This window comes from Nostoc commune NIES-4072 (assembly GCF_003113895.1).
In the GTDB taxonomy this organism is placed as follows: Bacteria; Cyanobacteriota; Cyanobacteriia; order Cyanobacteriales; family Nostocaceae; genus Nostoc; species Nostoc commune.
Genome location: NZ_BDUD01000001.1, coordinates 5,860,138 through 5,917,808, shown reverse-complemented (window position 1 = coordinate 5,917,808; position 57,671 = coordinate 5,860,138). Strand labels below are relative to the sequence as shown.

Genomic DNA, 57,671 nt, shown 5'->3' with positions numbered 1-57,671 from the left:
GGACTACTAATTTTATCAGTAAATACCGATCAATGAGTGGAAATTATTAATAAATCCGAAAACTCTACAGTGACACTTGTATAAATCTCGGTGACAATCTGAGCAAAAGAGGATAACAAAATGCCTGAAAGTAAATCCAAATTTCTCATTCCTGCTGTTGGTGCTGCTGTACTTGCCGCAGGAGGTATAGCAGCTTATATGTATTTTAAAGCCCCATCAGGAGCTAGTTCAGACGCTCTAGGCAGCGCTAAAGTAGTACCTTCAACAGCATTGATGGCAACTTATATTACTACTGACTCTCAAGCCTGGGCAAAGTTACAGCAGTTTGGCACTCCAGAAGCACAAAAATTAGTGGCAAAAGGTCTGGAAAATTTCAATAAGCAAGTGTTCAGTGACAGTAACGTTTCTTATGAAAAAGACATAAAGCCTTGGGCTGGTGGTGTAATGATTGCTGTATTACCACCTAATCCTGTTAAAGCAGCGCAGTTGAAAGCACCTTTTCAAGCACCTAATGGGCCAATCAATGTACAGCAGGAATCAAATATCTTGATAATAGTGGGAATCAAGGACAAACTCAGCGCTTTGAATTTTGCTAACAAATTAAAGTCACAAAAAGGAGTTAAATTTCAGGAATCTGACTATAAAGGTCAAAAAATTATAGAAACTACAGAAAATAGCAAGCCGACATATAGCGTAGTTTTAAATAATAGTCACTTAGTATTAGCACCCGAAAAGCAAGCTGTAGAAAAAGCAATTGACACCTTTAAAGGAGAGTCTTCTTTTGCCAGTAAAGATGGTGCAAGCAGTATTCTCAACAAAGGAGTGGATGTCAAAAACAGCCTCGCCCAAATTTATGTACCAGACTATGCTGGCATGGTACAGCAATTAGCAGCCGGAAGCCCGCAGGCAAAGCAGTTACCTCCACAAGCTCTGGCGCAGCTTAAGCAGATAAAATCTGTGGTGGCAGGTATTGGTGTTGATGATGCGGGAGTGCGGGTAAAAGCGATCGCTAATTTAGATCCGCAACTCAATAAATTTCAGTATCAATCAAGTCCGGGAAATATAGTCGGGCAATTTCCTACTGGTACTTTTGCTCTAATTAGCGGAAATGGTATCAGCCGTGGTTGGGAAACACTAGTAGAAGAGTCAAAAAATTATCCAGAAATGAAACAAGGTCTTGAACAGGTGCGAGGACAATTGAAATTTGTCAATATTGACCTGGATAAAGATATTTTTGGCTGGATGAATGGGGAATTTGCCATCGGTGCGATTCCATCTAATCAAGGGGTATTAGCAAATGTTGGTTTTGGAGGTGCTTTAGTATTTGATACTAGCGATCGCAAAACTGCCGAAGCCACCTTAACGAAATTGGATACCCTTGCCAAAACCCAACAAATCAACGTCGCCAATAGAAATATTGGTGGGAAAGACGTAACGGAATGGCAAATCCCCAGACAGGGGGCTTTATTGTCACATGGTTGGCTCGATCAAGACACTGTATTTGTGGCTCTTGGTGGGCCAATTGCTGAAGCGATCGGCGATCGTAAAAATCCATCTCTTGACAATAGCGATACCTTCAAAGCCGTTACAGGTTCTTTGCAAAAGCCCAACGGCGGCTATTTCTACCTGGATATGGACAAAACTCAAACTGTGCCCTTGATTAAGAGTTTAATCTTATCTGACGCCAATGCTATCACCATCTTGAATTCCATTCGTGGTCTTGGTTTTACCGCTAATAGCCCTGATAAATCTACCAGTCAATTGGAGATGTTGTTAGCTCTCAAGCCTAGTGCAAAGTAGGGTATGGGGCATTGGGCATTGGGCATGAGTTATTTCTCCCTCATCTCCCCACTCCCCACTCCCCACTCCCACTTACACAATTCAACTTGCTTCTAGACTGGCGTCCAACAAGTATGTCATAAGTAGAAAAAGCTGTTAAATGCAAACTGATTTATGACCGTTGCTGTAAACACTAATCCTGGTTTCGCTTCCCGTTTGGTAAATGGCGTACTGGCAATCAAACCTTTAGCCGACCTAGCCAAACATCAAGCTAGACAAATGATGATTAAACGTGCCGAAAGAATTGGCGTACCTTGGACGCAGGAAGTCGAAACACTACAAGCGCGTGATTGGAAGGCTGATCTAGCTCAAGTAGAAAATCCTCAGCTTTCCTACCCAGAATACTATTTGCGGTCATTCCATGCCTATGAAGGTGGAAACCTAAGTTGGAAAGCCGCTTGTGAGCTAGAAGTTGCTGCCCGTACTGTCCATGCTGGAATTTGGCAAGATGCTGGAGCAGAAGGAGATGCTAAACTCCGCCAAAGTTACCACGATATCCTCAAAGTGCAAATCCCCAATCAACCCCAAGACATCCTCGATGTAGCTTGTGGTGTGGGTTTGAGTACATTTACCATGCAAGAAATTTATCCCCATGCCAAAATTACAGGCTTGGACTTATCTCCCTACTTCTTAGCCGTTGCCAATTACCGTGCTGGGCAACGTCAAGCTAAAATAAACTGGCTTCATGCCCAAGCGGAATCTACCGGGCTAGCTGACGCCTCTTTTGATTTAGTTTCCATTTTCCTAATGTGCCACGAATTACCACAATCGGCAACCCGACAGATTTTAGCTGAAATGCGGCGCTTGCTGCGTCCGGGTGGCTACTTGGCAATCATGGATATGAATCCAAAATCTGAAGTTTACAAAAAAATGCCAGCCTACATTTTGACTTTGCTCAAAAGTACAGAACCGTATTTAGATGAATATTTCGCTTTGAACATTGAGCAAGCTATTGTTGAGGCGGGTTTCCAAACTCCCACTATCACTAACAATACACACCGTCACCGCACAGCGATCGCTCAGGTGAGTGGTTGATTTTTCTTTAATGCTTTGGGCAGCAATACCACCTTTGTTGCTGCTAGGCTACTACTACTGGCGAGTGCCATTTGCCCCACCTTTGTTAAAGTTGCTGATGTTTTTTATCATCGGCGCAATCTCTGGTATCTTAGCCCTTAGCCTCGAATGGATTTTTGAAATTGTAGTCAACAGGGTTATACACTGGCATCAGATTAAGCTATGTCTGCCGACAAATCGGTGCGCGTCTACGCTTCCTGGAATAGCGTTGCGGCAGCTTGTAGAAGTAGGCCCAATTGAAGAAGGCTGCAAGTTTGTAGCGGTTGTTGTCCCAACCTACTATCTGCAACGCAAGTATCGATTATTTGCATCTACCGTTTTCCTCTTCACCATAGCCGTTGCCCTTGGATTCACTGCCGAAGAGAATTGGATTTACCTTTTCCACGATACAGCATCAATCCTAGACCGTATAATTGGTATGCCAGTCCACGCCATGTTCTCTGCACCTTGGGGATATGCTTTAGGAATCTATATTTCCTCCAACACTCGCTTAAATCGAGACAAAAAGTTCATTTTTAGGGCTTGGCTAAATTCTGTAATCTGCCATGCCCTAGTTAATGTCTTATCAAGTGCTTGGCGTTACTCACTACCTTTAAGTTTCCTGAGTTATGGTTTATTCCCATTTCTCTTGTGGATGTTTTGGCGACTAGAACAATTACTGCGAAAAGTGCAAGGCAAAGCCGCCATTACCCTGATTTCAGGCCATACATCCCAACACCGTTACTGGCAGAGGAGTTTAGTGCTGTTTGCCCTCGTAATGGGTGGAAATGCTATTTTTGGGCTGTTTCTTTTAGCCAGGATTCTTAGTCCCTTGAGTCCGTCGAAGCTTTTTGATGCTGATATTTTGTGGTTTATAATTAGTCGCTTTTCACTAAATTTCTTTTTCGGAGTTTTAGCTTGGGTCATTTATCGCTATTTGCGACATTCCGCTCGTCGTCGGTATTTTTAAAATATGATTTAAGAAAATGCTAGGGGGTTTCTATGCAAACAACTCCAGTGCGTTGGACGACTGCTGATCTAGAACTATTTGCTGGCGATCGCAGAAATCGCTATGAGATTATAGATGGAGAACTCTTTGTGACCAAATCACCTAGTTGGGATCATCAATCAAGTTGTGGCAATATTGTTACAGTTCTTAATAATTGGTCAAATGAAACTGGTTTAGGTAAAGCTGCGATCGCACCTGGAATTATTTTCTCAGATTCTGACAATGTGATACCTGATGTGGTATGGGCAAGTCATGAACGCTTAAAAAACTTACTAGATGAAGCTGGACATCTCACAGGCGCACCGGAGTTAGTTGTAGAGGTTTTATCCCCCGGCGAAAAAAACCAGAAACGTGACAAAGAAACAAAGCTAAAGCTGTACTCGGTGCAAGGTGTTCAAGAATATTGGATTTGCGATTCTATACAGAAGAAAGTTGAAGTTTATCGCCGTGAACAGGCTGCATTAAAGTTAGCAGCTACTTTATTTAGTCAAGATGAGTTAACAAGTCCTTTGCTACCTGGTTTCAACTGCTTAGTTAGTAAACTTTTTTAGTTGGGCATTGGGCATTGGGATGAGATAAATTCCCTATGTCCTATGCCTAGATTTTCAATTGCCTAAACGCTTGCCAATACTGGCTGATTCCCGGTGGCGCTGACTGAATTTGATTCAGATTCAGTACAGTAGATTTCGCAGGAGTTATTGGGACTTTCAATCAGTTTCACTTTGTAAAGTTTAGCTCCCAATTCCTGAATAGGCGATCGCAGTAAATTGCTAATGTAAAGTGCGATATTCTCAGCAGTGGGAACAACTTCAGCAAAGTAGGGAATGTCTTTGTTTAAAAAGGTGTGATCGAATGGCTCAACCACATAATCATCTATTACTTGGTTCAAAGCACCTAAATCAACAAGCATCCCAGTACGTGGGTCAATTTCCCCTTTCACGGTGACTTCTAAATGATAGTTGTGTCCGTGACCGTGAGGACGAGCGCATTTACCATAAATCTCAGTGTTTTCTTCGTTACTGAGGTTAGGATGAGCCAGCCGATGGGCGGCGCTAAAGTGAGTACTGATGGTGAGGTAGGCTTCCATTGCGTTTCCCATATAATCTGCCCAAAGTTCAGGATGTTCAAATAACTGCACACGGACTAAAGGCAAGTGTGGTGCTAGTCGCTGCCAAATAATCCGTGCAATATTCTCAGTGGTGGGCAGAGTTTGTTGAAATTCTGCCCACGCATCATTGAGATAAGAGAAGTCCAATTGACTGGTAACTTCCCGTTTAATTACGTGTTTCACATCAGACAAGTTCAATACCATGCCATATTCATCCAATTCCCCAGTTAGGGAAATGAATAAGACATAATTATGTCCGTGTCCCGGAAATCTAGAGCAAGCACCAAATTTCTCAATATTCTCAGCTTCACTCAGTTCTGGCAACCAATAACGATGACTTGCCGAAAACTGGGCGCGGCGGTTAACAATACATTGCATGAGTACACTATGAGCAGAATTTAAAATTTCTTAATCTTTCTCTGCTTCCAGCATAAACTAATTCTTAAGTTATGTGTCATTAGTTATTAGTTATTAGTCCTTTGACATGCAGGGAAATTGCCCAATGCCCAATGCCCAATGCCCAATGCCCAATGACTATGTAACAGATGCTTGTGCCTCACAGTGTAATCTTGTAGCTATGCGGAATAGTTCATGACCTGTGTGTAAATAACGCTCATCATAGTTCAAAGGAAAATAGCCTAATTCATCGAGTCCATCTCCTACTTGATCGAGGCTGTAGTAAAGGTGAGCGGCTGTTCTTGCTAAACTAGGGGGATTTGGTAGAGAGCGAAAAGTAGTTTGTGCCTGCTTGAGGTCATCTCGACAGGTTTTTAAGTATTCCTGAAATTCATCTAACAACTCATCATCAAAGGGATCAGCAGCTAATTGCTCCATTTGTTCTTCTAAGGAATAAAGAATGGTACAAAGCAAGCGATTTACTGGTTGGTAAACTTGGCGCAGCCATTCCTCAACTTGCTCGTCAACATCGCGTCCAGTTTTTCGTGTGGTCTGGTAATGCTTTTGCGCTGATGCTGTACGCTGTTGGCGTAGGCCTAGCCCGTCGTAGACATCGCTATTTAATTTTTGAGAGTCATCTTGCAGTTGTTGGTCATAATCGCGGCGATTTTGGTTGTCGCCTAAGACTTCATAAGCTGCATTGATGCGGATTATCTGCTCTTGATCGGCACTTTCCTGATTGCTGTCAGGATGAAATAACTTAACCAAGCGGCGATAGGCTTGCTTAATCTCCGCAAGGCTTGCACTTGGACTAACTTTGAGAGTTTCGTAATGGTTAGAAACGTGCTTAGAATTGACCATTAATTCAATTTATCGTTAGCTGATGCTAGCGGCTAACCTTGTTTCCAGGTCTTGGAACAACGGTGTACTCAAATACCTCTCACCAAAGCTGGGCTGAATCATCACAATTAAACGTCCCTCATTTTCTTGACGTTGGGCAACGCGAATTGCCGCACATAAAGCTGCTCCACTGGAAATACCAGATAATAGCCCTTCTTCTTTTGCCAAACGCCGACTATAAGCGATCGCTTCTTCATCGGTGACGGTAATCACTTCATCAATTAATTTTATCTTGAGAACTTGGGGAATGAACCCAGCCCCAATCCCTTGAATTTTATGTGGCCCTGGTCGTCCCCCAGATAAAACTGGGCTATTGGATGGTTCAACTGCGATCGCTTTAAAACTAGGCTTGCGTGCTTTAATCACTTCTGCTACACCAGTGATCGTACCACCTGTGCCCACCCCTGCTACGATCATATCTACTTGTCCATCGGTATCTTCCCAAATTTCTTCTGCTGTAGTTTCCCGATGCATTTTTGCATTGGCTGGATTGCGGAATTGCTGCAACATATAAGTATTGGGCATCGTATTAACCATTTGTTGCGCCCGCCCAATTGCCCCACTCATGCCTTCCATCCCTGGCGTTAGTTCCAGTTCTGCTCCATAGGCCCGCAACATCGCCCGGCGCTCTGCACTCATCGTCTCTGGCATTGTCAAAATTAACCGATAACCCTTAGCTGCGGCTGCCATTGCTAGAGCAATTCCTGTGTTTCCAGAAGTAGGTTCTACCAATACTGTCTTCCCAGGAGTAATCAGCCCCTCTTCTTCGGCGGCGTTAATCATACTCACCCCAATCCGATCTTTGACTGATGCCGATGGGTTCATACTTTCCAATTTCACCAGAATTTGTGCAATACATCCTTCTGTTTGGGGAATGCGGTTCAACTGCACTAGGGGTGTACGGCCAACCAGTTCTGTAATGTTACGAGCAATTCGCATAATTTAGCCCTTAGTTATTAGTTAAAAGTCATGGGTAAGTCCAGTCCTGTTCGGCTTTGTCGTTCCCGTTAAATTTTTTATTCAATGCAAAATTCAAAATTCCTTTTGAAAAGTTCTATTCGCCGGAAAGCCACGCTTAGACTTTCCCAAAATCTAAAACTGGCAGAGTTAGAAATCTTTAAATCAGTTATCAGTTATCAGTTATCAGTTATCAGGCGTATGGTGGGGGATTTAGACCCGCCACCAACGCATTCCACCTCTTTGTGGGGGACTTAAACCCAGGGATAAATAGATCACTGATAACTGTTTACTGTTCACTGTTCACTGTTAATTCTTAACTCAAAACTTTTAACTTACCACTCCTAACTTTTCTAGTATACTCCGGTTAACTACTGGGGTTTATTGCTACTATCAACAACAAAAAGCCCCGCCTAATGGCGGGGAGCAATAAAGTTAAATTCTTGACAGATTGTCAATACTTTAGAAGGTGAAAGTTGTTCTGAGCGTACCGATAATTGCATCATCGTTATCGCTATTTTGACCAGGAGAGGTCAACCAGATTACACCAGGGGTAACAGAGATGTTATCTGACACCCGATACTTGTAGAAGCCTTCAAAGTGATATGGTATATCGTTATTACCGCCAAAACCTGGGCGGTTAAAGGAATAGGGTTCTGCACCAGCAAAGACACCTAAAACGTTACCCTTTTTACCAAAATCAGGTAAGGCTACCCCAAGACCATAGCTCCAAGCTTGATAATCATCACCTATACCAGAGCCTGTGACATCGTGGTAAGATACGAAGCCACTAATGGACAATTTGTCGCTTGGTCTAAACGCAGCCGACACACCGTAGGAGTTACTTGAGGATGGGGTTGCTGTACCAGTTGCAAGACCTGCTGCACTACCTAAAAAGTTTGCTTGTCCAGTACCTACATCAAAAGCTCCGGTTGCTCCGTCTGTACCAGAGTCGAATAAAGCACCACTGGCGCTATATCCGTGGACATAGGTAGCAGCTAAAGCCACGCGATCGCCTACACTAAAGTTCAACTGTCCAAGAGCTGCATAGTCGCCGTTGGTCAGACCTTGATTGACACCATTTTGAAGACCAGGAATATTCGCTTGTGATGCCAAGTAACCCGCAGTGATTGAGCTATTTCCTAAAATACCGCCACCTTTACCAAGGGGCAGATTGAGCGCTATACCAGCACCGCCACCAATCCGATAGATGGGACTTTCAGAAGCAAAGGTAGATAAAGCGCCGTTACCGCCGTCAGTGTTGTCAAAAAAGTAAGGGTTGTTGACAGCAGCATACTGGCTGTGTCGTCCCCCACTAGCTGCCAGGTAAACTTGGGCTGGCCCTATGGGTACTTCATAAGTCAAGCGGTCTATTCTGACACTGTTGTTGCCATTGCCTATGCCAACTTGATATGTTTGTGTCCCTTCAGCAGTACCGATCGGATTATTAGCGTTGTCAAATTGTGTAAAGGCTGATGCATTACCGGCTGATAGACGTGTATGTAAAATGTCTCTACCAGTGAAGCTGGTTTGCAAGTCTAAACGTACCCGATCTTGGAAGACGGTGTTGTTGTTGTCACCAGTGTTACCACCAAACGCATCACTAACTGCAAAAATTGCTTCACCAACTAGTTTGGTGGTAGTAGAGAACTGATTAGCTTCCAATTCAGCAGTCCGCGCTTCTAAGGAATCTACGCGGCCGCGTAGAGTTGCTAATTCTGCCGAAAATTCTTCTTGTAACCGTTGTAAAGTAGCTAAATCTTGTTTGGTAACTAAGTCAGCTGTTGCTGTGGCAATTAATTCGTTAACCCGATCCAAACAGGCGTTCAAACCAGCAGCAAATTCATAACGGGTCAAAGCACGGTTACCGCGATAAGTAGCATTTGGGTAACCTGCAATACAACCATAGCGCTCAACCAAAGACTGCAATGCTTGGAATGCCCAGTCGGTGGGTTGTACATCGGAAAATTGAGAAACCGATGTTACTTGAGACTGAGAATTATTTTGGTTGCCTTCGTTGCTGTAGCGATTAACTTGATCAATGGTTGTCTGAGCCAATATTTCTGGCTGTTGGGTAACTTCAGTTACACCTGGTTGTGCGGCTGGTGATACAACAGTTGTTTTGTTTGGAACCGCCATTGCTGTTGCCGAAACTAACAATGTTGCTCCCAAAACTGCTGGGCTAACCACTAAGGATTTCCACAATATACTAGACATCTTCTCTTTACTCCTCACACCTTGTTTAGATAATTGGTTTCGTTGCACCTAATTCTCAGAAATGCGACATCTCATTGAAACCTGTGGATGAGGCATAGTTGCCACTACTACAATTTTAGTTTTTGCAAAGCTAATAAACGATTAACTTAGGGTTAAAAACTTATCTGATTAACTTATGCAAAAACATATCTTTATATCATAACATTATAAAACATCGGATCTAGATGACAAGATTGGAGCGATCGCCTTAGTAACTGTCACACATAATTATCTAAATATCTAAGCAGAGAGTAGGCTTTAGGGCATTCGCTCGCTACGTAGGCTAAACTGCTCCAAGGTTAGACACTTAGCATGTCGGTAAAAATCCCTTCTTGCAGTTAGACCTACTGAAATTCGCCCACTAATAAAAACACACTGACTCAGCTATACAAATTTAGGCAAAGCCTTTATACGGGGTAGCTTATCTCCTATTGCGATCGCAAACACCAGCTTATGAATCAAGAGTTTTGAAACCAGCGCCCTCTAAACCAAAACCTGTACTTTTAATCTTAAAGCTTGCTACACCCTGCGTCTCCCTTCCGTCGCTGTGACTTCCAGTTAACTACTTTAAAGATGTTAGAATAAATTACTTAGTTAATTTGGGAAATCGCCTGCGCTAAATCAAAATCAGCCTGTGTCAGTCCACCTGCATCATGTGTTGTGAGTGCAATCTTCACTTTATTGTAGGAAATCTCTAAATCTGGATGATGTCCTGCCGATTCCGCAGGCTCCACCAGCTTATTAACAAACTCAATTGCTTGGATAAAATCCTTGAATGTGCGGGTAATCTTTAACTTGGAGCCTTCAACAGTCCAACCTGACAGAAACTTTGCACTTTCTTGAATTTCTGCCTCAGTCAGTAGTTGTGCCATATAAAGAAATTCCTAGTCGGATTATTTGGGACATATCATTTATTTCATCAAATCAAATCTCTTTTGTTTTCCATAGAGAAATGATGAAAAGATAAAGTAGGGAATAATATCTGTGTGCATATTTAAATCAGACTTAGTATATAGATGTTATTGCTCACATCTGTTTGTCAACCGCCCCACCCACAAGGGGATGGGGCTTGTAACTAACCGACAGAATCGGCTGAAACATACGGCATATTGACTGATGCCTGCTCCTGTGTCCCTAACTGGGTAGAGGAGAGAATATAGTCGTCCCGAACATTCTTGGCAGCATTGAGATCCGCGTGTGTCCGATGTCCACAATTTTTGCAATGAAATCTGGACTTGTGCCGATTTGTTCTTCGGATGTGCTTACAAATATTGCATTTTTGGGAGGTATAACGAGGATCTTGGTGTACTACTCGTTTTCCCAACGCTTCTGCCTTGTAAGCCAAGAACTGCTCTTGCTGATAGAACGCCCAACTACCCAACCATTTATTCATTTTCTTGCCGCGTCGCTGAGTGCGAATACTGGACAAGTCCTCTAGTACAAAAACCGCAATTAAGGGTTGGTTGACTAACTTTTTACTTACACAATGGTTCGTATCCCGCATGAACCGCTTCTCGCGTCCAGACATCGCCTTTAAACGACGTTTGGCACTGCGAGTGCCTTTTTGCTGGAGTTTACGACGATTATGTAAATAACGTCTTTGTACTTCCCTGATTTTAGAAGAACTGAAAAATTGACCATCATTGGTAACAGCTTGATGATACAAGCCTCGGTCAATTCCTTGAATTTGTCCTTCTATCTGTTGCGGGTCTTCTGTCTCAAAAACCAATCTCACCCAGAATTGCTTGGTGTTGTTAGTACAGGTAACAGTTGCACCGCAAAATTCCCAAGTTTCAAACACTTCTTGAAAATATTCAGGAACATCAAGAATTAAAGTGACTCGTTTCCCAATGCACGAGAGGGTTAATTGCTTTCCTCTTAGCGTCATTGTGCGTTTATCGTACCTTAATCCCGATGTTGGTTTTTTCTTGGGAATGCTCTTGAATTTTGTAGCTTTGATAGCTTCAAGTGCGTTATCTCTGATTGTTTGCAATAGCGCAGAAGGCACACACGGATACTGAACTCTTAACAAGTGATACAGTTCCTTGTGTGCCTTATTTTTGTTGTAACTACTCTTAGCAATAGCCCAGTCAACGTGTGCGTTAAATATCTCTGCACACTGGTTCATCAAAGGTAAAAATTTATCCGATGGTAAATCAACTGGGATACTAACAGTACGTTTCATGTAGATTCTACTGGCTTGTAGTAAGCAATAATCACAGCTTCGTAAAGAGAGTTTTCTTGTTGATAAAATTTATCCATAAAAAACTATCCGCTCTGAGTTATATCGGATGATCTAACTCAAAGCGGTCTAGCGGGTCTTCAGGTTGCAACCAGACTGCCGGAAGGAACTCCGAGCTTGCCTAGCTACTTGAGCTAACTTAGTATCTCAAAGATAACTAAGGCTAACTTTTAGAGAACAGCCCCGGCGCACAGCCGGCTAACTGCAACCTGATGACCCATGCATTTACTACTTTCTATCATGGGCATCACCTCCTTGTTGCCTAAGCGGTCTTAGTCTCAAAAGGGCAGAGCATTTACTCTGGGTTTATAACCTTTATTCAAGATAACACATAAATTTAGAGATATTAACGATATATAAAAAAATCTCCCACCAAAAGGCGGGAGATGACTGGAGAATGGGAAATATTGACACTTTTTTGGCTTATGCAAAAAAGATTATTTAATCTGGTTGGTGTCAATTTTCAGCAACCACAACCCTAATTTAAGTCATGGGTCGGCTTTTAATATTAGAGAGCGTTACCGCGAGGTAGAACTTCCTCAGGGAATACAAATTGTTCGTGGGGTTGATCTTGAGGAGCCATCCAAGCGCGGATACCCTCGTTAAGCAAAATGTTTTTGGTATAGAAGGTTTCAAACTCAGGGTCTTCCGCCGCCCGCAATTCTTGGGAGACGAAATCATAAGCCCGCAGGTTGAGTGCCAAACCGACGATGCCGACGGCGCTCATCCATAAGCCTGTGACTGGCACGAACAACATGAAGAAGTGTAACCAGCGTTTGTTAGAGAAAGCAATACCGAAAATCTGTGACCAGAAACGGTTTGCTGTCACCATTGAGTAGGTTTCTTCAGACTGGGTTGGATTGAAGGCGCGGAAGGTGTTAGCACCATCTCCGTCTTCAAACAAGGTATTTTCCACTGTGGCTCCGTGAATGGCACACAACAAAGCACCACCCAATACACCCGCAACACCCATCATGTGGAAGGGGTTGAGTGTCCAGTTGTGGAACCCTTGCAGGAATAATAGGAACCGGAAAATAGCAGCTACGCCAAAGCTAGGTGCAAAGAACCATGACGATTGTCCCAAGGGGTACATCAGGAATACACTGACGAATACTGCAATGGGAGCGGAAAAGGCCAGGGCGTTGTAAGGACGGATACCTACTAGACGAGCAATTTCAAATTGCCGCAACATGAAGCCAATCAAACCAAAGGCTCCGTGCAAAGCCACAAATGGCCACAAACCACCCAATTGGAACCAACGGGTCAGGTTGCCTTGAGCTTCTGGTCCCCACAACAGCAATAGGGAATGTCCCATGCTGTCGGCGGGGGTGGATACTGCCACTGTCAGGAAGTTACAGCCTTCTAGGTAGGAGGAGGCTAACCCGTGGGTGTACCAAGAGGTGACGAAGGTGGTACCGGTCAGCCAACCGCCTAGTGCTAGGAAGGCGCAGGGAAACAATAGTATCCCTGACCAACCTACGAATACGAAGCGATCGCGCTTGAGCCAGTCGTCTAATACGTCAAACCACCCTCTACTAGGGGCGCGTCCAACTGCGATGGTCATTAGAGCAAATCTCCAAATGTTTATAAGTACAGGTTGTATCTGTATTATAGATGGCTAAATAAAAGCCTTCCATAAGCAGAAAGTTAACCGGGTTGTTAACCTAGTTTACAATTTTTTACACACCTTTAATCATATTAGGTGTAAATCGTTAATTTTTCTAGGGGTTTTGTAATAAAAATTTATTTTTGATTCAGATGAGGTGGGAGTGGGGAGATGAGGGAGCAGGGGAGACAAGGAGACAAGGAGACAAAGTGACTTGAGTGATAACTAGCAACAAGTCTTTCCCTTTGTCCCTAATTCTCCTTGTCCCCAAGTCCTCTTCACCATGCCCCATGCCCCATGCCCAATGCCCAATGCCCAATGCCCATTTTCCTAGAATCAGTCAGCTGACGCTAAAATGAGTCCACAGTTAAATTTGATTATTGCTAAATGTTTACCATCGATTTAAGCATCAGAAACACTGCTTTCCCTATCTCTGTACAACGTAAGTCAGCAGAGGATGCTGAGGCTGTCTATCAGCTGATTTTGGCAGCAATACGCTCTGGTAACCCTGACATTGTGGAACTCAAGTGCGAGGGCAAGACAGAGAAAAAAATTGCTGTCCGCGCTAGTGAAATTTCTGGGGTGCAGATTGTTCAGAAAGATGGTACAACCCCTGGTGGTGGTAGACCACCTGGATTTTTCGCTGTAGCTGCTGAGTAACCAAGGTTGACAAATGGCTCAAATGGGCATTCAGGTCAAGGATTTAAATTTCAATTGGCCTAATGGAGAGAAAGTTATCAAATCTTGCTCTTTAGAAGTACCAAAGGGCGAATTTTGGATGCTTTTGGGTACAAATGGCAGTGGGAAATCAACGTTACTTAGACTACTGGCGGGGCTACTAGCTCCTGAGTCTGGGGAAATTCAGGTTTTGCATCCTGTTGGCTTTGTCTTCCAAAATCCGGATCATCAACTGGTAATGCCAACGGTTGGTGCTGATGTGGCTTTTGGATTGGTGGAAGAAAAGTTACCGCCTGCTGCCACTAGAGCAAGGGTTGAGGAGGCACTAGGAGCGGTGAATTTGCTTGCCCTCCTACGACGTCCTATCTATGCACTCTCTGGGGGACAGAAACAGCGAGTAGCGATCGCTGGTGCGATCGCCCGTCGCTGTGAAGTCTTATTATTAGATGAACCCACTGCCTTACTAGATCCAGATAGTCAGTTGGATTTGGTGGCTGGTGTGCGCCGCCTTGTCAAAAGTCGAGGTATTACGGCTCTGTGGGTGACACATCGATTAGACGAGTTAAATTATTGTGATGGCGCTTTCTTGCTAGAAAAAGGCTCTCTCGTAGATAGGGGTGAACCTCAACGCCTCAAACAATGTCTAATGGAGGTACACAGCGAAGCCTCTTAATTAAGTGCTGTTAGCGGATAGCTATGGTTGAGCCAGTGCTGAGTGTTGAGTTAAGTAAAAAGTACTCAGGCTTTCATGCCCGTAGATGCTTCGCTCTTTGTAGGTGGTTTTTTAACTCAGCACTCTTCGTTCTCATTACTTCTAAAAAAGAACTGCAACGCGCCTTTTAAAACAAAGGCGCGTTTTAAGTTTGTACGTCTGTCTTAAGTTTTAGTTTTGTAAGGCTGCCGTATTTTATTCTGTGTAGCATAGTGTTACAGACTATGCATCAATTATTATAAAACTTATGAATGAATTTTGTTAACTCTAGAAAATTGTGATCAAAAACCATGCCCCGTTCTTTACTCCAAGCCGTTTTGTTAGTAGACGGCTACAATATAATAGGCGCTTGGCCTTGCCTTAAAAAAACGCGTGATAGCGTTGGACTAGAGGCCGCACGGGGCGAACTTGTGGAAGCAATGACTGGTTATAGCGCGTTTCAAGGTTACACAACTCAGATAGTTTTTGATGCTCAATATCAGAATTGCTCTAGTAATAAAGAAATTATTACTGAGCTTTTGTCTGTTTATTACACTGATTTTGGGCAAACAGCAGATACTTATATTGAAAAATCCTGCGCTTCTTTCCGCCACCAAATAGCTCAATCTTTGATTTCTCGTGTAATTGTTGCTACATCAGATCGGGCACAGCAGTTGATGATACAAGGGTATGGGGCTGAATGGTTGTCGGCACAACAACTTTGTGGGGAAGTAGAAGCTACCGTTTGTCGGATGCGACAAAAGTACCATACACGCAAACAATCCAAGAGTAGGTTTTTAGCTAATGCTATTGATGCTAAGGCGCGGCAGCGTTTGGCTGAATTACGAATGGGATTATAGTAGATATTAGGATTTAACAGTCTCTGCTTAAGTTCCTGAATCGGTTTTGGCTGCAAAAATTCTATAAATTAAGCATCTAAAAAAATATATTGGCGAAAGTACTTGCCAAATACTATTTTTAGTCCTAAGATTATAAATCGTGAGTGGTCCTCAGTAGCTCAGTGGTAGAGCGATCGACTGTTAATCGATTGGTCGCTGGTTCGAATCCGGCCTGGGGAGTTTATCAATTTTGGATTTTAAATTTTGGATTCTAGATTATCCATCAGAGATTTATGGTCGCTTGACTCGACTGTGACGTTTCTGAATCATGGGTCTTTTGGTGCTTGTCCTAAACAAGTTCTGGAGTTTCAACAAAGACTGCGATCGCAACTCGAACAAGAACCCCTACGCTTTTTTGGTAGGGAGTGGGAACCCCTGCTAGACGATGCTAGAGGTAAGCTGGCGGCCTTTGTGGGTGCTGATGTCCAGGATTTAGTATTTGTCCCCAATGCAACTACTGGCGTTAACTCGGTGTTAAGGTCGCTGACGTTTTCACCAGAGGACGAAATACTCACAACCAACCACGAATATAATGCTTGCCGCAATGCACTTGATTTTGTTGCCAGTCGCACTGGTGCGCGGGTGGTGGTGGCAAAAATTCCTTTCCCCATAGACTCGCCACAGCAAGTAGTGGCAGCAGTAATTGAGCAAGTTTCACCAAAAACCCGATTAGCACTTTTGGATCATGTTACCAGCCAGACAGGGTTAATTTTCCCGATTCAAGAGTTGGCGAAGGAGTTGCAACAACGGGGTGTAGATACATTGGTAGATGGGGCACATGCGCCTGGAATGATTTCTCTCGATTTGCGAGAGATTGGCGCAGCTTATTACACCGGGAATTGTCATAAATGGCTGTGTGCCCCAAAAGGAGCAGCATTTTTGTATGTGCGACGAGATAAACAGTCAGAAATTCGTCCCTTAACAATTAGCCACGGCACAAATTCGCCACGCACTGATAAAAGCCGCTTTCAGTTGGAATTTGACTGGACAGGTACAGACGATCCTACAGCTTATATGTGTGTACCACAAGCGATCGCTTTTATGGGTTCGTTGCTACCTGGTGGGTGGACAGAATTAAGACAGCAAAATCATCAGCTAGTATTGCAGGGAAGACAGCTACTTTGTGAAACGCTGGAAGTACAGCCGCCTTGTCCAGAGGAGATGATTGGTTCAATGGCAGTTGTGCCAATGCCTACGACTCTAGAAAACCGCGATTTCATGTCTATACATGATGAGTTGTTTGATAAGTTTGGTATTCAAGTGCAATTGATACCGTGGCAGGAAAAACCTCGGCTGTTGCTAAGAATTTCGGCACAGATTTACAATACTTTAGAGCAGTATGAGTATTTGGCAAAGGTGTTAAAGGGATTGTGCTGTTAATCTAGTTTAGGAAACTGGCGATCGCATCAAGGGTCTGTTTTACACTAAGTGCTATTCTTTTAGGTGATTGCACTTAAATTGCTGAAACTAGGATAACGCTTTACATGGCTTCTGGAGCTATGCCTTCTAATCCTTTTGTGGCTGCGGGGATGATTGAAGATCCCAGGCTGTTTGTCGGTCGTCAAGATGAATTAAACGCGATCGCATCTCGGATAAAGGGCGATCAGCCTACCAGTATCAATATAGTTGGTGAGAAGCACATTGGTAAATCTTCGTTGCTGTATTATTTTGTTCGGACTTGGGAGCAGCGAGTATTACAAAACACCAATCGTTATGTGGTTGTTTACTTACCGTTACGGGGTGTAGATTGCCAAACTGAAACGGGTTTTTATGACGCTGTAGCTGAAGGTTTACTGAATCATGTTCCGGGATGGCAACAACGCAGTCTGCAAAATCCTTGGAAGAGTAAACCGCTTAATCGTCAAGCTTTTTCAGATGCGGTTAAGGAATGGAAACAGCAAGGAAAGCTACCTGTTCTCTGTTTGGATGATTTTGAAAGCCTTTTGAAATATCCTGATAAATTCGATAATGGATTTTATCCGTAACCTGCTGCAACGCCAACAGAAGTGGATTTTGCTTTTTAGTGGTTCACAGGAGTTATCTGAACTTGATGATTACTGGAGTGACTATCTAATTAACACCCGTGCTTTGCGAATGACTTACCTGCACGACTCAGAAGCCCGCGATTTGATTCAACAGCCAGTGGAGAACTTCCGCGATATCTATGAACCAACTGCTGTAGATGAAATTATCCAACTTACTCGCTGTCAACCTTATCTCGTTCAGTTGGTGTGTTATGAGGTGGTGGAGTTGCTAAACCGCGATATCAGAAGAAACAGGCGAGAAGCAGATACAGCCAAAGCTACTGCACAAGATGTTAAGGAAGTTATACCTGTTGTGCTTGAGCGAGGCGATCAGTATTTTCGGGAATTATGGAAGAGTTTAGCAGATAGCGATCGCTCTCTCCTGCGCCGGATAATTTACGGGGAAACTCCCACACAGCAAGACAAAGGCGTTGTCCGCAAACTAACGCGAAAAGAAATCTTGACTCAAGAAGGCAATGCTTTTCAAGTGCCTTTAGTACAAAAATATATAGAACAGTTGCTAGAAGAAGAATAATATAACAACCCTATAGTGGTTCTCGCTTGGGTGCAGTACAGTTTTGACCTCTCTCCAAACCTCTCTCCTTTTAGGAGAGAGGCTTTGAATCTTACTCCCCTTCCCTTGAAGGGAAGGGGCTGGGGGTTAGGTCTGTATTCCATGCAATTGGGAACCGCTATATTCAAAATTTTCATCGTTATGTGGCAACCGACATCGCTACAGGGATGACGGATATCGCTACAGGGATGACGGATATCGCTACAGGGATGACGGATGTCACTACAGGGACGACGGATGTCACTACAGAGACAACGGATGTCACTACAGGGACGACGGATGTCGCTACAGGGACAACGGATGTCGCTACAGGGACAACGGATGTCGCTACAGAGACGACGGATGTCGCTACAGAGACGACGGATGTCGCTACAGGGATGACGGATGTTACTACAGGGACGATGGATGTCGCTATAGTCGCAGTTTTGTGCTATAGCAACTGGCTAAATTCAAATTAACTATGAAATATCACAGTCAGTAGAGGCAGGAACGCCAAAAGAAAGCCATGCCACGATTGCAATTGAGGTTCTGGGGTTGCTTCTGGTGGTGCTAATAGAGCTTCTACTCTTTGTTCTAAGCGATCTGCACCAGAGGAACCTAATGCAGCACAGCAAATTTCCGATAAAACGGGGCCGCTACTAACTACTAATAAAAGTGACTCTGCTAACACCAGAGGGTCTACCTGCAATGCTGCATAACCATCGGCACGAAGTTCGCGCAAAGCTAAAAGTTCTTCCCACAAAGGCTCTGTATTCGGCAACCATGCAGTGCAAGAACGCACCCAACCCAGCCAGAAAAACCAGAACGTATCCCTGTAATAGTGATGCCCTTGCTCATGGGCTAAGACGCTTTCTAGATGAATCGGTGAGAGAGTTTGCACTAATCCTTGGCTAACTACTAATTCTGGTTGCCAAAAACCGATTTGACCTGCAAACAACGCTCCCGTTTGCAGCAGTCTAGCTCGTCTATCGCCAACGTTCACTAAAGGGCAGTTACGGGCAGATTCTACAGACTGCCAACCCTGGAAGGCAAGTTTAATGCATGAAATGGCAAAAAATGCCAAATAAATTAATGCTATTAAATAGCTAATTGAGCCTGTATACATTCCACCCATTTGTCCTTGAGGCCCCATGAACAGCACAGCGATCGCTGTCATGAAAATTAGCAAGGGGGGGAAGAGGAACAAAAATAGCGATCGCCTCCACCGCAAATTCCAATTGCCTTGGGGTTGCTTCCAAGCGGATCTTAACCACCAGGCAACTGCCAAAGCATTCAAAATCATTATTAGATGCATCATTTTTCCTCCCTGGCTTGGCGTGCAGATTGAATACGTTTGGCGATGGCTGCTATTTGCTCACTGGCTGCTTCATCTAAACTATCAGCAAAAGCAGCAATAACATCGGGGTTCCCCACTGCCAGAAATCGCTGTAACTGCTCGTGAGCTTTGATGACATCTGATTGCTGCTTACTCAGCATTGGTCGCCAGTAGAACGCTCGCTCTTTCTTGTCGCAGGCTAGCCAACCTTTATCGGTGAGGCGACGTAAGACAGTGGTGACAGAAGTATACGCTAATTCGCGGTTGGGATCGGTGAGGATGCGATCGTGTACATCCTTTACTGTGACTGAACCAAGTTCCCAGATAATATTTAAAATTTCCGCTTCTAAGGGGCCTAAAGATAGCTGTTTAGGGCGGTAATCGGGTAAAGGTGCCATAGCAATTTCAATGAGGAGTGGGGAGTGGGGAATAAGTAAATATCCGTCTCTTCGCGCTGTAACCTTGAAGCTGTAACTTTTTCCCCATAAAGATAAGTCTGTTCTTGTTTTAGATTACAAGATAGTGCAGCAGTCTGAAAGTCTATTCAGATAAAAATAGGCTTTTTGAGTATTTATTAAGGACTCTTTAAATTTAGTTAAAATCCCAGCAGATTTATTTCTCAGCGCCCTGTATGTATTAAATGACATATATTGTGCTTTTTGATGGTAAAAAATCATCTGGGAAAAATTGAGATTATAGTTAGTGACACCAACTAGGTAAAATGTTATTTGCGACAGTAGTATTAAACTAGGTGTATCCAGCGCGTGAAGCTATTCGTATACCACACTCCTGAATTAACTCCAACAGGTAAAGCGCCAGAATGTGCGATCGCAGTCGATGTCTTGCGAGCCACTAGCACAATTGCGACAGTTTTGGCAGCTGGAGGCGAAGCTGTACAAGTATTCAGCGATTTAGATCAATTAATTAAAGTAAGCGAAAAATGGCCTTCTGAAAAACGTCTGCGGGCTGGAGAACGCGGTGGCGCGAAAGTAGCTGGCTTTGAGTTGGGTAACTCTCCTCTCGACTGCACACCAGAATTAGTGCAAGGGCGTCGCTTGTTTATCAGTACCACCAATGGCACTCGTGCCTTACAACGGGTACAGGACTCCCCAAATCTATTAGCAGCAGCCTTGATTAACCGGGCGGCAGTGGTGCAATTCCTTTTAGAAAAGCAACCAGAGGCAGTGTGGATTATTGGTTCTGGTTGGGAAGGCAGTTTTTCTTTAGAGGATACAGTTTGTGCAGGTGCGATCGCTCATAGTCTTTTACAGCAAACCCAGCTTTCACCAGAAGAATTAGCTGGTAACGATGAAGTAATAAGTGCGATCGCTCTTTACTCTCAATGGCAAGATAACTTATTGGGATTACTTCACCAAGCTAGTCACGGTCAACGATTGTTGCGTCTTGACTGTCACGAAGATTTAAAATATTGTTCCCAAACTGATATTTTAGATGTTTTGCCAATACAACATGAAACGGGAGTTTTGAAAAGTAAAAATAAATAGAAAATTTGTAGAGACGCGATTCATCGCGTCTGTAGGGAATAGGGAAGAAATTTAATGAACAATGCCCCATTATTCATGCCCAATTTTCAAATCTCTAAGCATTTGCCGGAGTCTTTGTCGCCAATGAGGCGGATGTGTTTCTAAAATTGCTGAAATTTTTCCGCAAGCAAGCACAGAATAGGCAGGGCGACGGGCTGGTGTGGGATATTCGGCAGTTGTAATGGGGACAATACGTTCAACTTTCAAAGGAAAGCCTAGCTGTTGTGCTTCTTCAAAAATAGCGACGGCAAAATCATACCAGCTAGCAACGCCGCTATTAGTGTAGTGATACCTACCGCTAATTTCTGGGGTTAACTGGGGAATTGTCTGAGCTATAACTGTGGCTATATCTTGCGCCCAAGTCGGGCTACCAATTTGATCGGCGACAACACGGATTTCTTGGCGTTCTGCACCTAGTCGCAGCATGGTTTTGACAAAATTACTTTTGCCAAAGGTTCCATAAACCCAAGCAGTGCGGAGGATGAGGTGATAGGCGCAAGTTTCTTGAATTGCTTCTTCTCCAGCAAGTTTGGTTTTACCATAAATACTTAAGGGATTAGTTGCATCGGTTTCCTGGTAAGGGCGATACCGATTACCATCAAAAACATAATCGGTTGAAATATGAATTAGAAAAGCTCCTAATTTTTGGCTTTCTTGAGCAATAATTAGAGGTGCGATCGCATTAATAGCGCTAGCAAGTTCGGGTTCGCTTTCTGCTTTGTCCACAGCAGTATAAGCTGCGGCGTTAATGATGATTTGTGGCTGTTTTGATCTGATAATATTGCGGAGGGTATCGGGTTGGGCAAGGTCTACTGTTGGGCGTTCTACTGAGATAATATCGCCGTAGTAGGGGAGTATTTGTTGCAGTTCCTTACCCACTTGACCGTTGCTACCAATCAGCAAAATTGATTTACTCATCCTAATTAGTTCTTGAGCCTAACGCAATCATCAAGCTTAATCAAATACTTCAGCAGTTCTTAAAGGTTTCCCGGCTTCGTCTTTAGTTGATAAAATCGGTGGCGCACTCAAAGGCCAATCTATAGCTAAATCTGGATCGTTCCATAAAATTGTGCGATCGCCTTGGGGTGCGTAGTAATCTGTAGTTTTGTAGAGAACTTCAGCTATTTCTGAAAGCACAAGAAAGCCATGAGCAAAGCCTGGTGGTATCCACAATAGGCGTTTGTTCTCAGCACTGAGTTCATGACCTACCCATTTACCAAACGTAGGAGAACTTTTTCTAATGTCTACAGCTACGTCAAAGATAGTGCCAACAATAGCCCGGACAAGTTTACCTTGGGGTTGTTGGATTTGGTAGTGCAATCCCCGCAGAACATTTTGTTTGGAGTAAGAGTGGTTATCTTGGACGAAATTCGTAACAATACCAGTCTCTTGAGCAAATTTTTGATGGTTGTAGGCTTCAAAAAAGAAACCGCGATCGTCTCTAAATACTTGAGGTTCAAGTTGTATAACTTCGGGAATTTTAGTATGTACAATACTCATTAATATTATTTCTAGTAATTTGCCACAGTGTTAATTGTAAGAGTAATTTAATGCCTATATTTTACAGTTAGCAGGTAACACTTCGACCGTGGCTTGTGCTATTTTTAACAAGTAAATCAGGTTAGTTCAATCTGACAGTCATCGCCAATTAAAAATCGCAAAGCTTTGGGGCGACGGGGTGCAAGAACCAATTGTGCCCGTTGTCCAATCACGCTATCAATAATGCGCTGATGAATTCCAGAAATTTTAGCACTTTCTAAAATTACACTGTGTTCTAAATCGGTATCAATGAGTGTAACATTGTTAGCAATACTACTATAGGGGCCAATAAAACAGTTTTCTAAATGACAATTGCTACCAATAACTACTGGCCCCCGAATTGTGCAGTTAATTACTTTAGATTTTGCACCAATTTGGACTCGTCCAATAATCTGACTTTTACTATCAATTTCTCCAACAACTGATACTGTTAAATAGGTGTCGAGAATCAATCGGTTGGCTTCTAATAAGTCATCTTTTTTACCCGTGTCAAGCCACCAACCTTGGAGATTGTAGGCTAAAACTTGCTTTTCCTGATTAATTAGGTATTGAATAGCATCAGTAATTTCTAATTCGCTTCTGCTGGAAGGTTGAATATTTGCGATCGCATCAAAGATGAGGTGAGAAAAGAAATAAACTCCTACCAATGCCAAATTTGAAGGAGGAACTTTAGGTTTTTCAATTAGCTGTAATACTCGTCCTGTTTCATCTACCTGAGCCACACCAAAGGCGCTAGGGTTGGCAACCGAACGCAAGAGAATCAAAGCATCTGGCTGTTGTTGGCTAAATTGTTGCAAAAAGTAACGTAACTCACCTAATTGAATCAGGTTATCGCCTAAATACATGACAAAGGGAGAATCTTTTAAAAAGGGACGGGCGACTTGGACAGCGTGAGCAAGCCCAAGTGGCTGGTCTTGTATGATATAGGTGATGTTCGCTCCAAAGTATTCTCCATTTCCGGTTTTTCCTTGGACTTCTGCCCCCGTTTCCGGACTGATGATGATACCAATATCAGTAATACCAGCAGCGACCATTTCTTCAATGCCATACCATAAAACAGGTTTATTCGCAACTGGTACGAGTTGTTTTGCTCCACTATAAGTGAGAGGACGTAGACGTGTACCTTTCCCGCCTGAGAGAATTAGTGCTTTCATAAGGAGAAGAGGATTAGTTATTAGTCATTAGTCAAGATAATCTGAAAACTTGACAAAATTCAAAATCCTTACAAAGAAAGGCAGAAGGCAGAAGCAAAGAAATACTAATAAGTGCCAGGAGGCATAAGGAAGCCAGTGCGGTCTTGAAATGCATCTCAGGTGGAGCATCTGGCGTCGTCCTTACTTCAATTCCAGGTTTTTGAACGTGGGTTCCTTTCTGCCTTCTGAAATCTAAATTCTGGCGTTAGGTTATCTTTTACAGATAGCGGGATAAAACTTCGCCGGTTGCTTTTCCTGTTTTTTCCCAACTGAATTGTTGAGAATGAGTGATACCTTGGCTAGAAAGGCGCGATCGCAATACCGAATCGTTAGCGATCGCCTGCATTGCTTCTGTAATTTCTCCGGTGTTATAGGGATTAATCAGAATCGCCGCATCGCCAGCTACTTCTGGTAAGGAGGAGATATTGGAGGTAATGACGGGAGTACCACAAGCCATTGCTTCTAGGACAGGTAAACCAAAACCCTCCCAGAGACTGGGGAAAACCAGAGCGATCGCTTGATTGATAATTTTTGGCAATTCGCTGTAAGGAATATAGTCTAGGAACTTTACTTGATTATTTATACCTAGTTGTTCAACTTGCGCTTTTAAAATTGGGGTATAACGGCGATCGCTTGGCCCTGCTAACCACAGTTCATAGTCTTTGTAGTTAGGTAAGGCAGCAAAAGCACTGATGAGTCGCTGGATGTTTTTGTATGGATCTTGGCGTCCAATGTAGAGAAAGTAGTTGCGGGTAGGTAGATTTAAAGGGGAGAAGTGAGTGCGATCGTGCGCCAAAGGAATCGAAGTAATTTTGCTGGCAGGAATTTTGTAAAAATCGGTAATGTCTTTAGCTGTAGTCTGGGAGATGCAAATAATATGTTGTGCTTGCTTAAGAACTTGGGGAGTATAGTAGCGGTGGTACAGCGTGAGTGGTGAGAAGCGTTTAGCAAAACGCAACGGTATCATATCAAAAGATGTGACTACAAAACGACAGTTGCTATAAAGGGGTGCTTCTGGGAGGGGGGAGAATAAGAGGCTAGATTTGAGATTTTTATAGATTTCTGGTAGTTGAAATTGTGTCCATAGCAGGCGATTAAGATGACCTTTTGTGCCGTGGTCTGGAGTTAAATTTTGAGAAATTATATAACATTTATGCTTAGAAATAATTTGCGAAGTTAATAATGTCAGTTGGAAAGATTGAAGATTCGCAAGGATATTTAAAGCGTAGGTTGTTATACCTGTGGGTTTTGTAGACAAAAAAGATAGATTGACCAGCAAATATTTAAGTTGTTATTTAAACTGAATTTAATTATACAAACAATAGAGAAACTGTTCAGCAGATTCTTGCCATGAAAATGGCCGATACTCATTTTTTATGCGTTCTACCAAATGATTGTAGTAACTATCTGAATCAAGTAACTTTTTTAAAGCTTCGTAGAGTTCTGTTGGTTGAGTAGGATCAAAATATATGCAAAAATCACCCCCAACTTCAGGTAAAGATCCACCAATGCTAGCAATTACAGGTTTACAGTGTTGTAGTGCTTCTACAACAGGTAAGCCAAATCCTTCATAAAAGGAAGCTTGAACTAAACAGTAACAATTTTTATAAAGAATATCTAGCTGAACATCGGTAACTGAACCTAATATGTGTATAAGTGTACCATAAGCTTTGTTAGATTCTATTAAATTATCAGTTTCTAAGTGCCACCCCTTATTACCTGCAAAGATTAAATACGTGTCTTCAAAATTTGAATTTATCAGTAAATCAAACGCTGAAATAATAGCTTTAATATTTTTATGGGGCACTAGGCTACCAACTACCAAAATATATTTTTTATTTATTAATTTATTTTTGATCTCAAGATTAGTATTTTCTAATTCTAAATCATAATTATGTTTTAAGTAGTTACATCCTAAGCGAAAACTTTGGACAACCTGAGTACTATCATTAGCTAATATCCCTTCTTTTTTGGCATTATTATAATCTTCTACACTATTTTTAGATATACACAACACATTATCAAATAAAGTAGAATACTCACTATAAAATTTTGTAAAAGCTTCAGTAAACTTTTTGGAAGAGAAGTGTGGAAACTTTATTGGAATAAGGTCATAACATATAGCTACAATAGTAACTTTATGCTTTTTTAAAGCCTCTAAAAATCGGTAGTAAGTTTTAGGTAGATCCCAATTAGCATCAGCTATAACATAAATATCTCCTGGTTGGATTGTAGAACCTTCAAATTCCAGCACAATATTTTCTTTATTGACTGCGTTTGAATCAAACCAATAAATTAAAGTTGATATATCTGATAACAAATTTATAAATTTATTTTTGATTTTAGAAAGTATAACTTCAATTTTTATATTTATTTTTACTAACTCAAGATATTTATTAATTATAACGAAAACACTGTGTTCCTGCTGTTCAAGACTAGTCACTCTCTGTATGGAAATACCATTAAACATAACTGCTACTATTTCTATATCTGTACGATTTAAACTTATTTTTAATAATTCAGATGTTAATTCACGAACTACTCGATGAATGCCAGTATTTTTATATGTATGTTTTGCAGTATGAGTGCAATCTATAAATATCTTCATTTTAAAACCTAATAATAATCATTTTTATTGTAAGATTCTGATAGTTCGTGGCAGTATATCTATACCTAAGAAATTCTATAATAAAGAAACTCGATTATCACATTCTTAGGTAAGATATTTTGCTTTTTCCTTGTCTAATTACTGGCTACTTATGAGTAAGAGCTTAAACGAGCTAACTACTCAATTTCTTAAGATCATAATCAACCATTAACTCAACTAAATGATTAAAGGAGTATTCAGGCTGCCAACCTATCTCAGTCTTAATTTTATCAATGCAGCCAACTAACTGCACAGGTTCATCAGGGCGATAAAAAGCGGGGTCTACTGAGACATAATCCTCCCAATTAAGCCCAACACAGTTAAAGGCACACTCAACAAGTTCTTTAACAGAGTAAGTTTCACCACTGGCGATGATGTAGTCATTGGGTTGCTCTTGCTGTAACATCAGCCACATGGCGTAAACAGCATCTTTGGCGTAGCACCAGTCACGGCGAGCTTCTAGGTTTCCTAATTTTAATTCATTTGCCAAACCAAGTTTGATTTGAGCCACAGTATGTGTGATTTTACGAAATACAAATTCTGTACCGCGTCGAGGTGATTCGTGGGTATAAGTGATACCGCAACAAGTATAAAGATTATATTTTTGCCGATAGTTGATAGTCATCCAATGAGCATAAGCTTTCGCTACACCATAAGGGTTACGGGGACGGAAAGCAGTACGTTCGGTTTGGGGTGATTCGTCAGGTTGACCAAAAACTTCACTACTGGAGGCTTGATAGAACCTAGCATTTGGTTTGCAGCGACGGATAGATTCTAGTAAGCGAGAGACACCAAGTGCTGTGTATTCAGCCGTTAGAGCAGGCTGTGTCCAAGAAATGGGGACATAGCTTTGTGAGGCAAGATTATAAATTTCGTCAGGTTGAGCTTCAGCAATCACATCCATTAAGGAAGATTGATCTAGAAGGTCACCAGATAAAATTTGAATATTATTAGAAAAATGATTGATGCGGTCAAGATTGCTAGAACTTGAACGGCGGACTAAACCGAATACTTCATAACCTTTATCTAGCAATAGTTCAGCAAGGTAAGAGCCGTCTTGTCCGGTTAAACCTGTGATCAACGCTTTTTTTGTTGTCATACTCCCTTTTTTTAATTTTATCTCTGTAAAGACTACTATATTATTTTTTTAACCTTATGGAAGCCATAATACTTGGTTTAATACCAATTAAAATCATAGATATTCCCAAGGATAAAACGCGAAATTCAAGTATAGATAATATGTCTATAATAAATTCCAGTTTTATTTTTTCTTTATTTAAAATTTCTCGTAGCATAACTTCTTTTTTTGCTAATACTTCTATGCCAAAATTAGTAGAAATATCTGTGATCACTATAACTATATCTAAATTACTTTTATCTATTTTCTTGTATTGATATTACAGAATCATTAAAATTAATATTTTTAACTACTTGCTGTTTTTCCTTATAGGAATTCTCTACTGCTATAGCAAAATTAGTAAGCACTTTTTTGGATATATTGGGTGCAACTTTAGCTAATTCACGTCCCACATAGTCAGCAAGTTTTTTACTTTTTGCTTCAGTTGAAGAAAGTATTTCCTGGATAAATTTAGCATATAAATTAGCACATCTTTCTTGGGAATGTTCCTTAGAAATATACTTATATGCATTTTCGCTCAAGGATTGTCTGTAGTCTGGGTTTTGAGTTAGTAAAACCAGAGATTTGAATATCTCTTCTACTTCATCACTGTGCCTAGGCTGGGGTATTTTTAAGACTACATCATTGGGAAAATCAGAGAATGAACCGATATCTGTGACAATAATAGGCTTACCAACAGACAAAATTCGCAGAAGTGATGCAGAGCTTTCTCCGTTGAAAGGAAATCTTAAGTTGAGGCATATATCTGATGCTTCTATATAATGGTAAAAATCTGACATATTGACATAGCCAGTAACTTTTACTTTATTTTGTAAACTTAGCTTTCTAATTTCATCTTCTATATTAATTGTACCAAGGTAATCAGTACCACCAACAAATATTAAGTAAGCATTAGGTTGAGTTACAAGATACTTATTAAATGCATAAAGAATTTGTAGCGGACGTTTAGTATTATTAATAAATCCAAAGGTTGATATTATAAGTTTATCGTCTGGAAGACCCAACTCTTTGCGCTGATCTCTTGCTGATTTATCTTTAACAATATACTTTGGTACTATCTGAGGTATATGAACAATATGGCAATTATCATTAACAAATTCTTTAATAGCATGGTTATAAGCCCATTTGCTGTGTAATATAACTCCTAGAGAACGTGTAAAAATTCTTCTATTTACATAAATACCTACTTCAGATAAATTCTTATTAACATCTAAATTTTTTGTTTTTAAAAGGGTTAAAATTTCTACTGCTCTATCTTTTCCGTAACAGTGTTCTAGCTCTTTATCAAATTTTACACCAAGCTCTGGACAACGAGCTTCCATATCATTAATTAACCCTCCTAGATAATAGTCATGCAACACAGATATTCCCGAATATCTCATTAAGTGGGAGTATATATAAGAATGGTAACTACTATTCCCTATCTGGTAAATAATAGCTTCATATAGTTGAAATTTTAATCTTTCTTCAAATTTACTATGAGAAAATAAGTTATTACTGATGTTAATATCGGGCAAATAACTATCATCATGGTATAAATCAAGGCTAATATGTTGCACCAAGGATGGTAACAAATCCTGAGTATAGTCTGCTATACCAGATTTAGCTGGTAGAAATGGGCTAAAAAAAGCTATTTGTGGCTTTTGATTAGCTGAGATGGATACTTTCTTTAATACCTGATGCTCTTGAAACACATCGAGGATATTTTTAGCAACATATTTCCAAGAAAATTTTGCTGATTGTAAAAGTGCATTATCAGAAATTTTTTTTCTTAGGTTCTCATCAGATAGAACTTTTTGCATGATCCTAGCCATATCAGAAGGTGAGTATGGATCAAACAGTAATTCATCAGAACCTAAAATTTCTGGCAAAGATGAGCTATTACTTGCAATAGCTGGTGCTCCACATGAAATAGCCTCAAGTAGCGGTAAACCAAAGCCTTCATAAAAAGAAGGAAAAACGAATAGAGAGCAGGTTGAGTATAAAGCTCTTAATTCTTCATCTGTAACATAATTTGTTAATATTATAGATTTATTAATTTCTAATTTTGAAGCTAAACTATTTATTTCTTTACTAAAATGCTCAGAAACTTTGCAAGCAACTACTAACTGATAACATTCTTGCAAATCTTTAGGTAAGGTAGAAAAAGCAGTAACTAGCCCTTCAATGTTCTTTCGCCAATCTTCACCTCCAGTATAAAGAATAAATTTCTTGTAAATACCAAATTTCTTTGCGAAAGTTTCAAACCAAGCTTGATGTTCATGAGCTTGAATTGGAGTAAAAAAACTAGAAACACCACCTGAAACGTTTAAAATCCTCTCAGGAGATATGTCTAGGTATTTAATTACATCTTGGCGAGTAGCTTCCGAGATTGCGAATATAAAATCAGCATTTTGTATATTTCTTAAGCGCTTCATGTAAAATGAGCGTAAATTCGGATCATTTAAGTATTTATCGGAAAAAATAAGGGGAATTAAATCATAGCAGATAACAAAAACTTTTTTAGTAAAATCGCTATAGTCAGGTATTGTGGAGTCAAAACCCTCCATCGGGCTAGGTATAAATATTATGTCAACATCTGCTGCCATTAAAACAGTTTTTAACAATAGATCATTGATGTCGCAACTACCAATGTAAGGGTAATCTACAGAATTATATTGAAAGTAATTCTTATCCAGCTCTGGTGCTGGTAGAGTACTGTTAGTATATAACTGGTAACTGAGAGTATTCTGCTGTCTAAATATAGCTTCTATTACAGATTGTGTATAACGTCCAATACCTCTATTTCTAGAATTATTTGTTTGAAGAGCTTGAATATCAATAGCTATTTTCATGTTACGTTACTTCTGATTTGATTATTTACACCAGATTTTTTTTACATACCAACATAGCTACCGCACCAGGAAGGTAATTATTTTGATTATGTTCTTTTTCAGATGCTTCTAATTCGTTTTCAGTGATAGTCCAAGTGAACTCATCCTTACGTACTCCATAGGATATTTGAATTATCTTGAAATCTTGAATCAGTTTTTGGAGAGATTCTTGGTTATATATTCTATGTACTGGTGTTAAAGCTTTTTTCCCATAAGGAACTGTTAGTATGAAACTACCTTGTGGCTTTAAAAGCAAACTAATCTGTTGGACAGCTTTCACATCATAACTCTCTCCTGTTTCATCTCCATACCATCCCAAACCAATATGTTCTAGAGTAGATAAAGCGATAACGCAATCAAAACTAGCTGGCGGTAATACAGGTTTACAGATATCAGTTTGAACAAACTTCAAATTGGGATGAAATAACACTATGGGACGAATATCTATTGCTGTAACTGAATAATTAAAACTAGCTAACTCATACGACAGTAGACTTTCGGCAGCGCCTACATCTAAAATTTCTATATGCCTAGATTGATATAAATAGGCTAGAGAATGCAAGACAAAAGTCTTTTCTAAAATTCTTTCAGTAGTCTCAACCCAGTAAGCTTCACCATTATCACGATGGCCTACCCAGATTGGATCATTAAACCATAATCCACTCTTAATTTTTGCTTCCTCAGCAGAAGCGAATTGACTAGCTACATTATTATTAACTTGTAGTTCAGCAGAGAGTTGTTCTACTTTCTGCTCAAGTTGAGAAAGCTGTTCTACTTTCTGCTCAAGTTGAGAATACTGCTCTACTTTCTGCTCAAGTTTAGAATACTGTTCTACTTTTTGCTCAAGTTGAGACAACCTTTCGTTTACCTCTCTATCTCTTGTAGAATATTCATCACTTTTTTGTATTAAATTGTATAAAATTTGTCTAACAGCAGAATTATAATAAATTTGTCTTTTAAAAATAGGCCATGCTATTTTCTTTAAAATATTTTTTAACCATTTACGAATAGTATTCGTATATATCTCATTAAAAAATAGTAAATAGTTACCATCAATTTCTGTAACGTAACTATTATGTATTAATTTATTAGGTATATTTATTGCTTTATTTTGTTCATCTTGTTCCTTTTCAACAGGATGATAAAACATAACAGATTCTTGATAAACATTATAAATACGCTCTAGTATTTTTTCGTAATCCATCTGATTCTCCTGAAATTTATCATTCTTCCGAAAAGAATATAATTTTATTCTTAGCAAATTTTATAAAAACCCTAAGCAAATATCTGCCTAAGTTTATCTAATCATATAGTTGCCCTATTCACCCAGTTCATCAAATAATTTTACTTAAGACAGAATTTATAATGATAAGTAAATAATTAATATCAGGTTATTTATATTCATTAAATTTGACTTATTGAATTTAAATAGTAGTCGGCAGTTTCATCCGCATTTCCCCTAAAACGTACTTTTCCTTGATCTAACCAAATTCCTCGAACACAAGACTGTCTTATAAACTTTAAATCATGAGAAACTACTAATACAGTAGCGTTACGATTCCAAAATTGCTCAATCCTTCGCTTACACTTGTTTTTGAAACTTTCATCTCCTACCGACAATACTTCATCCAATATCAAAATGTCCGGCTGTATATCAGTGGCGATCGCAAACCCTAATCGGGCTACCATACCAGAAGATAGTCCCTTCACTGGTATTAATGCATAATCTTCTAACTCTGCGAACTCTAATATTGAAAGCGTTCTTTCCCGCATTTCTGCTCGAGAATATCCCAGTAATACACCATACAGCAAAATATTATCCATTACAGAAATTTCTGCATCAAACCCCGCTCCTAGTTCAATCAATGGAGCAATTTGTCCACGCACTCGCACTAAACCACTGGTAGGTTGCAAAATCCCAGAAATTATCTTTAATAGTGTTGATTTACCCGAGCCATTTGCCCCTATAATTCCTATTTTTTCCCCTCTTTCAACAACTAAATCAATCTTATTTAGCACCAGTTTCTTCGCAGGCTGGTGATATTTACCCTCCATAACAGACAGCAGTGTTTTCTTTAGGTCATAAGAAAACTCTTCTTGTGTCCGTCGCCACAGCGAAACTTGATCTAGGCGAATTACTTCCATTTACAGCAAATCCATAAATTGATGTCGCCACAAGTGAAAACAAACCCATCCCAGTGACAAAATAATTATGCCACTGAGTAAGGCTCCCCAAATTAAACTTAAATCCGGTAGCGCTCCCGATAGTGTAATTTGACGGATACTTTCAATAATTGGTGATAAAGGATTTAACCCTAAAAACGCTCTTACTGTTTTTGGAACAATGGCTGGCGGATAAAATACAGGACTACTGATCCAAATTACAAATATAACTAACTCATAAAAATAAGGTAAATCTCTAAAAAATACATATAAAGCGCTTACCAAAAAACCAACTCCTGTACAGACTAAAACCAGCGCTAGAAATGGAAACAGCAATGCTAGCACATTTACTAAGCTCTTAGATTTAACAAAAGTTATAATTCCTAACAAGGGCAACACTCCGACGGCAAACTGAAATACATTTGCTGCAATCATTGAGATGGGAAAAATACTGACTGGCAGGCGAATTTTATTCAAAAGTGAGCCGTTGCCCACAACACTACTCAATGCCTGAGAGGTAGAAGATGAAAAGAAGTTGATTACCACCAGCCCTGTAAACGCTGCTAATACATAGTTTGGGATTGAGTTATTGTAATACGACGCAAACGTTGCTCCAAAAATTGCAGTGTACAACCCCGTCATAATCAACGGGTTCAAGAGCGACCAATAAACCCCCAGGAATGAACCCCGGTAACGCACTTTAAGATTTCGCGCTACCAAGACGTGCAGCAATTCCCAGTAACGCCACATTTGCAACCAAGTTGAATTACTTTTAACCGAAAGCTTCATCCTTATACACCGCTATACATCACAGCTAAATTATTCGCAAATTTTATACTATTGGTGGCTACTTTACCGTATTACTTTAACAATAAAAACTTTATTTTAAAAAGCATTGTTAAACACACAAGTTACTATTGACCATTTTTATACTCTTAACCACATCTATCCCAGTAAGACCAATTGATAAATTAATTGGTTCCTAGAACTATCTGTCACAAATCATTAGGCTGCATAACTCATACAATTGTTTAAAAGTCAAAGATAATGCTTTTGAGAATGTCTGCTCAGGTGATGATCTAAGCGCTACTCTATCTAGCTAACTCAAATTATCTGGATCAACTCCCTGCGATCGCAAATACTCTGCCAATCGTTCTGCTCGTTGACGTTCTTGTTCAGCTTTTTCTCCTCGCGTTGGTACCCAACCTGCTGCATTATACCAACGCAACCACAAACCTGTTGTTTGTTGATAAGAACCTTGCCAAAGACCCAATCCTAGTTCTAACTCTTCCAGCCACAAGCGGTTCTCTGGTAAAGATATTGCCTCGTAGCGAGTGCCTATGAGTTGAAAGGCACGCAAACGATTTTCATAGCGATCGTAGACAACATAGTAGGGAACCCGCAAAATGCGTTCATATACTTCCCATTTTGTTGGAGGTCGGTTGACCTCTCGCAGTGTTTTTCCTAAGTCTTCTTGTTCTGTACCTGGTGAAAGTAATTCAACTATTAAAAATGGAACAACTCCCTCTTGCCAAATAACATAACTTAAGCGTAGGTCTTGCTGTTGGCTAGCACTAGGTAGTCCTAAAACCATGTACCAATCAGGACGCTTGTACCATAAAGTATGGCGGGGGTCGTAGTAAAGATTCAAGTCACTAGCAAGTAAAATTTCCTCAGATGGATAAGTCAGAGGCTGACAAGTTTCACTGAGCAAATCCGCCTGAATGCGGTGAAATTCATCTGGCAAACCTGATTCCCCTACTAATTCACTGGGTAAATCATACATCGTAGGCATGGTTTCTTGTGGCGGACGGGGTGGATCTGTTTGATACATGACTACTACCTTTGTTGTTTAACTCAAGCTATCTGGATTAACTTCTAATGATCGCAAATCTTCCGCCAAGCGTTGCCAAAGCAGCTATTCTTGTCCAATGCAACGAAGTTTCCATCTCTGGCTCATCACTTAACAACCGAGTTGCATCGGGCATCTGCTGTTCTAGCTGTTGCGCTGTGATAAACATCATCGTTGTACCTGTTTGATTGTTGATTTAATTTTAAGCTGTTAGATCAGGAGTTAGAAATTAGAAGTTTGGAATTTTCTTCCCCATCTCCACTGAATTTGTGAGAGCAGAGTCACGGATTCCGCTACACTGAGATTTGGTTTATCTGAAATTGTAATCAGGCATGGAAATCGGACAAAAGGTTAAAGTCTTTCGCTTGCGCGATCGCGTTTCTGCCCCTGTGGTAAAAAAACTAGGGCAAGTGGGTATCATCCAAGGCTATAAAGTCACCGATGGTCGTGGAATCGGTGTAGTGGTGCTGTTTGACGACAATACTTCCACTTGGTTTTTTGAAGATGAAATCAAACCTGTGTAACTGTAAAGAACTCAGAAGCGGGTTTTTCTTGGCTTCTGAAGTTTAAAGCACAGGCTGAGATTCTTTGTTGAGTGCTAAGTTGGAGTTGAAAAGACCGGCGGTGAAAATAGGAATCAAGTAATGGCTCTAATATTGACATTTTTGGGCAAAGGCGGCACCGCTCGTACCAAAATTGCGATCGCCGCCGCCAAATTATTGGCAAGTCAAGGCAAGCGCGTACTTCTAGCAGGACAAGCAGAACCAACCTTATCAATTCTACTAGGCACTCCCATTGCTGCTGATCCCCAAGAAATCGCTCCCAATTTGCAAGTAGTCCAGTTTCAAGCATCTGTACTACTAGAACGCAACTGGGACGAAGTGAAGAAACTTGAGGCGCAATATCTTCGCACGCCCATATTCAAAGATGTTTTTGGTCAAGAACTGGTAGCATTGCCGGGAATGGACAATGCCCTCGCCCTGAATGCTATCCGCGAATATGATGCCAGTGGCAAATATGATGCGATCGTCTACGATGGCACGGGTGACTCTTTAACGTTACGAATGTTGGGTTTGCCAGAATCTCTCAGTTGGTATATCCGGCGATTTCGGCAATTATTTGTCAACTCCGATTTGGGGAAGACGATTACTGAATCGCCCTTGATTCAGCCGCTCATTAGCAGCTTTTTCAATGTCAACTGGACAGCAGATAACTTTGCAGGGCCCACGAACCAAGTCAATAATTTCTTAGAAAAGGGGAGAGCCGCTCTTGCTGATCCTAAGCGTCTTGCCGCTTTCTTAGTGACCACAGGAGATCCCATTGAAGTAGCAAATGCTCGTTATTTGTGGGGTAGTGCTCAACAAATTGGTTTAACTGTTGGTGGTGTTCTGCTTGTGTCTACTGAGACAACTACTAATCTATCGGAGGAATTTATTCCCCTACCTGTAAGCGTTATTCCTGACTCGTCAACAGGTGACTGGCAACCACTAATAGATGCCTTACCCAACTTGGAAGCACAAGCGTTACAGGCTCCCAAACCAATTGAAATAGATATCCACAATCGTCAAGTACGCCTATTCTTGCCAAGTTTTGACAAAAAGCAGGTCAAACTCACCCAATATGGGCCAGAAGTCACGGTAGAAGCAGGAGATCAGCGACGGAATATACCTTTACCCCCGGCTCTGAGTGGCAGACCTGTTGCTGGAGCAAAGTTTCAGAATAATTATTTGATAATTTCGTTTTAAGGTATGGGAATGGGGAGTGGAGAATTGGGAGTGGGGAATGAGGGATAAGGGAGCAGGGGGAGCAAAGAAAGCAGGGAAAGCAGGGAAAGCAGATAAAAAATAACTAATGCCCAATGCCTAATTCCTAATGCCCAATGCCCAATGCCCCAATGCCCAATTCCCAATGCCCAATGCCCAATTAATTAGTAAAAATAAATTATGTCAGAATCAACTCCCATTACCCCAGACCCTAACCCAGCTGAGGCACTAGACTCAGTGGCAAATAATTCTAATGAGCAAGCAAACGCATCTGCCGATCGCAATGCGAAAACTAGGCAACTGCTAGGGATGAAAGGTGCTGCGTCCGGGGAAACTTCAATTTGGAAAATTCGTTTGCAGCTAATGAAGCCGATTACCTGGATTCCCCTAATTTGGGGTGTAGTCTGTGGTGCGGCTTCTTCTGGTAACTATACTTGGACACTGGAAAATGTGTTGAAGGTAGCAACCTGTATGCTGCTGGCTGGGCCATTGATGACAGGTTACACCCAAATCCTCAATGATTACTACGATCGCGAAATCGATGCCATTAATGAACCTTATCGTCCGATTCCCTCTGGGGCAATTCCCTTACCCCAGGTAATTATTCAGATTTGGGTATTACTAATTGCTGGCTATGGTTTGGCGTTTGCGCTGGATGTGTGGTCTGGTCATGAATTCCCGACAATTACAGCGATCGCAATTATCGGTTCTTTCATCGCCTACATTTATTCTGCACCTCCTCTGAAACTCAAGCAAAACGGGTGGCTAGGTAGCTACGCCTTGGGTGCAAGTTATATCACCCTACCTTGGTCTACAGGACACGCTTTGTTTGGCGATCTCAATTCCACAATCGTGATTTTGACGATGTTCTACAGCTTGGCTGGATTGGGTATTGCCATCGTTAATGATTTTAAGAGTGTAGAAGGCGATCGCCAGCTAGGATTAAATTCACTACCCGTAATGTTTGGCATCACTACTGCGGCATGGATTTGTGTAGTAACGATTGATGTATTTCAAGGATTGATCGCAGCTTATCTCGTCAGCATCCATGAGAATTTGTATGCAACAATACTAATACTCTTAATCATTCCGCAAATCACCTTACAGGATATGTATTTCCTGCGTGACCCAGTGAAGAATGATGTTAAGTACCAAGCCAGCGCCCAACCGTTCCTGGTTCTAGGAATGCTCGTCACTGGTTTAGCGCTGGGTCATGCTGGAATTTAAATGATACTTCCATAGTAAGAAGTTAAGAGTTGGGAGTTAGGAGTTAATATACCTTTAACTCCTAATTTGTATCAAGACATATCGTGTTGCAACTGATCTCTTTCCTCATTCATGGGATTCAACCTTTTTTAGTCCCGATTTGCTTTGTCGTTGCTTGGACTGTAACTATTCTCGCTGTTTTGAGTCTCTGGACGGCGGCGCGAGATAGTGTAACTACAGCCAAACAAATGCATCAAATCCCTTGTAGTGGTTGCCAATTTTTTACCGACAATTACCGTCTTAAATGTACTGTACGCCCATCTATTGCCAATACAGAAGAAGCCATCCATTGTTTAGACTATCAACCGAAGACAAATCCTTATTTGTATTAGTTAGGGAGTAGGGAATGGGGAGCAGGGAAAGCAGGGAGCAGGGGCAGGGTAGACAAGGGGACAAGGGGACAAGGGGACTTAAATGAGAACTTGCAACAAGTGTTTCCCCTTGTCCTCAATTCTCAAGAGTCCCCAAGTCCTCTTTCCCATGCCCAATGCCCAATGCCCAATGCCCAATGACTATTGACCAATCTCTAACAATATCTTCAAAACACCGCGACTTTGAGCGTGTTCAAAAGCTGCAAGCCCTTCAATAAGGGGGTAAGTGGCATGAATGAGAGGTTGCACATCAACTTGTCCTGTGGCTAGTAGCTGGAGGGCTGGGGCAAAGGGGCCACAACGGGAACCGATGAGAGTTATTTCATCCACTACTAACGAGGAAACATCTAGGTTGAGGTTGCCAGCATAAGTACTTTTAAGCACTAATGTACCACGAGGACGTAGGGCGCGACGGGCGATCGCAAATCCTTCTGGGTTCCCAGTACACTCGACTGAGATATCAAAATACCCATCTGTAACAGCGTCAGCTAGACTCGTTTTAATCCCTCGTGCTTCTAGATTAGCCAGTTTGTCTCGATGACGCCCCACAGCTAAAAGTTCACACCCAGTTAAGGCAAGTGTCTGGGCTACTAACTGCCCTAGTTTGCCATCTCCAACCACTAGTACCCGGTCATTTGGATGCAATGCTACTTGCTGCTGAATTTCCAAAGCTGCTGCTATAGGTTCAGTAAACGTTGCTACTTCTGTTGGCACATTATCAGGTACTAAATGTAAGTTCTCCACCGGCAAACAAAGATATTCGCCAAAGGCTCCATTTCGGTTGACAATACCAAGAACTGTACGATTTTCGCAGTGAGTAGGCTGTCCACTACGACAAAACCGACAATCCCCACAAACAGCATTGATTTCTCCAACTACGCGTTGGTTAACTAGATGTTCTGGCCCTTGTACGACAACACCGACAAATTCATGTCCTAAAATACCAGTGTAAGGATAGTAGCCTCTGAGTAGTTCTAGGTCAGTATTACAGATGCCCGCACGCAAGACGCGCACCAAGGCTTCTCCCTGTGGTGGTTCAGGAATGGGAATATCCGTGCGTAACTGCAATTGGTTGTTTTCGAGCCAAAGTCCTTTCATTTCTCTTCGCCTCCTTTGCCGAATTATGTTGTCACACCACTTTCAAAAATCTTTACAAATCAATTAGTTATATCCGCGTACAAATCTACGCCCCTACCCATGCCTATGTCTCTGTAGTAGGTATTTCTTTAATAATATTGATTGCATCAACTTTGCTTAACCAGGTAACTAGATCGTCTGAGTCAAGCGCTATCTCACTTCCTAAAGTTTTGATATAAAGAAGTCCGTCGCTAATAATTAAATCTCTAATTGGATACCATGAATCCCGTTTTCTAATTAGAAGTTCCAACGGAATCCCGACTCTTGAAGTATACTTGCGATATTTCCACCAAGCTCGCCATAAAAGCACACATTTAGTACAGTGCATCTTATAACCCTTGGGAACTTCGCAGTATTGATACTTATAGAAACCTCTACTATCCACTTCTCCTTTGAGGAGATAACTAGATTCTGCTAATGCCTGATTTATCAATTCCCACTGGGATGATTTTGGAGAAATCGAGAATTCCGATAGTGTCTTAGATAACTGGACGGTGGCAATCACACCTTCGGCTTTTGCTATCAGTTGGTTAGTATTATACACTGTTTGGGCTGTCAAAGCAGGATTTGACAACAAAACTTCTTTTTTATGAATAGAGTTTTGCACAAACTCTCGAATTAAATCTAGATTAGACAACATAAAATTATTTATACCAGGTTAAATAGTGTAATTTAAATTACAACTGTACTTAAATTAGTTGCTCATTGTTATTGCACTAAAACCAGGATTATTTCTCTGTCTGACTAGAACCTTGTTTACTTTAATTTCGGCTATTTCGCCGCTTACCAGGCTGTTTAACAAAATACTGTGTTTAGATACACAATGAATTATTATATTAAATTTTTACGCCTTCGAGAAAAGGTTGAAATACCGGAATCAATTCGGGGTGACTAACTACAAGGGTAGGAAAAGAGCGATCGCTATAATCTTCTCCCGGTGACAATGGAAACGGTTCTGACTTCAGCGAAGCCCAGACTCCACCAGCAGCCTGGACAATTACCCAAGCCCCGGCTAAGTCCCAAACTTTTGGTGTCGCCTCAATACCACCCAGAGTAGCCCCAGTGGCAACTGTCAAGAAGTTATAGCTAGCCACACCCAACATGCGAATTTTACAGGGAAAGCCGTTTTTGATAGCTGCGGTGCTGCGGGAACAGAGGTTAAAAAAGTGATTGTTGCTAGGACTATCTATACTACTGTGGATGGGGTGGTTGTTGAGAAATGCTCCTGTTGGTGTTGCTAAACCAGATGAACCTGCCCAGAAACCATGAAAAGCTTGATTCAATGTTGGCGCGTAAATATACCCAAAAATAGGTGTACCTCGATACAGTAAACCCAGAGATATTGTCCAGAGAGGAATACCGCGTGTGAAGTTGGTTGTGCCATCTAGAGGGTCAATTACCCAGCACCACTCAGTACCGGGGAATGACTGATCGCTCTCTTCAGTCAAAATTCCGTAACCAGAGAAATTAGAAGCGATCGCATCCCGAATTTCCTGATCTGCCCATTTATCTGCTTGCGTCACCAAACTACCATCAGCTTTTTGGTCAGCCTGTACTTTCCCAAAATCTTGCATGAGCTGTTTTCCCACCTTGGTAGTGGTAGTTTGAGCAAAATCTAGAATTGTTGTCCAAAAATCATTCATTAGTTATTAGTCATTTGTCATTGGTCATTTGTCCCATGCCCCATACAGTTTAGTCTAAATCGCTTTCTAAAACTGAAGCGATCGCTTGTTTGGTACTTGTTTGAAATTCTGTGATGTTCACCCGATTCAAAAACCAAATCGATAGCACCATTCCCACAGCTTCTAGAACGAATACCAGTCCATAAGCTAGTTCTAGGCTTGGTAGCAACTTGCGTCCAATATCCAAAACTGTACCTCCGATTACCACCGCGATTCCTCTAGAGATGGACTGCGCTAATCCCCATGCCCCAATAAACGTACCTGCGGCTTCTGCTGCGGTCAGATCCAACATCAAGCTAATTGCGGCTGTAGTTAAGAAACCTGTGGCTAAACCGAAAAAGAATAAGCTTAGTTTGAGAACTGCTGCATTAGCTGTGAATCCTGAGATACCTAGCAATATTGCACAGAATGCTACCAACATACAGCCTAAACGTGCAGTTCTGCGCTTACCCAAACGCGGGACAATGTAAAAGCCGGTAACGCCGTAGGCAATCAGTAAACCCGTTCCATAGAAAATATTTAATTTGGTACTCTCCGCTAGAGGCATTTTAAATACTTGACCCGCATAAGGTTCCAAAATCGGGTCTTGCATAAACAAACTGATAGTCATCACCAATAAAAAGGTGAAAAATATACCTGTCTGCGGGCTAGCTGTCAAGATTTTCCAAGCATTGCCTAGAGTAATACTGTCTTCCCGATTCACCAGTGTGGAACGGGTTGAGTATTGAGAGTATTTTTTTTCTACGCCGAATGTGGCTGCGATCGCTAAACCAAATACAATTGCTGGGACGATAGTAAACAATCGGTTGATTGCTGGCTGCAAGGTTTCTACAGTTGCTTCTGGCGTTAACTGTTTTAGCAAGCTGGCACTAATAATTGCCCCAACTATAATTCCCACCATTAGCATCGACCAAACCACACCAACTACTTTAGAACGGTTATCTTCTTCAGATATATCCACCAATAAAGCAGCAAAGGCAGTAGCGCTAGCACAAATTCCTAGACCGTATACAGCGAAAACTAAAGCCAAAAGTGCTGTCCAACCGATTGTTTGGGTTGTCCATACCCAAGTACCTGCACTATTTCCAGCAACATTCATCTGCCATATCACTTGTATAGCTAAAAATGCTGCGATCGCAAATATTGCCGCGCCCAGCCAAACATAAGCTGTGCGGTGGTATCCCCATAAAGGCTTGGCATCGGAAATCTGACCAAACCAGACACGCGAAGGAGCAACAAATAAAGGCAGTGCTAGAACTACTGAAACCAGCGTCGCCGGAATTGCTATTTCTTGAATCATGACTCTGTTGAGTACCCCCAGAGTCAAGATAGACATCATGCTCAACCCCATCTGAAATAAACCCAGTCGGAACATGGTTAGCAGGTTTACCCTTGGCACAGATAGGGATTTTGTTTTGGTATCAAATACTTCACCGCTTGCCATAGCTACTTTTTCGTATAGTTTATAGGATTTAACAGTGAACAGTGAACAGTAAACAGTTATCAGTGATCTATTTATCCCTGGGTTTAAGTCCCCCACCTCCAGGTGGAATGCGTTGGTGGCGGGTCTAAATCCCCCACCATACGCCTGATAACTGATAACTGATAACTGATAACTGATTTAATCTCTCTCTCTTTAAATAAAGATAAACCCTACCCGCTTAAAATCAGCGAATGAAAAATGGAAGTTGCGATTTGGCAAGCGATTATACACCTCAATTAGGGTATGCTTCAGCCAAGTTAGGATTAACGAACTTTGGGGGTTTAAGTCCCCAGCAAGATAGGCAGCACGTTTTGTGTCGGGGTCTAAATCCCCGTCACAAAACGTAATTGCGAATTGCGTTAGCGGAGCGGGGCGTTAGCCCATTGCGAATTGCGAATTGGTTTAATCCACGGATTGCTTTAATAAGCGATCTAGAAGTAATTAAACTTTGATTATAGGTGCTTATTAAAGTCATAATATTACCTGTAACTTTATCGGATGCAAGCAAGCCACATAAAAATATCACTATTAAATTGTGGTTTTAACTACGCTATTCCCTTGAATTATTAAGATAAACTTGCCGTATGCATATCATCAAACTACTTACCTTCATCTAGTAACCAAAAAGGCATAGGCAATGAGTAAAGAACCAGTCAAAGTAATATTATGGGAAGAAAATCAAAAAGATTTTCTAAAAAAATTCTACGATCTCCAATTTACTCCCAGAGTAGGAGAGGAAGTTTACCTAAAAAAGGAGAAATGGAAAGTAACCAGAGTTGAGCATGATATCGAAATTAGTGAGATTAATGTCTACATGGAATTAATCAAAAAAGCCAAGCAAGATAAATCATCTAATTCTTAAATACAAGTAAATACACTCAACTATTATTAAAGGGAGGCTAATAGCCTCCCTTAATTTTGAGAATAGATATATTGTCAGGTGTAATTTGTCAATTTTTATGCAAGCCGTGATGTTTACGACAGGCTACGCCTACGCACAACAAGAGTTGCGGCGAAATGGTGGCGATCGCACTCTCTTAAATACTCCATCAACTTCCCCACACCCAACCTTAATCTGTAACGATACACTATAAAGGTAAAGAAATGTAAATAAATTAAATTTTGCAACCGTGGAAACTATCACATTGGGGCAAAATGGCCCATCTGTTACACCCTTGTGCATAGGCACTTGGGCTTGGGGTGATAAACTATTTTGGAATTATGGCGATCGCTATGGCCCAGAACAGTTACAAGAAGCCTTTACAGCAGCCTTAGAAGCTGGTGTTACCTTCTTTGATACTGCCGAAATCTATGGAATGGGAAAAAGCGAGAAATTTTTGGGGCAATTTCTCCAACAAACACAACAACCTGTGCAGATAGCCACAAAATTTGGCCCTGTACCGTGGCGATTTACAGCCCAATCCGTCTCTGATGCTTTAACAGAGAGTCTCAAACGGCTACAACTGGATAGAATTGCCCTGTACCAAGTGCATTGGCCTTTTGCTTTCTTTTTAAGCCAAGAAACTTTGATGAATGCTCTAGCGGATGAAGTGAAGCGGGGTAGAATTGCTACAGTCGGTGTGAGCAATTACTCAGCAGAGCAAATGCGGGACGCGCATCAAATATTGGCGGCCCGAGGAGTACCTTTGGCTGTCAACCAAGTACGCTATTCTTTACTCACTCGTCAAGTTGAAAGCAAAGGTATTATTGCAACTGCCCGTGAGTTGGGTGTGACTATTTTGGCTTATAGTCCTCTAGCACAGGGATTACTTACAGGCAAGTACAGTATTGATAGTACTGAAACCCCCACTGGTGCGAGGAAAGTAGACCCGCGATTTAACAAAGAAGGGTTGCAAAAAATTGCCCCAGTTATATCTTTGCTACGCAACTTCGGAGAAAAATACGATCGCACCCCTGCTCAAGTTGCTCTCAACTGGTTAATTGCTCAAGGTAACGTTATTCCCATAGCTGGGGTGAAGACAGCCGAACAGGTACGGCAGAATGCTGGTGCTTTGGGCTGGAGATTGAGCGACGATGAAATTGGAGAATTAGAACAAGTTAGTCGTCCTTGGCTGTAGTATTTTTAAACTGTCTAAAAAAGCCAAAAAGTCAAGAGTATAAAGTCAAAATCTTAACTCTTGACTCTTAACTCTCAACTTTACTAATTTTTAGATTTGGATTTTGGATTAAAGGAAAAATCTAAAATCCAAAATTAATTAATAGATTAAGAAGCTGATTCCCTAGCTGTAGGTGAACCTATCTTTTTACTAGGAGATGTAGAAGAATCCTGTCCACTTGTCCGTAGTTTGGGCTTGGGAGAAGAATGTCTTTCTTCACCATTGCTGCTATCTGATTTCCACGCAGCACGGGGGCGATCGCTAGAAGATGATTCACGGCGCTTACCGAGTCTTGGTTTGGGGGCAGAGGATTCCTCTTGGGGGATTTCCACATCTGAACTCAACCAAGCAGGACGAGTTTGATCGTAAGCGATTTGCAGTGCCGCTGCGGCGATCGCTTGAGCATCGTATTCTTCAATCAGTTCGCTGACAATCGGCAAGAATGAAGCCAAACGCTCACCTGTCAAAGCTTCTCGCACCTGTTCTTGCAATTTCAGAATGTGTCTTGCTTCAATCTGGGCGCGTGTGGGAATAGACAGCAATTGCCAACTTTGGCGGTTATGACGTTCAAATGTCTGCTGCTTGCGGCGCTCAAATGGTTGTACTAAAGAAATTGCTGTTCCTTCTTTACCAGCACGACCAGTACGACCAATGCGATGGACGTAGGTTTCTACGCTATCGGGTAAGTCGTAGTTGATCACATGGGAGAGTTGATCGACATCTAAGCCTCGTGCGGCAATATCAGTTGCTACTACCCAGCGAACTTGACGGTTACGGAATCGGCTTAATAACCGTTCCCGCGCTTGTTGCGACAAGTCACCGTGATATTCATCGACACTGTGACCAGCCCCTTGTAACTGACTGGTAAGTTCTGCGGCTGTGCGTCTGGTGCGAACAAAGATTAAAGCTGTTTCTGGATCTTCCATTTCCAGAATTGGTTGTAAAGCTTTAGCTTTTGTCCAGTGGCGGGGGATCAAGTAAGCTACTTGATTGATTTTGTTGGGAGCAGCTTTTGGTTGCTCAACGGTGACAGTTGCAGGCGATCGCAAGAACTTGTTCACCAACATCCGAATCGATGGTGGCATTGTTGCCGAGAATAAAGCTGTTTGGCGATCTACGGGCGCTTGAGAGAGGATTTTTATCACATCATCAATAAAGCCCATGCTCAACATTTCATCGGCTTCATCCAACACAAACCACTTCACTTGATCAAGCTTTAAACAGCCGCGATCAAGCAAATCGATCACCCGTCCTGGAGTGCCCACAACCATGTGAACGCCACGTTTGAGTTGTAACATTTGGCGGTCAATTGATTGACCACCGTAGATTGCTAACACCCGCAATCCTTCATTACCGATGAACTGGGCGATCGCATCGTGAACTTGCATTGCTAATTCACGAGTTGGTGTTAAAACTATGGCTTGCACGGCTTTTTGATTAATATCTAGCCGCTCTAAAATTGGCAGTGAAAATGCTGCCGTTTTGCCTGTTCCTGTTTGAGATTGACCTACTACATCACGACCGGCTAACAATTGGGGAATTGCTTGCACTTGAATGTTAGTTGGTTCGGTAAAACCGATTTTTTCTAGTTGTTCGACACGTTCTTGGGAAATGCCTAATTCTTGAAATGAAAGAGTCATTAATTCGTCCTAAATTTTATGTAAGGATTTTGGATTAGTCATTTAGTCAGTAGAGACGCGATTAATCGCGTCTGTACAATGGTCATTAGTCATTAGTCATTGGCTATTAGTGAGCCAAGGGCGGGTTAAGTCCGCCAAAGTTTCAGCTAAACCCTCATGAAAACTGCTATTAATGCAGCATTGACCTTAATATAAGGATGAATCTGTAAGGGTCATTTAACAAAGCACAAAAGACAAATGACAATTTAGTTATTGACTACTTGACCATAGAGGTCGTATGTATCAGCGTGGTGAATCGCTATTGGCACGATGGTTCCTAATTTTGCCTGGCCTTTGACATACACCAGACCATCAACCTCTGGGGAAAATCTACCTGAACGACCGATTAATTCACCACTTTCAGGATTTTCTTGCTCAATCAGGACATCGACTATTTTGCCTACTTCCTGTTGATTTTTCTTTTGAGAAATCGGTTGCTGGAGTTCCATCAGTTGGTATCGGCGATCGTCCATCACCTCTTGGGACAACTGATTTGGCAACTTGTAAGCGGGGGTTCCTTCCTCAGAGGAAAAGGTGAATACACCAACATGATCGAATTCATGCCGCTCAACGAACTCTAGTAGATGCTCAAAATGCTCGCTTGTTTCTCCTGGGAAACCAACAATAAATGTTGTCCGCAGTACGGCTGTTGGTAGCGCCGTTTTGATGCGATCTATAATCCCATCATTTACCCGTCCTTGCCAAGGACGGTTCATGGCGCGGAGAATATCTGGATGAGAATGTTGCAAGGGCAAATCCAGATAAGGCAAGACGTTTGGTGTTTCTTGGATCGCCGCTATCACATCTGGGGTCAGTCCCGTGGGATAAGCATAGTGCATTCTAATCCACGGTATATCTACTTTCCCCAAAGCGCGAAGCAATTCGGCTAATTTTGGCTTTCCGTAAATATCCAAACCGTAATTAGTAGTGATTTGGGAAATTAAAATAATTTCCTTTACCCCTTGACTAACTAACTGCTCGGCTTCGGCGACTATAGATTCAATAGTACGCGATCGCTGGTTCCCTCGAAGATGAGGAATGATACAAAATGCACAACGATAATCACATCCTTCCGCAACCCGCAGGTAAGCTACGCCCTCTGTTGTAGTACGATAGCGCGGTGTAGTTTCATCGGCAATGTAGGTTGGTTCGATACTAACCTGTTTAACCCGTTCGCCAAGTTCAACACGCTCAATTACATTTACAATTTTGTGATAATCACCTGTACCAACCACTGCTACTGCTTCCGGCAACTCTTCCAAAAGTTGTTCTTGGAAATGTTGCGCCATACAGCCAGTTATTACGATTTTTTTGTTTGCCTCTGCCAGTTCTACTAAAGTTCTGACAGATTCTTGCCGGGCTGCTTCAATAAAACTACAAGTATTAACAATAACGTAATCTGCTAACTCTTCATTTGTATCTACACCGTAGCCTGCTTCTACAAGCATTCCTAGCATGTGTTCTGTATCAATTCGGTTTTTCTCGCAGCCCAGGTGAGAAATGGCAATTGTTGGCTTGTCACCCATATTTTGAAAAAATCTTCATTTTTTTTCTTCCTGTAATCAAACACTCTGGCGCAAAATTAAGCTTTTTTGCTATCAGCATCCTCGTGAAAACAGCACAGTGGCAAATATCCACTGTTAATAACTGTTCGTGCCATAACCCTATTAATAAATAAAAATAGAGGTCATGTTATGATATTCCTATCAATCTGTTCCCCAGGGTAAATTGAAGTGTCTTTGGGTACATTTGACACTTGTAATCTTTTTTAACAATTCGCTTATTGGTATTTTACATTACCACAGCGTGTGCGTTGTTAATCTACCCATCGGGAAGCCGCCCAAAGGGCTTGTTGTGAGAAGTCGCTACCCTCCGGGAAATCGACGAAAGCGACTACGCTTAGAAAGCAGTAATGCTAGCCTGGCGATTGGCAAGTCCTACGACTGGGCGCGGACAAGACGCCTAAACCACGGAAAGCTGCCTTGCGTCTAGTGAGTGGCAAACTCCTCTTGTAGCCAAGTTTTATCTTAACATATCTTATGGGAGGTTGCAGGCCAATTTCCATCTAAGGAAGGAGGCAATAAACCGACTATCATAAAACACATTTGACTAGTTAATGAAAAGTCAAGAGTCAAGGGTCATATAGTCAATAGTCAAACAATTCTAGACTCTAGACTCCGCGAGGCGGATTAAAGACGTGGACTTATATCAATTATTTAAAACTCGCTCACCGATTATTGGCGTGGTTCACCTGCTACCACTGCCGACCTCACCTCGTTGGGGAGGTAGTTTGAAAGCGGTGATTGACCGTGCCGAACAAGAAGCTGTGGCCCTAGCAAGTGGAGGGGTTGACGGGCTGATTGTGGAGAATTTTTTCGACGCGCCGTTTACCAAAAGCCAAGTCGATCCGGTGGTTGTGAGTGCCATGACCATTGTGGTGCAACGGATACAAAGTTTGGTGACTTTGCCTTTGGGCTTAAATGTTTTGCGAAACGACGCTAAAAGTGCAATGGCGATCGCTAGCTGTGTACAGGCGCAATTTATCCGCGTCAACATCCTCACAGGAGTGATGGCAACCGATCAAGGATTAATTGAGGGAGAAGCCCATCAATTACTCCGGTATCGACGGGAGTTAGGCTGTGATGTTAAAATCCTGGCCGATGTGTTGGTGAAACACGCCCGTCCTTTGAGTTCTCCAAATCTCACAGTCGCCGTGAAAGACACCATTGAAAGGGGTTTAGCAGACGGAGTGATTTTATCTGGTTGGGCTACTGGTAGCCCACCGAACTTAGAAGATTTGGAACTAGCTTGTGGTGCAGCAGCTGGCACACCAGTGTTTATCGGTAGTGGAGCGAATTGGGAAAATATTGATACATTGATGCAAGCAGCAGATGGTGTCATAGTTTCCAGTTCCTTAAAACGCCACGGACGTATAGAGCAACCAATTGACCCAATTCGCGTCAGTCAATTTGTCGAAGTTGCACGTCGCAATTGGAACTCTAAAACTGACAGCAAATCAGCAGAACAAGTTAAGTTACATTCTTAGAAAGTAGGGAGTAGGGAGTGGGGAGTGGGGAGTAGGGAGTAGGGGGAGCAAGTGAACAATTAATTATTATTCCCCATTCCCCATTCCCCATTCCCCATTCCCCATTCCCCATTCCCCATTCCCCATTCCCCAATATTTATGATTCGCCGTCGTTCTACTCCTTGGATTCATAAATGGTCACGTCCATTGATTGCCGCGATCGCTGGATGTGGTGCCTTGATAACTGGTTATCTGACCATAGAAAAGTTAACAGGAGGCAGTGCAGCTTGTGTGGCACAGGCTGGTGTCAAGGGCTGTAATGATGTACTTTCTAGCCCTTGGGCAACGGTTTTTGGTCAGCCATTAGCTTTGTTTGGGTTTTTGGCATATATCAGTATGATGATATTTGCTTTAGCTCCCTTGGCATTCAACTCAGGGGAAAAGAATAGCCGCAAACAATTGGAAAATTGGACGTGGTTGCTGCTGCTAGCGGGCGCGATCGCTATGTCTGTTTTTAGCGGCTACTTAATGTATGTGCTAGCATCTCAAATCAAAGCTATTTGTCTTTACTGTATCGGTTCAGCTTTGTTCTCTGTGAGTCTTTTGGTGCTGACGATAATCGGTCGGACTTGGGAAGATATTGGACAAATCTTCTTTACCGCCCTGATTGTAGGGATGGTGACGCTGATTGGCACTTTAGGCGTTTATGCTGGCGTGAATAAATCAGATGTTACACCTGAAATTCCAGGACAACCGACAAAAATTATCTTTAATTCCAAAGGAGACCCTAACCCAGCCTTCGGTTGGGAAGTTACTACTACTTCTGGTGAGGCAGAAATAGCCTTAGCACAGCATTTGGCGAAGGTAGGCGCGAAGGAATACAGTGCTTACTGGTGTCCTCACTGCCATGAACAAAAGCTACTTTTTGGTAAAGAAGCCGAGGAAGTAATCAACAAGAATGTTAAGGTAGAATGCGAACCTAGTGGACTCAACGCTCAACCAGAACTGTGTAAAGCCGCAAAAATTGAAGGCTTTCCCACTTGGATCATCAATGGTAAAAGCTATAGTGGAGTCCAAAACTTAGAGGAACTAGCGAAAGCTTCTGGTTACACTGGCCCTCGTAACTTCAAGTATTTCAAGTAATCGACCTAGTGGTACGGTGTAGTTCACACCGAGTCAACTGGATGAATACAGCAAAGTCTGTTTCCAGTTGGCTTTTTTGTTTTTAGTAATAGATAATAGGTGTTGTCTAATATCCATTGGTGTCAATTTATTAGGACTTACGCAAAAATTGCTAAAAAGCTTAATTTCTCGAACCGCCAAGACGCCAAGAGCGCCGAGAATTCGTAGAGTGTGCGTAAGTCCTATTTATAACTAGAAATAGCTTAGGGACTTCAAATAAAAAAATATCCAATTATTAGGCAAGCATTTTGTGAAGTTAATCTTTAAACTGAAACAATCGCTTGGTCGAGAACACAAAGAATTGATTACTGCTGCCAGCGTTGCAGGCTGCGTCCTGCTTTTGCACGCCGTCGGATTATTACAATCTTTGGAGCTGGCAGGTTTGGATCAATTTTTTCGCTTACGTCCAAATGAACCGCCAGAAGAGCGTATTACCATCGTAGGGATTGATGAAGCCGATTTAAAGGAAGTAGGTTCGTGGCCGATTCCAGATGCAAATATTGCCAAGTTGTTAAAAAAATTGAATCTCTACAAACCCCGGGCTATTGGCTTAGATATCTACCGAGATTTGGCAGTAGAGCCTGGGAATCAAGAACTTCGTAATACTTATAAGTCAATACCCAACTTGATTGGTATTCAGTTACTGACAAATGACAAAAACGTTAATGTTTCACCTCCACTGGGGCTAAATAAGGATCAAGTGGGCTTTAACAATGTGCTGTATGATCTCGATGGTAAAATACGTCGCAGTTTGTTATATTGGCACATTAATAATCAGGTACACGAAAGTTTTGCTCTGAAGTTGGCTTTATTGTATTTAAAGTCAGAAAATATTACTCCCAACAAAGCAAAAAACAACCCTGAGTATTTGCAATTGGGTAAGGCCACGTTTACTCGTTTTAAGGGTAATGATGGTGGTTATGTGGGAGCTGATGCTAGAGGCTACCAAATTTTGTCCAGTTTTCCCCCCAAATGCCAAAGTTTATCGGGAAAATTTTGCAGTTTTCGCCAGGTATCGATGAAAGATGTACTGGCAGATAAAGTCAAAGAAAACTTTATTAAAGATCGGATTATACTTATTGGTTCCACTGCACCCAGTCTTAATGATTTTGTATTCATTCCCTACTCCAGCAATCTAATGGGTACGGCAAAACCTGTACCTGGTATTCAACTGCAAGCTTATTTTACTAGTGAGTTAATCTCAGCTGCTTTACAAGGACGACCATTACTCAAGGTCTGGCCTGACTTATTGGAAGACTTGTGGATTTTTATTTGGTCTTATCTGGGAACTGTGACCACATGGCGGATAAGAGACGCAACTAAGAGTCTTTTTAGCATCCTAGTTTGTTGCTTGGTATTGACCCTGAGTGCGTACCTTGCTTTCTTGTTCGGTTGGTGGATACCGCTAATTCCCTCACTGTTAAGCTTTGGCAGTTCAGCTATTTGGATGACTAGTCATATTGCCCATATCCAGGAAGAATGGAAACGTTCTAAAGAATTTTTGCATCACGTAATCAACACAATTCCTGATCCAATTTTTGTGAAAAATGAACAACATCAGTGGATTGTTTTGAATGAAGCGTATTGTCGATTTATCGGTTATCCGAATAAGTTGTTAATTGAAAAGTCAGATTATGACTTTTTTCCTAAACATGAAGCTGATGTGTTTCGACAACAGGATGATCTTGTGTTCAGGACTCAAAAACCCCAGGAACATGAAGAAGAATTTACCAATGCAGATGGTCAGACTCATCAAATTGCCACTAAGCGATCGCTCCATAAAGACTCAGCTGGCAATTTCTTTTTAGTTGGGGTTATCCGAGATATTACTGGGCGCAAGCTCATGGAAGAACAACTAAAACGTACTGCTGCTGAACTATTTCGCTCTAACAAGGAACTAAAACTCAAAGAAGACCACTTGCGTCACTTAGCTTATCACGACCCGCTCACAGGTCTATCTAATCGCAAATTTTTTGCCGAGCAACTTTGCGAATCGTTACATTGGGCGCAACACAATAAGTTGTTGCTGGGGCTGCTGTTTATTGATTTAGATGGCTTTAAGCAAATTAATGATACTCTGGGGCACAAGGCGGGCGATCGCTTGCTAATGACTATCGCCGGACGACTCAGCAATTCTTTACGCGCTAGTGATACAGTTTCTCGTTTGGGTGGCGATGAATTTACTGTGATTTTACGTGCAATTCCTAATGTTCAAATAGCTGGTACAATCGCCGACAAAATTTTAACTAGTATTAGCAAGCCAGTTGTCTTGGACGGCTATGCAATCCGAGTCTCTGCCAGTATTGGCATTAGTGTTTATCCATACAACAGTCAAGACAGTGAAACTTTAATGAAACAAGCAGATGCAGCAATGTATTGTGCCAAACACCAAGGTAAAAATTGCTACAAGTTTGCTTAACTAATCAATAGTCAATTCTCCAGGTTTTTTTCTTTTTAGTCACAATTTTTACCTTTAAATTAGGAATGAGGAGTGGAGATACGTCTAAAGGACTATCTTGAAAAAGTATTGTGTATATTCTGCGAAGTGGTTTTTCGGCAAGATAAAGACTTAGTAAGGTTTTTTCACCTGAAAACTCAACCTAAGAATACAGGTGAGGAAGGGATTAATCATCAGAGAGAACTAGCCAATTAATTATTTTTGTCAATATTTTGACTAACGCAAAATATACTCTACTTACTCGGTTTATTATTAGATTTTATAGTTTATAGTTTTCAAAATCCTTATATTATAGTAATTCCGTTACTCTAACTTTATATATCTTTACTACAATTAAATTTTTAATATACACTCAAGTAAGTATTAACCCAAGTTGCTGGTTATCGACTGATATGCACTTGTTATCACTCAATTCATGCGATCGCGTACAACAAAGTTGGTGCCTAGCGCCAACGTGCCGATGCCATTGTTGCCAGCATTCAGCTACTTAAATGCCTATTAGTTGTATAAATTACTTATTCAATAAAAGCTTGTTGAAGAGTAAAAGAAAAAATGAATGCTTGTAGCTTAAGTAAAAACCCTTGATAAGTGACTGCATGTATTGATTTTGGAAAAACACAAGTGATACTACTAAACACAGTTTCGATATAATGCCGAGTATGTTGTTTAATATATTGATTCCAAGGCTGGTCTTGACGCTTGGAGTTCTTTTTCCTCATGACTTTTAAAGAAATGTGACTTGTTTGTTCCAAGTCATCCTCAATCGTGTAGTCGGTGTAAGCTGAATCACCATAAATTTCACTACCAGGTGGTAGATTCAAGGGTAAGGCATTTAAAGCACGTACATCGTTGGCACTACCAGGCATAAACACAAATTCGACAGGAATACCATTTTTGGTTGTTAATAACTGAACTCGAACCCCGTAAAAATATCGTTTTTTCGATGCGATGTAACCTCTATACTGCGCCGACTGTATTATTTTTACATTAAAGATACGGATGTTATCGCAGATGGGCACTGGGAACGAGTCTAAAAGATATTCAGTGGAATCACTAATTTCCTTCAGTGCCATTCCCACTTGATGAAACAAGTCGTTGATTAACATTGAGACACTGTGTAATCTCCGGTTAAATCGTGACTTTTCTAACATATTAGATATCAACTTATGTTCTTTCATATAGGTACAAGCCTTACTATGATTACCATTAAAGAACATCGCCGATGTTATTGCCGTTGTAATAATTTCTGCGTCATTCATCTCTCGACGACAATCTTCATTATGCCCAATCGCCTTTAACAGGTCGTCTATGATAGCATATATGGAAATTATTTCGTTTAGCATTTAGCCCTCCTAATTTTCTCTTCTTGGAGGGCATTTTATTGCTTTACTGTCCCAAAGCGATCGCCCATAAGAGTAACTAGCAACTTGGGTTATTACTGAAGATTTTTCTGAACTATTAGCTAATAAACATAGTGTTTATACTTAGAAATCTTAAAATATTATTAAGAAGTATTGGTTTAGACAAAACGCTTCCAGCAATTTATCAACATATCTAACTTTGGACAGATGTGAAAATGACACATTAAGAATATTACTTAAGTAGATAGACTATTTAATAACAGCAGATAAAGCTTAATTTACAAGCGTTGCCCATAATTACTTGTACACCGCCAAGAATAATTAAATTAATTTAATAAAGTTATTTTTAACCAATCTAAGTACATATACGTTTATAAATAAAAACATTTTAAAATTAATAAATAGTAAATTTACTGAAAGCCATGAAGACTAACTTCCGAATCAAAAAGTTTATAATATTGTGTATAGGTGTTTACATCTTAATACCGAAAATTGCAACCTATACGGGTATGTTCAATACTGCAAGCGCTACTAGCGGTGACACCTTAATTGCGCGCAAAGTCAATTCTCAAAATTTAAGAGACGTGTATATCCCACCAAATTATGGTGGCCCCGACAGTCAGCATGGTAGCGGCACCCGCTAAGGGACTTCCAAATAAAAAAATAAATATCCCATCGCTTTGGCAAGCTGGCGTTGCAGGGGAAGCAGGGGAAGCAGGGGAGGAAGAATCTAACGATCATAGTCGCTCCCAAAATTGAATAATTTAATTTCTGGAAATCCCTAATAAGAATTTTGGATTTTAGATTGGCCCTACACTTGAGCCATTGTCATTAAGTTATGGGCTAAGAGCTGCTACCACTCAAGTGGACTGAAATGACCACTTTCACCACCTAATGGTAATGACTTAAGAGCGTTCCCGTCCAAGCGCTGCGACTACAGGAAAAAGAATTAGAAGCCTTTGCTAGAAGCCTGTTCGGGAAACTTTAATCAAGATAATAGTGGAGATTTCCACCAATGATGTGTTTGTACAAGTGCGTGAACTTGCCAATTCGGGTCTGGCTGAGGATAATCTAAACGGTAGTGCCCACCTCGGCTTTCGGTTCTAAAAGCAGCACTTTTAAGAATTAAATCGGCGACATCTAATAAATTGCGGGTTTCTGCCCAAAGTCTTAATTGCCGTTCAACATCTGGTATGTCAAAACTAGCTGGTTGTGCGGGACGTAAAGCAAGCAAGAATTGACTTAAAGGCAGGATAGCAAAATCTTGCTGCCAAGATTCAATAGTAGCGATCGCACTTTCTAACTTTGATTGCTCCCGACAAATACCAGCACTTTCCCACACTAAACGTGGTAACTTCTCCCTGAGTGCTTCTAGCTGTGCTTGCTGGATTTGCCACTCACTAGCATCAGCACTAAATTTCTGTAATGGTAGTACTGGTGTTTCTGACGGCAGCCCAATATTTTCTAACTCAATTTTGCCCATCTGGGCCCCAAACACAATACACTCCAGCAGGGAATTACTGGCAAGGCGGTTTGCCCCATGCACCCCAGTACTAGCGGTTTCTCCCACTGCATACAAACCGGGAATGTTTGTGCGATTCATCAAATCCGCGACAATGCCACCCATCCAGTAATGGGCAGCAGGGGCCACAGGAATTGGTTCATGGAAGACATCAACTCCCCAATGCTGACAAACTTTGATGATGTTGGGAAAGCGGTGACGAATCTTGTCGGCGGGGATGGGGCGCATATCCAACCACACATGGGCAGTAGCTAAATCAACGGCAGTACGTTGTAAATGGCTGAAAATGGCTCTACTGACTACATCTCTAGGTGCGAGTTCACCCGCCGGATGGTAGTCAAAAGCAAAACGCCGCCCTTCGTTATCGACAAGGTGTGCGCCCTCGCCGCGTACAGCTTCGCTAATGAGAAAGCGATCAGCACCAGGTTTAGTGAGGGCTGTGGGGTGAAATTGCACAAATTCTAAATCGCGGAGGATGGCCCCAGCCCGATATGCGATCGCTACTCCATCACCTGTACTTACAGCCGGATTAGTAGTTTGGGCAAATACTTGACCGCCACCACCAGTTGCCAATACTACAGCACCAGCCTTTACCCATGTGATTTTACCTTGATAAAACAGACTGATTCCTTGAGTGCGACCAGTTTCGGGTTCAATCCACAAACTCAAAGCCAAAGCTTGCTGAATGACTTGAATATTCTGGCGACGTAATACTTGCGCTGCGAGGGTGGTGGTAACTTCTCTCCCTGTGGTGTCTGCGGCGTGGAGAACGCGGTTGCGAGAATGGGCAGCTTCTAAAGTTAAAGCCAGGGCTTGACCATGACGGTCAAAAGCAACTCCCAAGTTAACTAGGGATTGAATACAGTTAGGCGCAAGTCGGGCGAGAAATTCTACAGCAGTGCGATCGCACAAACCTGCGCCAGCCCGGATCGTATCTTCAATGTGTAGCGTGGGAGAATCTTCCGGGGCAACTGCTGCGGCAATACCACCTTGCGCCCAATCACTGGCGGATAAAGCAACAGTTTCTTTGGTAATCAAGCCGACTCGCAAGGAATTTGGTAGACACAGCGCTGTGTATAGTCCAGCAGCACCAGCGCCGACTACTAAGACATCAAATTGGCTAGGAATATCTATCTGAGACAAGGTAATGGGGAGGGGGCAGGGGGCAGGGAACAGGGGCAGGGGGCAGGGGGCAAGGGGAGGTAAGGAAAAATTTTATTTTGTCTTCCTAGTACCCCTTGTCTTCCTTGTACCCCCTTTATATTGAATAGAAGACTCCCACTCTCTAGAATTAGGAGTGGGCTGCTATTTGCTACATTAGCTGCAACGTGCAGTTATCTGTAGATGCCGTTGTTAAAGCGATCGTCTCCCTCGTTAAAGGCAGGTTCTAGTTCTGTCACGGTGAATTTATCCAAGTTGGCTTGCAGGGTTTGTTTCTGGCGATCGCTCAATCCTGGAAGATCCAATACATCCTCTACTTTTTGGTAGGGAGCATTTGTGATGATTTTCTTAGCCAAGGTGGGATAAAGCCCTGGATACTGTTGAAAAGCTCGGACGTTGGTATTATTCAAATCAATTTTTTTACCAAATTCCGTTCCTAGCTTCGCATCTGCCCGATTCTGCCGCTCTATTGCCAGAATTGGGACTTGAGGAAATGCAAAACTGTTGAAACTAGCAGCTTGGGCTATCTGAGTTGTTCCCAGCCATCCCCAGCAACTAAGTAACAAGCTAAACACTGTTAATAAACGCGCCAATCCTTTCACGATTTTCTACCTCTTTCCATCAAACAGAAATAAAAGTTTTAAGCTAACAGCAGTCATTAGTCATGAGTCATTAGTCATTAATCAGAGCGCCAAGGACAAAGGACAAAGGACAAATGACAAAACCTGATAGCTTAATCAACACAGCAGTCATCAGAAACTAATATACAGCGTATTAATATCCACAATATTTGCCGTTACTGGGTTTGACTGTACTTTTGCAAAAAATTTTTATCGTGGTGACAGTGACTGCATAGCTGCAATACGGTTCTATCCATGATCCTGAGCATTCCCAACTAGACGAAATCTTTTCGGTGTAGCTGATTCTAGCTCCCAACCATAGATGAAATAGTTTGATACCTAATACCA

Annotated in this window: 54 protein-coding genes and 1 tRNA gene; 24 read left to right on the top strand and 31 right to left on the bottom strand. The window is 41.6% G+C overall.

Annotation, left to right across the window (positions count from 1 at the left end):
- Positions 1-120: 120 nt before the first annotated feature.
- The 4 genes from CDC33_RS26360 to CDC33_RS26345 all read left to right on the top strand — a co-directional run bounded on the left by CDC33_RS26360 (position 121) and on the right by CDC33_RS26345 (position 4,452).
- A complete protein-coding gene (locus CDC33_RS26360; RefSeq protein WP_109011429.1) occupies positions 121-1,800 on the top strand; it encodes a DUF3352 domain-containing protein in 1,680 nt (559 codons plus the stop codon).
- A 153-nt stretch (positions 1,801-1,953) separates the two neighbouring features.
- Positions 1,954-2,874 (top strand): class I SAM-dependent methyltransferase, encoded by a 921-nt coding sequence (locus CDC33_RS26355; RefSeq protein ID WP_109011428.1) that lies wholly within the window; start codon positions 1,954-1,956, stop codon positions 2,872-2,874.
- A complete protein-coding gene (locus CDC33_RS26350) occupies positions 2,867-3,862 on the top strand; it encodes a PrsW family intramembrane metalloprotease (RefSeq protein ID WP_109011427.1) in 996 nt (331 codons plus the stop codon). The genes CDC33_RS26355 and CDC33_RS26350 overlap by 8 nt, the downstream gene beginning before the upstream one ends.
- A 32-nt stretch (positions 3,863-3,894) precedes the next feature.
- Complete coding sequence (locus CDC33_RS26345) at positions 3,895-4,452, top strand: Uma2 family endonuclease (RefSeq protein ID WP_109011426.1); 558 nt, start codon at positions 3,895-3,897, stop codon at positions 4,450-4,452.
- Positions 4,453-4,514: 62 nt separating this feature from the next.
- Here the strand turns inward: CDC33_RS26345 and CDC33_RS26340 are convergent, their stop codons facing one another.
- From CDC33_RS26340 to psbD, 7 genes are all read right to left on the bottom strand, one after another.
- Positions 4,515-5,387 carry a 6-carboxytetrahydropterin synthase gene (locus CDC33_RS26340; RefSeq protein WP_109011425.1) on the bottom strand — a complete coding sequence of 291 codons (873 nt, stop codon included), beginning with the start codon at positions 5,385-5,387 and terminating at the stop codon, positions 4,515-4,517.
- A 156-nt stretch (positions 5,388-5,543) separates the two neighbouring features.
- Positions 5,544-6,266, bottom strand: a complete 723-nt coding sequence (locus tag CDC33_RS26335; protein ID WP_109011424.1) for a J domain-containing protein — start codon at positions 6,264-6,266, stop codon at positions 5,544-5,546.
- 15 nt (positions 6,267-6,281) lie between these two features.
- Entirely contained in the window at positions 6,282-7,244 is a 963-nt protein-coding gene (gene cysK, locus CDC33_RS26330) for a cysteine synthase A (protein WP_109011423.1), read from the bottom strand.
- A gap of 480 nt (positions 7,245-7,724) precedes the next feature.
- Positions 7,725-9,479, bottom strand: coding sequence for an iron uptake porin (locus CDC33_RS26325; RefSeq protein ID WP_109011422.1), 1,755 nt, complete (start codon positions 9,477-9,479; stop codon positions 7,725-7,727).
- A 629-nt stretch (positions 9,480-10,108) separates the two neighbouring features.
- A complete protein-coding gene (locus CDC33_RS26320; RefSeq protein WP_109011421.1) occupies positions 10,109-10,390 on the bottom strand; it encodes a 4a-hydroxytetrahydrobiopterin dehydratase in 282 nt (93 codons plus the stop codon).
- 203 nt (positions 10,391-10,593) lie between these two features.
- Complete coding sequence (locus CDC33_RS26315) at positions 10,594-11,703, bottom strand: RNA-guided endonuclease InsQ/TnpB family protein (protein WP_109007771.1); 1,110 nt, start codon at positions 11,701-11,703, stop codon at positions 10,594-10,596.
- 565 nt (positions 11,704-12,268) lie between these two features.
- A complete protein-coding gene (gene psbD, locus CDC33_RS26310; protein WP_100900373.1) occupies positions 12,269-13,324 on the bottom strand; it encodes a photosystem II D2 protein (photosystem q(a) protein) in 1,056 nt (351 codons plus the stop codon).
- A 429-nt stretch (positions 13,325-13,753) separates the two neighbouring features.
- Between psbD and CDC33_RS26305 the strand changes: the two genes are divergently transcribed.
- The 8 genes from CDC33_RS26305 to CDC33_RS26270 all read left to right on the top strand — a co-directional run bounded on the left by CDC33_RS26305 (position 13,754) and on the right by CDC33_RS26270 (position 18,690).
- Positions 13,754-14,026, top strand: coding sequence for a UPF0367 protein family (locus CDC33_RS26305; RefSeq protein ID WP_012410874.1), 273 nt, complete (start codon positions 13,754-13,756; stop codon positions 14,024-14,026).
- A gap of 13 nt (positions 14,027-14,039) precedes the next feature.
- The gene (locus CDC33_RS26300; RefSeq protein ID WP_109011420.1) at positions 14,040-14,717 is read left to right on the top strand and encodes an energy-coupling factor ABC transporter ATP-binding protein; all 678 of its coding nucleotides are present in this window, start codon (positions 14,040-14,042) and stop codon (positions 14,715-14,717) included.
- A gap of 329 nt (positions 14,718-15,046) precedes the next feature.
- Entirely contained in the window at positions 15,047-15,595 is a 549-nt protein-coding gene (locus CDC33_RS26295; protein WP_109011419.1) for an NYN domain-containing protein, read from the top strand.
- 147 nt (positions 15,596-15,742) lie between these two features.
- Positions 15,743-15,814 (top strand) — tRNA-Asn (locus CDC33_RS26290).
- Positions 15,815-15,838: 24 nt separating this feature from the next.
- Entirely contained in the window at positions 15,839-17,014 is a 1,176-nt protein-coding gene (locus CDC33_RS26285) for an aminotransferase class V-fold PLP-dependent enzyme (RefSeq protein ID WP_181374135.1), read from the top strand.
- Between the two features lie 104 nt (positions 17,015-17,118).
- Positions 17,119-17,619: an ATP-binding protein gene (locus CDC33_RS40650; protein ID WP_109011417.1), complete on the top strand. Its 501-nt coding sequence runs from the start codon at positions 17,119-17,121 to the stop codon at positions 17,617-17,619.
- The gene (locus CDC33_RS40645) at positions 17,603-18,193 is read left to right on the top strand and encodes a hypothetical protein (protein ID WP_244919355.1); all 591 of its coding nucleotides are present in this window, start codon (positions 17,603-17,605) and stop codon (positions 18,191-18,193) included. The genes CDC33_RS40650 and CDC33_RS40645 overlap by 17 nt, the downstream gene beginning before the upstream one ends.
- Positions 18,194-18,375: 182 nt before the next feature.
- Positions 18,376-18,690 carry a hypothetical protein gene (locus tag CDC33_RS26270; protein WP_109011416.1) on the top strand — a complete coding sequence of 105 codons (315 nt, stop codon included), beginning with the start codon at positions 18,376-18,378 and terminating at the stop codon, positions 18,688-18,690.
- Here the strand turns inward: CDC33_RS26270 and CDC33_RS26265 are convergent.
- Together CDC33_RS26265 and CDC33_RS26260 are read right to left on the bottom strand one after the other, a co-directional pair.
- Positions 18,687-19,526 carry a M56 family metallopeptidase gene (locus CDC33_RS26265; RefSeq protein ID WP_109011415.1) on the bottom strand — a complete coding sequence of 280 codons (840 nt, stop codon included), beginning with the start codon at positions 19,524-19,526 and terminating at the stop codon, positions 18,687-18,689. The genes CDC33_RS26270 and CDC33_RS26265 overlap by 4 nt on opposite strands.
- Positions 19,526-19,945: a BlaI/MecI/CopY family transcriptional regulator gene (locus CDC33_RS26260; RefSeq protein WP_109011414.1), complete on the bottom strand. Its 420-nt coding sequence runs from the start codon at positions 19,943-19,945 to the stop codon at positions 19,526-19,528. The genes CDC33_RS26265 and CDC33_RS26260 overlap by 1 nt, the downstream gene beginning before the upstream one ends.
- A 366-nt stretch (positions 19,946-20,311) precedes the next feature.
- Here CDC33_RS26260 and CDC33_RS26255 point away from each other — a divergent pair, with 366 nt between their 5' ends.
- Entirely contained in the window at positions 20,312-21,052 is a 741-nt protein-coding gene (locus tag CDC33_RS26255; RefSeq protein WP_109011413.1) for a 2-phosphosulfolactate phosphatase family protein, read from the top strand.
- Positions 21,053-21,121: 69 nt separating this feature from the next.
- Here the strand turns inward: CDC33_RS26255 and rfbD are convergent, their stop codons facing one another.
- The 13 genes from rfbD to CDC33_RS37950 form a co-directional block, all read right to left on the bottom strand.
- Entirely contained in the window at positions 21,122-22,009 is an 888-nt protein-coding gene (gene rfbD / locus CDC33_RS26250) for a dTDP-4-dehydrorhamnose reductase (RefSeq protein ID WP_109011412.1), read from the bottom strand.
- A 36-nt stretch (positions 22,010-22,045) separates the two neighbouring features.
- A complete protein-coding gene (rfbC, locus tag CDC33_RS26245) occupies positions 22,046-22,591 on the bottom strand; it encodes a dTDP-4-dehydrorhamnose 3,5-epimerase (protein WP_109011411.1) in 546 nt (181 codons plus the stop codon).
- Positions 22,592-22,707: 116 nt separating this feature from the next.
- Positions 22,708-23,784, bottom strand: a complete 1,077-nt coding sequence (locus tag CDC33_RS26240) for a glucose-1-phosphate thymidylyltransferase (protein WP_109011410.1) — start codon at positions 23,782-23,784, stop codon at positions 22,708-22,710.
- A 256-nt stretch (positions 23,785-24,040) separates the two neighbouring features.
- Positions 24,041-25,081 carry a glycosyltransferase family 4 protein gene (locus tag CDC33_RS26235; protein ID WP_244919354.1) on the bottom strand — a complete coding sequence of 347 codons (1,041 nt, stop codon included), beginning with the start codon at positions 25,079-25,081 and terminating at the stop codon, positions 24,041-24,043.
- Between the two features lie 48 nt (positions 25,082-25,129).
- Positions 25,130-26,431: a glycosyltransferase family 4 protein gene (locus CDC33_RS26230; RefSeq protein WP_109011408.1), complete on the bottom strand. Its 1,302-nt coding sequence runs from the start codon at positions 26,429-26,431 to the stop codon at positions 25,130-25,132.
- A gap of 172 nt (positions 26,432-26,603) precedes the next feature.
- Positions 26,604-27,569, bottom strand: coding sequence for a GDP-mannose 4,6-dehydratase (locus CDC33_RS26225; protein ID WP_109011407.1), 966 nt, complete (start codon positions 27,567-27,569; stop codon positions 26,604-26,606).
- 40 nt (positions 27,570-27,609) lie between these two features.
- Positions 27,610-27,822, bottom strand: coding sequence for a hypothetical protein (locus CDC33_RS26220; RefSeq protein ID WP_109011406.1), 213 nt, complete (start codon positions 27,820-27,822; stop codon positions 27,610-27,612).
- 22 nt (positions 27,823-27,844) lie between these two features.
- Positions 27,845-30,442 carry a glycosyltransferase gene (locus CDC33_RS26215; protein WP_109011405.1) on the bottom strand — a complete coding sequence of 866 codons (2,598 nt, stop codon included), beginning with the start codon at positions 30,440-30,442 and terminating at the stop codon, positions 27,845-27,847.
- Positions 30,443-30,467: 25 nt separating this feature from the next.
- On the bottom strand, positions 30,468-31,685 hold the full coding sequence (locus CDC33_RS26210; RefSeq protein ID WP_109011404.1) for a class I SAM-dependent methyltransferase: 1,218 nt from the start codon (positions 31,683-31,685) through the stop codon (positions 30,468-30,470).
- 200 nt (positions 31,686-31,885) lie between these two features.
- Entirely contained in the window at positions 31,886-32,626 is a 741-nt protein-coding gene (locus CDC33_RS26205) for an ABC transporter ATP-binding protein (RefSeq protein ID WP_109011403.1), read from the bottom strand.
- Positions 32,627-33,433 carry an ABC transporter permease gene (locus CDC33_RS26200; protein ID WP_109011402.1) on the bottom strand — a complete coding sequence of 269 codons (807 nt, stop codon included), beginning with the start codon at positions 33,431-33,433 and terminating at the stop codon, positions 32,627-32,629. It abuts the gene before it with no gap.
- 310 nt (positions 33,434-33,743) lie between these two features.
- Positions 33,744-34,478: a Uma2 family endonuclease gene (locus tag CDC33_RS26195; protein WP_109011401.1), complete on the bottom strand. Its 735-nt coding sequence runs from the start codon at positions 34,476-34,478 to the stop codon at positions 33,744-33,746.
- A gap of 37 nt (positions 34,479-34,515) precedes the next feature.
- Positions 34,516-34,668, bottom strand: a complete 153-nt coding sequence (locus CDC33_RS37950; RefSeq protein ID WP_244919353.1) for a hypothetical protein — start codon at positions 34,666-34,668, stop codon at positions 34,516-34,518.
- Positions 34,669-34,828: 160 nt separating this feature from the next.
- On the opposite strand from CDC33_RS37950, the gene petP reads away from it, so the two are divergent.
- The 4 genes from petP to CDC33_RS26175 all read left to right on the top strand — a co-directional run bounded on the left by petP (position 34,829) and on the right by CDC33_RS26175 (position 37,857).
- Positions 34,829-35,020 (top strand): cytochrome b6f subunit PetP, encoded by a 192-nt coding sequence (gene petP / locus CDC33_RS26190; RefSeq protein ID WP_109011400.1) that lies wholly within the window; start codon positions 34,829-34,831, stop codon positions 35,018-35,020.
- Between the two features lie 120 nt (positions 35,021-35,140).
- Positions 35,141-36,241: a Get3/ArsA fold putative tail anchor-mediating ATPase NosAFP gene (locus CDC33_RS26185; protein WP_109011399.1), complete on the top strand. Its 1,101-nt coding sequence runs from the start codon at positions 35,141-35,143 to the stop codon at positions 36,239-36,241.
- A gap of 198 nt (positions 36,242-36,439) precedes the next feature.
- Positions 36,440-37,486, top strand: coding sequence for a chlorophyll synthase ChlG (chlG, locus tag CDC33_RS26180; RefSeq protein ID WP_109011398.1), 1,047 nt, complete (start codon positions 36,440-36,442; stop codon positions 37,484-37,486).
- 83 nt (positions 37,487-37,569) lie between these two features.
- A complete protein-coding gene (locus tag CDC33_RS26175; RefSeq protein ID WP_100901131.1) occupies positions 37,570-37,857 on the top strand; it encodes a hypothetical protein in 288 nt (95 codons plus the stop codon).
- 180 nt (positions 37,858-38,037) lie between these two features.
- Here the strand turns inward: CDC33_RS26175 and CDC33_RS26170 are convergent, their stop codons facing one another.
- The 4 genes from CDC33_RS26170 to CDC33_RS26155 form a co-directional block, all read right to left on the bottom strand.
- Positions 38,038-38,994: an MDR/zinc-dependent alcohol dehydrogenase-like family protein gene (locus tag CDC33_RS26170; protein ID WP_109011397.1), complete on the bottom strand. Its 957-nt coding sequence runs from the start codon at positions 38,992-38,994 to the stop codon at positions 38,038-38,040.
- A 103-nt stretch (positions 38,995-39,097) separates the two neighbouring features.
- Positions 39,098-39,673, bottom strand: a complete 576-nt coding sequence (locus tag CDC33_RS26165) for a hypothetical protein (protein WP_109011396.1) — start codon at positions 39,671-39,673, stop codon at positions 39,098-39,100.
- Between the two features lie 196 nt (positions 39,674-39,869).
- On the bottom strand, positions 39,870-40,676 hold the full coding sequence (locus CDC33_RS26160; protein WP_109011395.1) for an inositol monophosphatase family protein: 807 nt from the start codon (positions 40,674-40,676) through the stop codon (positions 39,870-39,872).
- 49 nt (positions 40,677-40,725) lie between these two features.
- Positions 40,726-42,159 (bottom strand): BCD family MFS transporter, encoded by a 1,434-nt coding sequence (locus CDC33_RS26155; protein WP_109011394.1) that lies wholly within the window; start codon positions 42,157-42,159, stop codon positions 40,726-40,728.
- A 676-nt stretch (positions 42,160-42,835) separates the two neighbouring features.
- Here CDC33_RS26155 and CDC33_RS26150 point away from each other — a divergent pair.
- The 3 genes from CDC33_RS26150 (at position 42,836) to CDC33_RS26145 (ending at position 44,276) form a co-directional block, all read left to right on the top strand.
- On the top strand, positions 42,836-43,060 hold the full coding sequence (locus CDC33_RS26150; protein ID WP_109011393.1) for a hypothetical protein: 225 nt from the start codon (positions 42,836-42,838) through the stop codon (positions 43,058-43,060).
- Positions 43,061-43,166: 106 nt separating this feature from the next.
- Positions 43,167-43,292: a hypothetical protein gene (locus CDC33_RS41400; RefSeq protein WP_280524436.1), complete on the top strand. Its 126-nt coding sequence runs from the start codon at positions 43,167-43,169 to the stop codon at positions 43,290-43,292.
- Positions 43,293-43,328: 36 nt separating this feature from the next.
- Entirely contained in the window at positions 43,329-44,276 is a 948-nt protein-coding gene (locus CDC33_RS26145) for an aldo/keto reductase (RefSeq protein ID WP_109011392.1), read from the top strand.
- 146 nt (positions 44,277-44,422) lie between these two features.
- Here CDC33_RS26145 and CDC33_RS26140 read toward each other — a convergent pair whose 3' ends face one another.
- Together CDC33_RS26140 and rimO are read right to left on the bottom strand one after the other, a co-directional pair.
- Positions 44,423-45,955: a DEAD/DEAH box helicase gene (locus CDC33_RS26140; protein WP_109011391.1), complete on the bottom strand. Its 1,533-nt coding sequence runs from the start codon at positions 45,953-45,955 to the stop codon at positions 44,423-44,425.
- A 245-nt stretch (positions 45,956-46,200) separates the two neighbouring features.
- Positions 46,201-47,520 carry a 30S ribosomal protein S12 methylthiotransferase RimO gene (gene rimO / locus CDC33_RS26135; protein WP_109011390.1) on the bottom strand — a complete coding sequence of 440 codons (1,320 nt, stop codon included), beginning with the start codon at positions 47,518-47,520 and terminating at the stop codon, positions 46,201-46,203.
- A 671-nt stretch (positions 47,521-48,191) separates the two neighbouring features.
- Between rimO and btpA the strand changes: the two genes are divergently transcribed.
- The 3 genes from btpA to CDC33_RS26120 all read left to right on the top strand — a co-directional run bounded on the left by btpA (position 48,192) and on the right by CDC33_RS26120 (position 52,620).
- Positions 48,192-49,040, top strand: coding sequence for a photosystem I biogenesis protein BtpA (gene btpA, locus CDC33_RS26130; protein ID WP_109011389.1), 849 nt, complete (start codon positions 48,192-48,194; stop codon positions 49,038-49,040).
- Positions 49,041-49,178: 138 nt separating this feature from the next.
- Positions 49,179-50,162: a vitamin K epoxide reductase family protein gene (locus CDC33_RS26125; RefSeq protein ID WP_109011388.1), complete on the top strand. Its 984-nt coding sequence runs from the start codon at positions 49,179-49,181 to the stop codon at positions 50,160-50,162.
- Between the two features lie 298 nt (positions 50,163-50,460).
- Positions 50,461-52,620 carry a CHASE2 domain-containing protein gene (locus CDC33_RS26120; protein WP_181374241.1) on the top strand — a complete coding sequence of 720 codons (2,160 nt, stop codon included), beginning with the start codon at positions 50,461-50,463 and terminating at the stop codon, positions 52,618-52,620.
- Between the two features lie 554 nt (positions 52,621-53,174).
- On the opposite strand, the gene CDC33_RS26115 is transcribed toward CDC33_RS26120, so the two are convergent.
- Positions 53,175-54,002, bottom strand: a complete 828-nt coding sequence (locus CDC33_RS26115) for an IS982 family transposase (protein ID WP_109006873.1) — start codon at positions 54,000-54,002, stop codon at positions 53,175-53,177.
- A 642-nt stretch (positions 54,003-54,644) separates the two neighbouring features.
- Between CDC33_RS26115 and CDC33_RS41395 the strand changes: the two genes are divergently transcribed.
- The gene (locus tag CDC33_RS41395) at positions 54,645-54,779 is read left to right on the top strand and encodes a hypothetical protein (protein WP_280524435.1); all 135 of its coding nucleotides are present in this window, start codon (positions 54,645-54,647) and stop codon (positions 54,777-54,779) included.
- Between the two features lie 229 nt (positions 54,780-55,008).
- Here CDC33_RS41395 and nadB read toward each other — a convergent pair whose 3' ends face one another.
- The gene (gene nadB, locus CDC33_RS26110; RefSeq protein WP_109011386.1) at positions 55,009-56,685 is read right to left on the bottom strand and encodes an L-aspartate oxidase; all 1,677 of its coding nucleotides are present in this window, start codon (positions 56,683-56,685) and stop codon (positions 55,009-55,011) included.
- Between the two features lie 191 nt (positions 56,686-56,876).
- A complete protein-coding gene (psbU, locus tag CDC33_RS26105) occupies positions 56,877-57,305 on the bottom strand; it encodes a photosystem II complex extrinsic protein PsbU (RefSeq protein WP_109011385.1) in 429 nt (142 codons plus the stop codon).
- Between the last annotated feature and the right edge of the window lie 366 nt (positions 57,306-57,671).

Bases quoted from the DNA above. Each gene is read 5' to 3' on its own strand.
- CDC33_RS26240 (WP_109011410.1), bottom strand. From the start codon at position 23,784: ATGAAAGCACTAATTCTCTCAGGCGGGAAAGGTACACGTCTACGTCCT.
- CDC33_RS26360 (WP_109011429.1), top strand. From the start codon at position 121: ATGCCTGAAAGTAAATCCAAATTTCTCATTCCTGCTGTTGGTGCTGCT.
- CDC33_RS40650 (WP_109011417.1), top strand. From the start codon at position 17,119: ATGGCTTCTGGAGCTATGCCTTCTAATCCTTTTGTGGCTGCGGGGATG.
- CDC33_RS26200 (WP_109011402.1), bottom strand. From the start codon at position 33,433: ATGAAGCTTTCGGTTAAAAGTAATTCAACTTGGTTGCAAATGTGGCGT.
- cysK (WP_109011423.1), bottom strand. From the start codon at position 7,244: ATGCGAATTGCTCGTAACATTACAGAACTGGTTGGCCGTACACCCCTA.
- CDC33_RS26225 (WP_109011407.1), bottom strand. From the start codon at position 27,569: ATGACAACAAAAAAAGCGTTGATCACAGGTTTAACCGGACAAGACGGC.
- CDC33_RS26185 (WP_109011399.1), top strand. From the start codon at position 35,141: ATGGCTCTAATATTGACATTTTTGGGCAAAGGCGGCACCGCTCGTACC.
- CDC33_RS26205 (WP_109011403.1), bottom strand. From the start codon at position 32,626: ATGGAAGTAATTCGCCTAGATCAAGTTTCGCTGTGGCGACGGACACAA.
- rfbC (WP_109011411.1), bottom strand. From the start codon at position 22,591: ATGAGTATTGTACATACTAAAATTCCCGAAGTTATACAACTTGAACCT.
- CDC33_RS26125 (WP_109011388.1), top strand. From the start codon at position 49,179: ATGATTCGCCGTCGTTCTACTCCTTGGATTCATAAATGGTCACGTCCA.
- CDC33_RS26215 (WP_109011405.1), bottom strand. From the start codon at position 30,442: ATGAAAATAGCTATTGATATTCAAGCTCTTCAAACAAATAATTCTAGA.
- CDC33_RS26195 (WP_109011401.1), bottom strand. From the start codon at position 34,478: ATGTATCAAACAGATCCACCCCGTCCGCCACAAGAAACCATGCCTACG.
- CDC33_RS26340 (WP_109011425.1), bottom strand. From the start codon at position 5,387: ATGCAATGTATTGTTAACCGCCGCGCCCAGTTTTCGGCAAGTCATCGT.
- CDC33_RS26115 (WP_109006873.1), bottom strand. From the start codon at position 54,002: ATGCTAAACGAAATAATTTCCATATATGCTATCATAGACGACCTGTTA.
- CDC33_RS26300 (WP_109011420.1), top strand. From the start codon at position 14,040: ATGGCTCAAATGGGCATTCAGGTCAAGGATTTAAATTTCAATTGGCCT.
- CDC33_RS26325 (WP_109011422.1), bottom strand. From the start codon at position 9,479: ATGTCTAGTATATTGTGGAAATCCTTAGTGGTTAGCCCAGCAGTTTTG.
- CDC33_RS26170 (WP_109011397.1), bottom strand. From the start codon at position 38,994: ATGAAAGGACTTTGGCTCGAAAACAACCAATTGCAGTTACGCACGGAT.
- CDC33_RS26335 (WP_109011424.1), bottom strand. From the start codon at position 6,266: ATGGTCAATTCTAAGCACGTTTCTAACCATTACGAAACTCTCAAAGTT.
- CDC33_RS26295 (WP_109011419.1), top strand. From the start codon at position 15,047: ATGCCCCGTTCTTTACTCCAAGCCGTTTTGTTAGTAGACGGCTACAAT.
- CDC33_RS41395 (WP_280524435.1), top strand. From the start codon at position 54,645: ATGGTAGCGGCACCCGCTAAGGGACTTCCAAATAAAAAAATAAATATC.
- CDC33_RS26140 (WP_109011391.1), bottom strand. From the start codon at position 45,955: ATGACTCTTTCATTTCAAGAATTAGGCATTTCCCAAGAACGTGTCGAA.
- CDC33_RS40645 (WP_244919355.1), top strand. From the start codon at position 17,603: ATGGATTTTATCCGTAACCTGCTGCAACGCCAACAGAAGTGGATTTTG.
- CDC33_RS26230 (WP_109011408.1), bottom strand. From the start codon at position 26,431: ATGAAGATATTTATAGATTGCACTCATACTGCAAAACATACATATAAA.
- petP (WP_109011400.1), top strand. From the start codon at position 34,829: ATGGAAATCGGACAAAAGGTTAAAGTCTTTCGCTTGCGCGATCGCGTT.
- psbD (WP_100900373.1), bottom strand. From the start codon at position 13,324: ATGACCATCGCAGTTGGACGCGCCCCTAGTAGAGGGTGGTTTGACGTA.
- CDC33_RS26160 (WP_109011395.1), bottom strand. From the start codon at position 40,676: ATGAATGATTTTTGGACAACAATTCTAGATTTTGCTCAAACTACCACT.
- CDC33_RS26345 (WP_109011426.1), top strand. From the start codon at position 3,895: ATGCAAACAACTCCAGTGCGTTGGACGACTGCTGATCTAGAACTATTT.
- chlG (WP_109011398.1), top strand. From the start codon at position 36,440: ATGTCAGAATCAACTCCCATTACCCCAGACCCTAACCCAGCTGAGGCA.
- CDC33_RS26320 (WP_109011421.1), bottom strand. From the start codon at position 10,390: ATGGCACAACTACTGACTGAGGCAGAAATTCAAGAAAGTGCAAAGTTT.
- CDC33_RS26315 (WP_109007771.1), bottom strand. From the start codon at position 11,703: ATGAAACGTACTGTTAGTATCCCAGTTGATTTACCATCGGATAAATTT.
- CDC33_RS26210 (WP_109011404.1), bottom strand. From the start codon at position 31,685: ATGGATTACGAAAAAATACTAGAGCGTATTTATAATGTTTATCAAGAA.
- CDC33_RS26260 (WP_109011414.1), bottom strand. From the start codon at position 19,945: ATGGCACCTTTACCCGATTACCGCCCTAAACAGCTATCTTTAGGCCCC.
- CDC33_RS26155 (WP_109011394.1), bottom strand. From the start codon at position 42,159: ATGGCAAGCGGTGAAGTATTTGATACCAAAACAAAATCCCTATCTGTG.
- rimO (WP_109011390.1), bottom strand. From the start codon at position 47,520: ATGGGTGACAAGCCAACAATTGCCATTTCTCACCTGGGCTGCGAGAAA.
- CDC33_RS26265 (WP_109011415.1), bottom strand. From the start codon at position 19,526: ATGCATCTAATAATGATTTTGAATGCTTTGGCAGTTGCCTGGTGGTTA.
- CDC33_RS37950 (WP_244919353.1), bottom strand. From the start codon at position 34,668: ATGATGTTTATCACAGCGCAACAGCTAGAACAGCAGATGCCCGATGCA.
- rfbD (WP_109011412.1), bottom strand. From the start codon at position 22,009: ATGAGTAAATCAATTTTGCTGATTGGTAGCAACGGTCAAGTGGGTAAG.
- CDC33_RS26355 (WP_109011428.1), top strand. From the start codon at position 1,954: ATGACCGTTGCTGTAAACACTAATCCTGGTTTCGCTTCCCGTTTGGTA.
- CDC33_RS26305 (WP_012410874.1), top strand. From the start codon at position 13,754: ATGTTTACCATCGATTTAAGCATCAGAAACACTGCTTTCCCTATCTCT.
- CDC33_RS26165 (WP_109011396.1), bottom strand. From the start codon at position 39,673: ATGTTGTCTAATCTAGATTTAATTCGAGAGTTTGTGCAAAACTCTATT.
- CDC33_RS26150 (WP_109011393.1), top strand. From the start codon at position 42,836: ATGAGTAAAGAACCAGTCAAAGTAATATTATGGGAAGAAAATCAAAAA.